This window comes from Sphingobacterium tenebrionis (genome assembly GCF_037126265.1).
GTDB lineage: Bacteria > Bacteroidota > Bacteroidia > Sphingobacteriales > Sphingobacteriaceae > Sphingobacterium > Sphingobacterium tenebrionis.
In genome coordinates this window covers 115344-166227 of record NZ_JAYLLN010000004.1, presented here as the reverse complement: position 1 = coordinate 166227, position 50884 = coordinate 115344, and the positions used below count along the sequence as shown (strand labels likewise).

At 41.8% G+C, this 50884-nt stretch carries 47 protein-coding genes, 2 tRNA genes, 1 other RNA gene and 1 riboswitch (1 of these 51 running past the window's edge); of the genes, 24 read left to right on the top strand and 26 right to left on the bottom strand.

What is annotated here, in order from left to right; genetic code table 11:
* Positions 1–148: 148 nt before the first annotated feature.
* Positions 149–1540 carry an arginine decarboxylase gene (locus VJ786_RS03490; RefSeq protein ID WP_099366634.1) on the bottom strand — a complete coding sequence of 464 codons (1392 nt, stop codon included), beginning with the start codon at positions 1538–1540 and terminating at the stop codon, positions 149–151.
* Positions 1541–1649: 109 nt separating this feature from the next.
* Here VJ786_RS03490 and argS point away from each other — a divergent pair, with 109 nt between their 5' ends.
* From argS to VJ786_RS03475, 3 genes are read left to right on the top strand one after another with little or no spacing between them, the layout of a single operon-like run.
* The gene (argS, locus tag VJ786_RS03485) at positions 1650–3431 is read left to right on the top strand and encodes an arginine--tRNA ligase (protein WP_134776849.1); all 1782 of its coding nucleotides are present in this window, start codon (positions 1650–1652) and stop codon (positions 3429–3431) included.
* A gap of 2 nt (positions 3432–3433) precedes the next feature.
* Positions 3434–4507 (top strand): oxidoreductase, encoded by a 1074-nt coding sequence (locus VJ786_RS03480; RefSeq protein ID WP_134776848.1) that lies wholly within the window; start codon positions 3434–3436, stop codon positions 4505–4507.
* Between the two features lies 1 nt (position 4508).
* Positions 4509–5705: a BaiN/RdsA family NAD(P)/FAD-dependent oxidoreductase gene (locus tag VJ786_RS03475; RefSeq protein WP_134776847.1), complete on the top strand. Its 1197-nt coding sequence runs from the start codon at positions 4509–4511 to the stop codon at positions 5703–5705.
* Between the two features lie 32 nt (positions 5706–5737).
* Here VJ786_RS03475 and VJ786_RS03470 read toward each other — a convergent pair whose 3' ends face one another.
* The 4 genes from VJ786_RS03470 to VJ786_RS03455 all read right to left on the bottom strand — a co-directional run bounded on the left by VJ786_RS03470 (position 5738) and on the right by VJ786_RS03455 (position 8888).
* On the bottom strand, positions 5738–7267 hold the full coding sequence (locus VJ786_RS03470) for an ArnT family glycosyltransferase (protein ID WP_134776846.1): 1530 nt from the start codon (positions 7265–7267) through the stop codon (positions 5738–5740).
* Positions 7260–7646: a GtrA family protein gene (locus VJ786_RS03465; RefSeq protein ID WP_099366639.1), complete on the bottom strand. Its 387-nt coding sequence runs from the start codon at positions 7644–7646 to the stop codon at positions 7260–7262. The genes VJ786_RS03470 and VJ786_RS03465 overlap by 8 nt, the downstream gene beginning before the upstream one ends.
* A gap of 2 nt (positions 7647–7648) precedes the next feature.
* The gene (locus VJ786_RS03460; protein WP_167554248.1) at positions 7649–8266 is read right to left on the bottom strand and encodes a phosphatase PAP2 family protein; all 618 of its coding nucleotides are present in this window, start codon (positions 8264–8266) and stop codon (positions 7649–7651) included.
* A gap of 229 nt (positions 8267–8495) precedes the next feature.
* Positions 8496–8888, bottom strand: a complete 393-nt coding sequence (locus VJ786_RS03455) for a hypothetical protein (protein WP_099366641.1) — start codon at positions 8886–8888, stop codon at positions 8496–8498.
* 198 nt (positions 8889–9086) lie between these two features.
* Here VJ786_RS03455 and rnpB point away from each other — a divergent pair.
* Together rnpB and VJ786_RS03445 are read left to right on the top strand one after the other, a co-directional pair.
* An RNA gene (gene rnpB, locus VJ786_RS03450) (RNase P RNA component class A) lies at positions 9087–9462 on the top strand.
* 50 nt (positions 9463–9512) lie between these two features.
* The gene (locus tag VJ786_RS03445; RefSeq protein ID WP_099366642.1) at positions 9513–10898 is read left to right on the top strand and encodes a sigma-54-dependent transcriptional regulator; all 1386 of its coding nucleotides are present in this window, start codon (positions 9513–9515) and stop codon (positions 10896–10898) included.
* Positions 10899–11412: 514 nt separating this feature from the next.
* On the opposite strand, the gene VJ786_RS03440 is transcribed toward VJ786_RS03445, so the two are convergent.
* The 8 genes from VJ786_RS03440 to VJ786_RS03405 all read right to left on the bottom strand — a co-directional run bounded on the left by VJ786_RS03440 (position 11413) and on the right by VJ786_RS03405 (position 21175).
* Positions 11413–12594, bottom strand: a complete 1182-nt coding sequence (locus VJ786_RS03440) for a homoserine dehydrogenase (protein WP_134776844.1) — start codon at positions 12592–12594, stop codon at positions 11413–11415.
* A complete protein-coding gene (locus tag VJ786_RS03435) occupies positions 12587–13651 on the bottom strand; it encodes a homoserine O-acetyltransferase family protein (protein WP_134776843.1) in 1065 nt (354 codons plus the stop codon). Before VJ786_RS03435 ends, VJ786_RS03440 begins: the two co-directional genes overlap by 8 nt.
* Before the next feature lie 38 nt (positions 13652–13689).
* Positions 13690–14997 carry an O-acetylhomoserine aminocarboxypropyltransferase/cysteine synthase family protein gene (locus VJ786_RS03430; RefSeq protein ID WP_134776842.1) on the bottom strand — a complete coding sequence of 436 codons (1308 nt, stop codon included), beginning with the start codon at positions 14995–14997 and terminating at the stop codon, positions 13690–13692.
* A gap of 197 nt (positions 14998–15194) precedes the next feature.
* Positions 15195–15307, bottom strand: a riboswitch (SAM riboswitch).
* A gap of 110 nt (positions 15308–15417) precedes the next feature.
* Positions 15418–15849 carry a hypothetical protein gene (locus VJ786_RS03425; protein WP_209023114.1) on the bottom strand — a complete coding sequence of 144 codons (432 nt, stop codon included), beginning with the start codon at positions 15847–15849 and terminating at the stop codon, positions 15418–15420.
* A gap of 379 nt (positions 15850–16228) precedes the next feature.
* The gene (gene dapA, locus VJ786_RS03420; protein ID WP_134778399.1) at positions 16229–17107 is read right to left on the bottom strand and encodes a 4-hydroxy-tetrahydrodipicolinate synthase; all 879 of its coding nucleotides are present in this window, start codon (positions 17105–17107) and stop codon (positions 16229–16231) included.
* Positions 17108–17131: 24 nt separating this feature from the next.
* A complete protein-coding gene (ligA, locus tag VJ786_RS03415; RefSeq protein ID WP_134776841.1) occupies positions 17132–19153 on the bottom strand; it encodes an NAD-dependent DNA ligase LigA in 2022 nt (673 codons plus the stop codon).
* 123 nt (positions 19154–19276) lie between these two features.
* Positions 19277–20308, bottom strand: coding sequence for a glycosyltransferase family 2 protein (locus VJ786_RS03410; RefSeq protein WP_134776840.1), 1032 nt, complete (start codon positions 20306–20308; stop codon positions 19277–19279).
* Complete coding sequence (locus VJ786_RS03405) at positions 20309–21175, bottom strand: lysophospholipid acyltransferase family protein (RefSeq protein WP_134776839.1); 867 nt, start codon at positions 21173–21175, stop codon at positions 20309–20311. It abuts the gene before it with no gap.
* A gap of 70 nt (positions 21176–21245) precedes the next feature.
* Here VJ786_RS03405 and VJ786_RS03400 point away from each other — a divergent pair, with 70 nt between their 5' ends.
* Both VJ786_RS03400 and VJ786_RS03395 read left to right on the top strand, forming a co-directional pair.
* Positions 21246–21860 carry a WbqC family protein gene (locus VJ786_RS03400; protein ID WP_245153297.1) on the top strand — a complete coding sequence of 205 codons (615 nt, stop codon included), beginning with the start codon at positions 21246–21248 and terminating at the stop codon, positions 21858–21860.
* A gap of 55 nt (positions 21861–21915) precedes the next feature.
* Positions 21916–22575 carry a hypothetical protein gene (locus VJ786_RS03395; RefSeq protein WP_099366650.1) on the top strand — a complete coding sequence of 220 codons (660 nt, stop codon included), beginning with the start codon at positions 21916–21918 and terminating at the stop codon, positions 22573–22575.
* 362 nt (positions 22576–22937) lie between these two features.
* Here VJ786_RS03395 and VJ786_RS03390 read toward each other — a convergent pair whose 3' ends face one another.
* The 3 genes from VJ786_RS03390 to VJ786_RS03380 all read right to left on the bottom strand — a co-directional run bounded on the left by VJ786_RS03390 (position 22938) and on the right by VJ786_RS03380 (position 24884).
* Positions 22938–23528, bottom strand: a complete 591-nt coding sequence (locus VJ786_RS03390; protein ID WP_099366651.1) for a sugar O-acetyltransferase — start codon at positions 23526–23528, stop codon at positions 22938–22940.
* A 98-nt stretch (positions 23529–23626) separates the two neighbouring features.
* Positions 23627–24259 carry an NAD(P)H-dependent oxidoreductase gene (locus VJ786_RS03385; RefSeq protein WP_099366652.1) on the bottom strand — a complete coding sequence of 211 codons (633 nt, stop codon included), beginning with the start codon at positions 24257–24259 and terminating at the stop codon, positions 23627–23629.
* 28 nt (positions 24260–24287) lie between these two features.
* Positions 24288–24884 (bottom strand): TetR/AcrR family transcriptional regulator, encoded by a 597-nt coding sequence (locus tag VJ786_RS03380; protein WP_336557240.1) that lies wholly within the window; start codon positions 24882–24884, stop codon positions 24288–24290.
* Between the two features lie 119 nt (positions 24885–25003).
* Between VJ786_RS03380 and VJ786_RS03375 the strand changes: the two genes are divergently transcribed.
* The gene (locus VJ786_RS03375; RefSeq protein WP_245153296.1) at positions 25004–25825 is read left to right on the top strand and encodes a patatin-like phospholipase family protein; all 822 of its coding nucleotides are present in this window, start codon (positions 25004–25006) and stop codon (positions 25823–25825) included.
* Between the two features lie 54 nt (positions 25826–25879).
* Here the strand turns inward: VJ786_RS03375 and VJ786_RS03370 are convergent, their stop codons facing one another.
* Entirely contained in the window at positions 25880–26707 is an 828-nt protein-coding gene (locus VJ786_RS03370) for an alpha/beta fold hydrolase (protein WP_134776837.1), read from the bottom strand.
* 135 nt (positions 26708–26842) lie between these two features.
* Between VJ786_RS03370 and VJ786_RS03365 the strand changes: the two genes are divergently transcribed.
* A tRNA-Arg gene (locus VJ786_RS03365) sits at positions 26843–26916 on the top strand.
* 34 nt (positions 26917–26950) lie between these two features.
* Here VJ786_RS03365 and VJ786_RS03360 read toward each other — a convergent pair.
* Positions 26951–27538, bottom strand: a complete 588-nt coding sequence (locus tag VJ786_RS03360; RefSeq protein ID WP_134776836.1) for a helix-turn-helix transcriptional regulator — start codon at positions 27536–27538, stop codon at positions 26951–26953.
* 8 nt (positions 27539–27546) lie between these two features.
* Here VJ786_RS03360 and VJ786_RS03355 point away from each other — a divergent pair, with 8 nt between their 5' ends.
* From VJ786_RS03355 to VJ786_RS03335, 5 genes are all read left to right on the top strand, one after another.
* Complete coding sequence (locus tag VJ786_RS03355) at positions 27547–28053, top strand: PepSY-associated TM helix domain-containing protein (protein WP_134776835.1); 507 nt, start codon at positions 27547–27549, stop codon at positions 28051–28053.
* A gap of 85 nt (positions 28054–28138) precedes the next feature.
* A tRNA-Arg gene (locus VJ786_RS03350) sits at positions 28139–28212 on the top strand.
* A 70-nt stretch (positions 28213–28282) separates the two neighbouring features.
* On the top strand, positions 28283–28852 hold the full coding sequence (locus VJ786_RS03345; RefSeq protein ID WP_099366659.1) for an adenylate kinase: 570 nt from the start codon (positions 28283–28285) through the stop codon (positions 28850–28852).
* Positions 28853–28886: 34 nt separating this feature from the next.
* The gene (obgE, locus tag VJ786_RS03340; RefSeq protein WP_099366660.1) at positions 28887–29885 is read left to right on the top strand and encodes a GTPase ObgE; all 999 of its coding nucleotides are present in this window, start codon (positions 28887–28889) and stop codon (positions 29883–29885) included.
* Between the two features lie 45 nt (positions 29886–29930).
* Complete coding sequence (locus VJ786_RS03335; RefSeq protein WP_134776834.1) at positions 29931–30701, top strand: TIGR02757 family protein; 771 nt, start codon at positions 29931–29933, stop codon at positions 30699–30701.
* Positions 30702–30728: 27 nt separating this feature from the next.
* Here VJ786_RS03335 and VJ786_RS03330 read toward each other — a convergent pair whose 3' ends face one another.
* The 7 genes from VJ786_RS03330 to VJ786_RS03300 form a co-directional block, all read right to left on the bottom strand.
* A complete protein-coding gene (locus VJ786_RS03330) occupies positions 30729–31169 on the bottom strand; it encodes a GNAT family N-acetyltransferase (protein WP_134776833.1) in 441 nt (146 codons plus the stop codon).
* Positions 31166–32164, bottom strand: coding sequence for a type I glyceraldehyde-3-phosphate dehydrogenase (gap, locus tag VJ786_RS03325; protein ID WP_134776832.1), 999 nt, complete (start codon positions 32162–32164; stop codon positions 31166–31168). Before gap ends, VJ786_RS03330 begins: the two co-directional genes overlap by 4 nt.
* The gene (locus tag VJ786_RS03320) at positions 32164–32784 is read right to left on the bottom strand and encodes a peroxiredoxin family protein (protein ID WP_099366664.1); all 621 of its coding nucleotides are present in this window, start codon (positions 32782–32784) and stop codon (positions 32164–32166) included. The genes gap and VJ786_RS03320 overlap by 1 nt, the downstream gene beginning before the upstream one ends.
* Positions 32785–32880: 96 nt before the next feature.
* Complete coding sequence (gene secDF, locus VJ786_RS03315; protein ID WP_134776831.1) at positions 32881–35907, bottom strand: protein translocase subunit SecDF; 3027 nt, start codon at positions 35905–35907, stop codon at positions 32881–32883.
* A gap of 134 nt (positions 35908–36041) precedes the next feature.
* Positions 36042–37091, bottom strand: a complete 1050-nt coding sequence (locus VJ786_RS03310) for a glycosyltransferase family 4 protein (protein WP_134776830.1) — start codon at positions 37089–37091, stop codon at positions 36042–36044.
* On the bottom strand, positions 37091–38266 hold the full coding sequence (locus VJ786_RS03305; protein ID WP_099367865.1) for a glycosyltransferase: 1176 nt from the start codon (positions 38264–38266) through the stop codon (positions 37091–37093). Before VJ786_RS03305 ends, VJ786_RS03310 begins: the two co-directional genes overlap by 1 nt.
* A 290-nt stretch (positions 38267–38556) precedes the next feature.
* On the bottom strand, positions 38557–39033 hold the full coding sequence (locus VJ786_RS03300; RefSeq protein WP_134776829.1) for a hypothetical protein: 477 nt from the start codon (positions 39031–39033) through the stop codon (positions 38557–38559).
* A gap of 212 nt (positions 39034–39245) precedes the next feature.
* On the opposite strand from VJ786_RS03300, the gene guaB reads away from it, so the two are divergent.
* Together guaB and nhaA are read left to right on the top strand one after the other, a co-directional pair.
* Positions 39246–40721, top strand: a complete 1476-nt coding sequence (guaB, locus tag VJ786_RS03295; RefSeq protein ID WP_099367351.1) for an IMP dehydrogenase — start codon at positions 39246–39248, stop codon at positions 40719–40721.
* Between the two features lie 221 nt (positions 40722–40942).
* Complete coding sequence (gene nhaA / locus VJ786_RS03290; RefSeq protein WP_099367352.1) at positions 40943–42112, top strand: Na+/H+ antiporter NhaA; 1170 nt, start codon at positions 40943–40945, stop codon at positions 42110–42112.
* 8 nt (positions 42113–42120) lie between these two features.
* Here nhaA and VJ786_RS03285 read toward each other — a convergent pair whose 3' ends face one another.
* Entirely contained in the window at positions 42121–42975 is an 855-nt protein-coding gene (locus VJ786_RS03285; RefSeq protein WP_099367353.1) for a helix-turn-helix domain-containing protein, read from the bottom strand.
* 132 nt (positions 42976–43107) lie between these two features.
* On the opposite strand from VJ786_RS03285, the gene fucP reads away from it, so the two are divergent.
* From fucP to VJ786_RS03245, 8 genes are all read left to right on the top strand, one after another.
* Entirely contained in the window at positions 43108–44361 is a 1254-nt protein-coding gene (fucP, locus tag VJ786_RS03280) for an L-fucose:H+ symporter permease (RefSeq protein ID WP_134776828.1), read from the top strand.
* A 5-nt stretch (positions 44362–44366) separates the two neighbouring features.
* The gene (locus VJ786_RS03275) at positions 44367–44702 is read left to right on the top strand and encodes an L-rhamnose mutarotase (protein WP_134776827.1); all 336 of its coding nucleotides are present in this window, start codon (positions 44367–44369) and stop codon (positions 44700–44702) included.
* A 5-nt stretch (positions 44703–44707) separates the two neighbouring features.
* The gene (locus tag VJ786_RS03270) at positions 44708–46372 is read left to right on the top strand and encodes a UxaA family hydrolase (RefSeq protein ID WP_134776826.1); all 1665 of its coding nucleotides are present in this window, start codon (positions 44708–44710) and stop codon (positions 46370–46372) included.
* A 34-nt stretch (positions 46373–46406) separates the two neighbouring features.
* A complete protein-coding gene (locus VJ786_RS03265) occupies positions 46407–47171 on the top strand; it encodes an SDR family NAD(P)-dependent oxidoreductase (protein ID WP_134776825.1) in 765 nt (254 codons plus the stop codon).
* Positions 47172–47293: 122 nt separating this feature from the next.
* Complete coding sequence (locus VJ786_RS03260; protein ID WP_134776824.1) at positions 47294–48151, top strand: fumarylacetoacetate hydrolase family protein; 858 nt, start codon at positions 47294–47296, stop codon at positions 48149–48151.
* Positions 48152–48162: 11 nt separating this feature from the next.
* Positions 48163–48993 carry an amidohydrolase family protein gene (locus tag VJ786_RS03255; RefSeq protein ID WP_134776823.1) on the top strand — a complete coding sequence of 277 codons (831 nt, stop codon included), beginning with the start codon at positions 48163–48165 and terminating at the stop codon, positions 48991–48993.
* A gap of 6 nt (positions 48994–48999) precedes the next feature.
* On the top strand, positions 49000–49788 hold the full coding sequence (locus VJ786_RS03250; RefSeq protein WP_134776822.1) for an L-fucose dehydrogenase: 789 nt from the start codon (positions 49000–49002) through the stop codon (positions 49786–49788).
* 387 nt (positions 49789–50175) lie between these two features.
* A protein-coding gene (locus VJ786_RS03245; RefSeq protein ID WP_134776821.1) for a glycoside hydrolase family 172 protein crosses the window boundary here: on the top strand, positions 50176–50884 show its 5' portion. 458 nt of this gene lie beyond the right edge of the window; only the first 709 of its 1167 coding nucleotides appear in the window; the start codon lies at positions 50176–50178; its stop codon lies off the right edge, out of view.

Genomic DNA, 50884 nt, shown 5'->3' with positions numbered 1-50884 from the left:
AAACAAATTTTCAGAAATCCTTAGAACAAAAATGACCGAGTAAGATAAATCTTGTACTCAGTCATTTCTTTAAATCTCATTAAAAAGTTGAGACTTTTTCAGTGCCCTCCAATATCGTTAAGGCTTTTTTTATGGATGCTATTAAAGGTTATTGATAACCTAATAGTTTCATGACTTGTTTAGAATTCTGTTCTTCCCCAAACACTTCGTAATTGAACGTTTCATCCCTGTTTCTACGGATCAACACGTGCTTTGGAGATGGTAAGAGGCAATGATGAATACCACCATACCCACTTAATACCTCTTGGTAAGCCCCAGTATGGAAGAAGCCAAGGTATTGCACCTTTCTGGTCTTTGGCATAAACACAGAGTTCATGTGGGCCTCTTGATTGTAGTAATCTTGGCCGTCACAGGTAATCCCGCCTAAGTTGACACGTTCATATTCCGAATCCCAATTGTTGATCGGCAACAAGATGTATTTTTGGTTCAATGCCCAAACATCCGGAAGGTTGGTAATAAAAGAACCATCCAACATCAACCATTTTTCACGGTCATTCTGTTGCTTACGGCCTAATACTTTGTATAAAATTCCAGAAGCTTCTGCTACGGTATATTTTCCAAATTCGGTAATGATATCCGGTTCCACTACTTCGTGATGTGCACAGATCTGTTTAATGCGGTTCACGATCTCGTTAACCATGTATTCGTAATCAAAATCATGTACCAATGAATCTTTGAATGGCATTCCGCCACCGATATCCAACGTATCAAGGTCTGGATTGATCTTTTTGAACTTACAATAAAGGGTCACATATTTCTCCAATTCATTCCAATAGTACGGTGTGTCCGAAATACCGGAATTGATAAAGAAATGAAGCAACTTCACTTTGAAGTAAGGGTTCTCTGCAATCTTGCTGTTGTAAAAATCAATGACGTCTTCCATGCGGATACCTAATCTCGAGGTATAGAATTGAGAATCCGGTTGCTCTTCTGCGGCAATACGGATACCCAAATTACATGGCTCTGTCAATTCGATCTCATCATCGTACATGTTGAATTCCTCTTTATTATCCAATACCGGAATAATATTATGGAAACCATCATGCAACATGTCCACGATATATTGCTTGTACTGGTAAGTTTTGAAGCCATTACAGATTACTGTAATATCCTTCGTCACCTTTCCCTGTCTTTCCAAGGCATCGATCATAGGCATATCAAATGCCGACGAGGTTTCTAAGTGAATATCGTTCTTTAACGCTTCCTCTACAATATGTTTGAAATGAGATGATTTCGTACAATAGCAGTACTTATAGGACCCACGGTAATTGTATTTCAACATGGCTGTTTGAAACAGAATCTTCGCTTGTTGGATCTTTTTACTAATAATAGGTAGATAAGTAAAACGTAGGGGCGTGCCATACGTTTCTATCATTTCCATCAAATTCAAATCGTGGAAGTACAATTCGTCTTCGATAATTTCGAATCCGTCTTGTGGAAAACCAACACTTAAGTCAAGAAATTCCTGATAGCTCTGCATTTTTTATTATTTTTGGCAAAGATATGCTTTCATAACGAATACATGAATAATCTGAGTGTTATTTTTTGAATTCATTATCAGAAGGTTAAGAATATTACGAAATATTTACATGGCAAAATCAATCCAAGAACTGCTTATTGAAAAGTCTGTAGAAGCAGTTAAATCACTTTATAGTTCAGATATCCCAGCTTCACAGCTTGCATTACAGGAAACCAGAAAGGAATTTGAAGGACAAATTACCTTGGTTGTATTTCCTATAACCCGATTCTCCAAAAAATCGCCGGAAGTAACAGGGCAGGAGATCGGTGCTTACCTTCAGGAGCAGATTCCGGAGATTGAATCCTACAACGTGATCAAAGGGTTTTTGAACCTGAGCTTCACCGACCAATACTGGATCGCGGTATTGAACGGGGAAATAGCTCATAATGATTTTGCTGTATTTCCAGCCAATGGAAAACGCTTGATGGTGGAATATTCTTCACCAAACACCAATAAACCCCTACACTTAGGGCATGTGCGTAACAACCTCTTGGGTTATTCGGTAGCTGAAATCCTAAAAGCATATGGCTATGATGTGATCAAAGCAAATCTGGTTAACGATAGAGGGATCCATATCTGTAAATCCATGCTTGCTTGGCAGAAGTTTGGAGAAGGGGAAACCCCTGCTTCAACCGGAATGAAGGGCGATCATTTGGTCGGTAAATACTATGTGGTTTTCGATAAAGCGTATAAGCAGGAGATTGATGCCTTGAAAGCCGAAGGGCAGACCGAAGAGGAAGCCAAAAAGAATGCACCATTGATCAAGGAAGCGCAGGCCATGTTGTTGAAATGGGAAGCCGGGGATGAGGAAGTGATCAACCTTTGGAAAACCATGAACGCTTGGGTATATGAAGGTTTTGATCAGACCTATAAAACCCTAGGGGTTGATTTCGATAAATTCTATTACGAATCAGATACCTATTTATTAGGAAAAGATATTATTCAGGAAGGATTGGATTCGGGTGTATTCTATAAAAAAGAAGACAATTCCGTTTGGATCGACCTGACCGCAGAAGGCCTTGACGAAAAACTTGTTTTACGTGGAGATGGTACTTCTGTATACATCACCCAGGATTTGGGGACAGCACAATTGAAATACGATGAATTCAAGATGGATGATTCTATTTATGTGGTGGGCAATGAGCAGGATTACCATTTCAAGGTATTGTTCCAGATCTTGAAAAAACTGGGTAAATCTTGGGCGGATGGACTATTCCATCTTTCTTACGGCATGGTGGACCTTCCAACGGGTAAAATGAAATCCAGAGAAGGTACGGTTGTGGATGCAGACGACCTGATGCAGGAAATGTTTGCCACAGCAAAAACCAGAACCGAAGAATTGGGTAAGACCGAAGGATTCAACGAAGAAGAAAAAGAAGCTTTATACAATACCATCGGTATGGGGGCATTGAAATATTTCCTATTAAAGGTTGACCCTAAAAAAAGGCTACTGTTCGATCCGAACGAAACCGTAGATTTCCAAGGACACACAGGTCCATTTATTCAATATACCCACGCTCGTATCAAATCTGTTTTGAGAAAAGGAGATTTTAAGGAAGGTACTGCCGTACAACCGGAAAAGATATCCAGTTACGAACGGGATCTGATCCAGGCATTGGCCGGATTTCCAGGAGTCATTGAAGCCTCAGCAAAGGAATTCAGCCCAGCTCAATTAGCGAATTATGCTTATGAGGTCGCTAAATTATACAACAAATTCTACCACGAAGAAAGTATTATCAAGGCGGAGGATGAAACCGTAAGAACCTTCCGTCTGCAATTGTCCTCTGCTGCGGCAAAAATCATTGCAAAAAGTATGAACTTATTAGGAATTCAGGTTCCTGAAAGAATGTAAGCATGGGGAAGATCAAAGTTGGACTGATCGGGTTTTCTATTGGTGGACATGTATTCCATGCGCCATTTATCTCAGAAAATCCTGATCTGGAATTATATAAGGTAACAGCTAGGAAATTTGAACAACAGGAAATGTTAGCTGAAAGATATCCGGATGCCATTGCCGTTCAGAAAGCAGAAGATATTTTCGAAGATCCAGTGGTAGATCTGGTCGTCATCGCCACTTCAAATGATGTGCATTTTTCGTTTGCGAAAGCTGCATTAGAAGCCGGAAAACATGTGGTGGTAGAAAAGCCATTCACGAATTATACATCCGAGGCCGATGAACTGATCGCATTGGCAAAAAGTAAGAACCTCTTGCTTTCTGTCCATCACAACGCGAGGTTCCATTCTGATTTTAAAACCGTTAAGAAACTTATTGAAGAAGGAAGATTGGGGCGTTTAACAAACTATGAAGCAAGATTTGATCGGTTCCGCAATTTTTTAAGGGCAGGAGCCTGGCGCGAAGAAAACCTCCCTGGTTCGGGTATACACTATGACCTGGGTGCACACTTGATCGATCAAGCCCTACAGATCTTTGGACATCCGACGGCGATCTATGCTGATTTAAGGGTGCAACGAGACGGTGCTAAAGCCATTGATGATTTTGAATTTATCCTGCATTATCCCCAAGTCAAAGTTTCCTTAAAAGGACAGATGCTAGCGAAAATCCCAACAGCAAGATTTGCCTTATACGGTACGAACGGTTCTTTTGTAAAATGGGGTGTAGATCCACAGGAAGAACTGTTGCGCGCAGGTAAGCGACCTGCAGATGTTGCGGATTGGGGAACAGAAAACCCGGAGATCTATGGAAAATTAGCCATCCTGGAAAACGGTACGGAAATCGAAGAGATCATTCCGTCAGAGAAGGGTTCTGGTGAGGATTTCTATAAAAATATAGTGGCTACATTAAAAGGAGAAGAAGAGTTGTTCGTTAGACCAGAACAGGCTAGGGATGTGATCCGGATCTTGGAACTGGCCGAACAATCTTGGACAGAGCAACGCGTAGTTTCCCTTGCTGGAGAATTGATTTCTTAAGATGAAGAATTACGACGCCATTATCATAGGAGCTGGTGCCTGCGGATTGATGTGTGCCGCACAGGCAGGGCTGCTGGGCAAAAAAACCTTACTATTAGAAAGGAACGATAAGCCTGGAGCGAAAATCCTGATCTCTGGCGGTGGACGTTGTAATTTTACGAATCTATATACCCAACCTGAAAATTTTGTTTCGGAGAACCCGGCATTTCTGCATGCAGTTTTCTCCCAATGGACTGTTGAAGATACCCAAAATTTCTTTGAGAATTTCGGAGGCATTCAAGGGGAAGAAAAGACATTGGGGCAACTTTTTCCCAAAAGCAATAAGGCAAAGGATATTGTAGCGGTTTTTAGCAAATTGATGTTTGAAACCAAGCAGGATATCTGGTTGAATACCGAAGTGAAGGATGTCGAAAAAACAGAAGGAGGTTTTGAAATAACCTTTGTGAAGGATGGGAAAACCCAAAAGATCCACAGCCCCAAAGTCGTGATTGCCTCTGGAGGTCTACCGGTTGCTAAATTGGGAGCTTCCGATTTTGCATTACGCATAGCGAGAAAATTCGGATTGGGAATTGTACCTACAGCGCCAGCCTTAGTGCCTTTGACCATCACCGGAAAGGATGCCGACTGGTATGCCTCTTTGGCCGGAAATTCCATCTTTTCTAAAGTATATAATGAAAAGATCAGCTTTGAAGAAAATATCCTATTTACCCATTGGGGTCTGAGTGGTCCGGCTATTCTACAGATTTCTTCCTATTGGAGACCTGGGGAAACGTTCAGCATCGATTTATTGCCGAAATTCAAAATGGATACCCTCATTAAGCAGGAAAGGGAGCAGGGTGGAAGAAGGACCGTTGCACAGCTGATGAATGATTATTTCACCAAGAGAACCGTTGAAGCATTCGGAAAATTCTTACCCACTACGGTGAAGATCGCTTCCCTAGGTAAAAATGATGCAAAACTCATCGTAGATACCATCCATAAGTTCAAGGTCAAGCCTGCAGGCGATAAGGGCTACGATAAGGCGGAGGTCATGCGTGGTGGGGTGAATACAGAAGAGCTGAATCCCAAAACCTTAACTGCCAAAGCAGTTCCAGGGCTTTACTTTGGTGGCGAAGCCGTCGATATTACCGGTTGGTTGGGCGGTTATAACTTCCAATGGGCTTGGGCAGCAGGGTATGCTATCGCAAATGATCTTTAATAAGGTCTTCACCTAATATCCGTTTTGCTCCTTTAAGATGATACATACCATTTCCTTACCACAGCTCCAGCTCTTTTCTGCTGGATTACCTTTCTTAGATTGATTGATTCAAAATCTTCCCCGTATATTTCGTATGGCTCTACATGATTATTGGAAGGACTGATATAATAGGCATCATCAGTAATCTGTATAGGGTTTGCCATGTTGTTCAGCCACGCGAATTTATGCAGGTCATGTAATTTGCCTTCCCCTAATATGGGAATTCCCAAAGGCCTAGCCACGTAAAATAGGATATGTCCAGCAGGGAACCATTTATTGACCAAGATGGGGTCATTTTCCTGCATTCTCTTTTGTTCCAGATCTTCCGAGCGGATTTTTTCAAATTCCTTGGCAAATTGCTCCCAACCTATCATTTCGATGGAAACATCTTCTTTTCCAAGCTCATTACCGCTTTTAATACCGATTGGGTTGCCTGGATAAAAACGAATAATGCATACAGCAAGGATCATAAATCCGAGTGTAAAAATCAACATCCCATTGAACACTTTACGCACTGTTCGAATCTTTTCCAAGCTCAATTCCTGGTCGATCCAAACGGCAGCTAAGATCATGATCGAAAAGAAGCCTGCACCGCTCCAATGGGGAAGCACTTGTTTAAAAAGAGAGATAAAGCTGGCTATGAATATAATCGGTAGGCCACAATAGAGTATCACCGCAATTTCTTTCCTACAATGCTGAGTATGGTATTTCCAGTTTTTGATTACTGCAAGGGCTAAATAGGCGTAAATAAGGCATAAAAGTGGATTATTGTATAATACTTGACCAAAAAAAGCCTGCAGGAAGAAGTGTATCTGTATTCCAGCATCCAATAAACTTACCCGTTCACCATGAAAGCGCCAAGTGATAAAATCATGTTGAATATTCCAAAGCACGATAGGGGAAATAATCAGACCACTGATGATCAAGGAAACATAAAATGCCCAATTTTTCAATAAAGACCGTTGATGCAAGAATAGATACGCCAAGAAACCTAACCAGAGAAAAATGCCATGAACCTTACTCATACATGCTAAACCGATCCAAACGCCAAGAAACAGAAGCGCCTCGGTCTGTTCTTTTTTGTCTTTTGGTTTTACGATCAGTACCATACAGTATAGTGCGGCCAACCAAAAGGTATTGCAGATCGAATCTGGAAGGATGAAAATCCCAGAAATAATGCTGGAATAGATCGATGCGGTAAATAAGATCGCTGCAATAAAAGCTGCGCGATCATTCGCGATCCTCCTGACAATGCAGGCAATGATCCAGGTATTAAGGGCAGCCAGGAATATAGCTCCCAATCGCATGGAAAAGGTGTTTACCCAGTGCAGGTTCAAGGTGAAGAATTTGATCAGGAACCCGATCATTGGTGGATGGTCGAAATGGTTCCAATCAGGCTGTAGGGCATAGGTATAATAATAGACCTCATCATTACCCAACTCCAACAGGTTAGCAAATAGGATCCGTACCAAAGTACTCAGTAAAATCAGCCACCGTAATTTGATGCGGAATGCCTTATCCATGTCCAAATGTGATTAAATGGTTGATGGAGAAGTTCCAGAGAAAAACAATTCCAATCGCAAATACCTTTGCCAAATAGAAATTGATTTTCCATTTGGTACTGCAGAGGTATATGATGAGTGTATTTATACCCAAGCCAATGATACTGAAAAGTGCGTATTGGAGGAACTGTTTGGCAATCTGTGGATTGTTGTTGGAAAAGGTCCAGATGCGGTTCAGGCAATAATTGCTGACCACTGCACAATAAAAACCGCAGGCATTGGCAAAGAATTTATTCGTGTTTAATTTTTCTTTCAGCAGCCAGGTTATTCCAAAGTCGATCCCCATTCCCAATAACCCAACAAGGCCAAATTTTAACAGGCTAATGAATAGTTTCCACATGGTTATATCTTAAATGAAGGGGGAAAGAGTTGGCTTCGGCTTAGTTTTTTCTCGCCGAAATAGGAATACATCAGAAAATACAGACAAGAAAAACCTGCTCCAAGGATGGATCCAAACCACACATCATCCAAAAAATGCTGACCCAAGTAAACCCTTGAATACCCCGTCAGGCAAGCCAGAACCATAGCCATCATGGCCAGCCTTTTATCCTTGCTGAATAGCATTAAGGTAAAAGCTAAAGCAAAGGCTGAGGTGGTATGTCCAGATGGAAAGGCATTATGATGGGATAAGGGTAGCCAGGATAGGGAATGGAAGCTGGGGTCTTCTTTAAGAAAAAAAGCCGGACGATGCGCCTGAAAAGATCTTTTTAGTACCGAACAGATCAATCCGGAACCAATATAGCTGGCAGCAATGGCAATACCGATCTTTCTTGATCTTAGAAAAAAGAATAGTACCGCCACGAGCATCACGAAAATGCCATCACCGAATTGGGTGAGCAGACTGAAAAAATAATCCAGTATCTGGTGGTTCATGGAATTGATCCATTGGAACGAACTGATACGTGGGGTTGAAAAGACAATTACACTAATGAGCACATACCAAACGAAAAAAATGCTCAAGTTGGTTTTGTTTAACCGATAGAGAAGCTTTATCCGATTCATCCAATGACAGTTAATATTGATTTATTCAGCAAAAGTAAAAATATATTGTTAGGGGAAAGTTAATGATTAATATGTTAATATTATTTATTTGTTAACAAAAAAACCATAGCTCGATTTGGAGCTATGGTTAACTAGGGTAAAAAGAGAGTTCTAAAAATTTATATATTCATATAGCGCATCTATCAACTTAAAACTTATGTTCTAATTTAACTTCCTTGCTGATATCCTTAACATCAATGTCTTTGGAAGTTTTTACTACTTTATTGTTTACTAGGATCTCCAAGGTAATTTTTGCTGGTTTATCGATCTTTGTCTTCAACGCTACCGTATAGCCTTTTCCTGGCATAGCACGTCTAGTAGCCACGGTTTTAGGAACATCCAGTGCAGCTGTGATCACTGAGTCTTTTCCTTTTGTACTGGTTACGGAAAGATTGGTCATTTTAATCTTTTCTTTCGATGCAGTCGTGATTTTGTAAGCGATACTTACTGGATTAGGCTCAGTTTTTTTCTTTTTGCATGAAGTGCTGAATGAAATAAGTGCAATCGCTGTAGCAATCTTTAAGTAAGAAATAGTTTTCATATATTATTTATTAAAATTAATTTGTGAATGAATAAAATAAACATGTTGCGCATAAATGTTTCTCCTATGACGAAACTAAAATTCATTTCGCTACAATAGAAAACAAAAAACTTTCAAATAATTATAAGTTATAACAACAACGATATAGTATTTCGTTAGGCCGATATTAAATTGTTTTTTTCGTAGTTTTGCAGCTTGAAGCAAACTCGTTCTATCGCTGGCCTTTATCGAATAAGGCGAGAGGAAAGTCCGGGCAACACAGAGCAACACGCTTCCTAACAGGAAGGATGCCTTCGGGTAGACAGCAAGTGCCACAGAAATGATACCGCCATGGCAACATGGTAAGGGTGAAAACGTGAGGTAAGAGCTCACGGATTTGTATGGTAACATACATCTCGGTAAACCTCGTGTGTTGAAAAACCAAATAGGTTGTGAGAGTCGAAAGCTGCTCGTTTTCTTCCTTCGGGACCTCACAATGGGTAGGTTGATGGAGGTTATGCGCGAGCATAATCCTAGATAAATGATAGAAATCCCCTCGGGGATACAGAACCCGGCTTATAAAGTTTGCTTCTTTTTACTTTATTTGTTAAATTATCGCAGCCTAGAAAAATAGGAACATTTTATATGACTACAGTTTTAATCATCGATGATGAACGCCCTATCCGAAGTTCCCTTCGTGATATCCTAGAATATGAAGACTACAAAGTACTTGATGTCGATAACGGTGAAGATGGTCTGAAAATCCTTAAAAAGGAGAAGATCGATCTTGTACTATGTGATATCAAGATGAACAAGATGGATGGAATGGAAGTGTTGACCGCTGCCAAAGAATTCTCTGATATCCCGTTCATAATGATCTCTGGTCACGGTACGATCGAAACAGCGGTAGAAGCAGCCCGTAAAGGCGCTTTTGATTTCTTGGAAAAACCCTTGGATCTGAACCGTTTGTTGATCACTGTTCGTAACGCACTCGAAAAAGGATCCTTGGTAAAGGAAACCAAAGTCCTAAAACGGAAGTTTTCCAAAACCAAAGAAATCCTAGGGGATTCTTCTGGAATCAGTTTGATCAAGGAAACGATTGATAAAGTTGCTCCAACAGAAGCTCGTGTATTAATTACCGGTGCCAACGGTGCTGGTAAAGAATTGGTGGCGCGTTGGTTGCACGAAAAGTCTACCCGCTCCAGCTCTACTTTGGTAGAGGTGAACTGTGCGGCGATCCCTTCAGAACTGATCGAATCCGAATTGTTCGGGCACGAGAAAGGATCATTCACCTCGGCGGTAAAACAACGTATCGGAAAATTTGAGCAAGCCAATAATGGAACGCTTTTCTTGGACGAGATAGGGGACATGAGCCTTTCTGCACAGGCGAAAGTACTTCGTGCGCTGCAGGAAAACAAAATAACCCGTGTTGGTGGCGAAAAGGAAATCGACGTGAATGTACGTGTCATTGCCGCAACCAATAAGGATCTGTTGAAGGAAATCGAAGATGGTAATTTCCGTATGGACTTGTACCACCGTTTAAGTGTGATCTTGATCCATGTGCCTTCATTGGCAGAACGTAAGGATGATATTCCTACGCTTGCAAACTCGTTCTGTGAGGAAATCTGCGCAGAATACAGCATGCCGGTGAAAACCTTTACACCAGATGCGATGCTGGCATTGCAATCTCTTCCTTGGACAGGTAACATCCGTGAGCTGCGCAATATGATCGAAAGGTTGATCATTCTTTGTGATAAGAAAATCACGGAAGATGATGTATTGACATTTGCGAACCCAGGAGGCCCGGTATCGGCAAAATCAATTACTGGAAATGATACAGCAACGGCCAAAGGTTTTGACCTGGAGCAATTCACTTCTTTCCAGGATTTCAAGGATTATTCGGAATGTGAATTCATCAAATATAAATTGGAGAAGAACAATTGGAATGTGTCCAAAACAGCCGACGATCTGGATATACAAAGAAGTCATTTATACAGTAAGATTGAAAAATACGGTTTGAAAAGAGACTAATCGGGAGCTATTCAATATCGGTAAATAATACTAAGGAAGAGGCCTTATCAAATAATTGATAAGGCCTCTTTTTTGTATGGTAAAAGGTTGTTTTCGCTCTGAAATCAAGGTTAAAGCATACTTAAAGCATGTTTTAGTATGCTTAGGTTACTAAAAACATACTTTTACATTACTTTCACTATGCTTTCAGTCCGAAGCCAATAACCACAAAAAAAGCTGTACCCATTGGTTCGGATACAGCTTTTTTCCTTTTTTATTTTTAATCGTTATATCGCCTTTTTTGTCGACTATATAACACGTAAATAACAACGATCAATATTATCACGCCGATCACCACAAATGCTGTAGGTGATGCGTTATCTACAACTTCTCCTGTAGTTGTGTCTTCTTGGGCAAATAATGCCAAACTAACTACCTGGAGCAATCCCATCATACTCCATTTTCTCATGACTTCTTATTTTTTAAGTTTATACGACAATATACTAAAAAATATGCATCAAGAAAGAAAATAGGCTTATAAAATTTCAGCTAGGAAATTCCCGTCCTGATGGATCAATGATCGTTTGTCAATAATCTCTTGAATGTTGATCGTGCCGATCACATACTTATGTTCATCACTGTAGAATCGTTCAGATATGTTGATAAAGCTGATGTTTTCCAATACATCTTCATCCTCATAACGGAAATATACCTTAATGTCGTAATTCGTGGTATAGCTTACCTCTTGCGATTCTAAATGTTTTTTGTATTCGTATTTGTAGTCATAACGAAGCGCTGCGATATCTGAAAGCACTGCAGAACCGGTTGGGTGGCCACCAGCGCCTTTTCCGTAGAAAAATTGCTCATCGGCAAAAGCCGCTTTTACCAACACCCCATTGTTCTCATTTTCCACATTGTACAACATACTGTTGTTCGAAATGAATTTTGGCAATACGTATAGGACGACTTCGTTATTGGATACTTCTTTAGCCAATGGGATCAATTTGATCTTATAGTTTTTCTCACGGGCATATTTGATATCGGCATTTCCCAATTTGTCGATTCCTAAATTAAGGATCAATTCCGGATCGATGTAAACCCCATAGGCATGGGAAGCTACAATGGCCAATTTGTATTTTGGATCATAACCGCCTACATCCAAGGTGGGGTCGGTTTCCGCAAAACCTAATTCCTGCGCCTTTTTCAGGGCAGCATCATAACTTTGGTTCTCGTTGAAGATCTTGGAAAGGATATAGTTGGATGAACCATTGAATATACCGCTTACCGAATGCAACAATTCGTTGTCGTAATATTCTTCCAGATTTCTGATGATCGGGATACTTCCGCAGACCGCTCCTTCATAAAGTAAGGATGTACCATGCTGTTGTTGGATTTCGGTCAATTCCTCCAGATGGGTAGCAATCATTTTCTTATTTGCCGATACCACATTTTTGCCTGAAGATAATGCACGTTTGGTGATTTCAAATGCTGCTTCGGCATCATCGATCAATTCCACAACGGTATTGATCTCTGGATCGTCAAGAATCGCATTCGGATCTGTACTGAACAATTCGGCAGGTAAAGTTCTTTTTTTATCTGCGTTTTTGATCACGAATTTCTTGATCTCCAGGTTTAAGTTTTTTGTTTTGATGATATCGTATAACCCTTGTCCCACCACTCCAAATCCGAACATACCGATGGTCAGTTTCTTACTCATTTTCTTGTATTAAATTTAATTGTTCTGCTTTACTATTATATTTTGCTAGGAAATTTCCAATGACTTGTGTTAATGTTTTGGTCTCAATAAGGAAACCGTCATGCCCGAAAAAGGAATGTAGTTCATAATATTCTGCATTCGGGATATTTTTGGCGATGAATTCCTGCTCCTGTGGAGGGAATAATACATCAGAAGGTATGCCAATCACCAAGGTGTTGATACCTTGGATCCCGTGTAAGACCTCTTCTACGGCACCACGGCTTCTACCAAGATGATGGCTGTCCATGGCCTTGGTCAGATACCAATAGCTCAGGGCATTGAACCGTTTCACCAGTTTATCGCCTTGATAGGATTGGTAGGACGAAGCCTTGTATTGATCGGTTTTATCATGGTCAGACTCCACCTGGGTCACCCCATAAGCATTATAGGTTCTGTAGGATATCAGCGCCATACTTCTGGCTGCCTTTAGGCCATTCAGTCCGGCATCAGGCCTTTTCTCATAGAAACTTGGGTCGGCGGTCAATGCCAAACGCTGGCTTTCATTGAACGCGATTCCCCAAGGGGAGAAAAAGGCATTGGTACCTATGGCGATCAGGTTATGGATCTTGATGGTTTTGGAAGCTGCCCATTCGAGCACCTGCTGCCCACCAAGAGAGCCACCGATCAAGGTGTTGATTTCGGTAATACCAAGATGTGCTGCCAGCAGATCATGACCATGGATGATATCCCGGATCGTGAACTGCGGGAAATCCAGGTAATAAGGCTCCGCAGTTTCAGGGTTGATGGATAGGGGATTGGTAGATCCATAATGGGATCCCAACACATTCGCGCAAACAATGAAATATTCTTTGTCATTGAATAATTCCTCTTCACCGAATAATCCTGGCCACCAATCAAAAACATCAGAATTGGCCGTCAATGCGTGGCAAACCCAAATAACATTGGATTTGTCGGCATTCAACTCACCATAAGTATGATAAGCAATCTGAATATTTGGCAGTTTCTTCCCACTTTCCAGTGGGAATTCCTGTCCATATTCGAATATTTTAAGACTCATGTGCTCTAATTTATGCTTATGCTAAGACCTATTATGATCTATTTAATCTTCTGAAATGCTTGTTCCAAGTCTGCTTTGATGTCATCAATATGCTCAATACCTACCGACAAACGCAATTGACCTGGTTGTACACCTGCTTTTACCTGATCTTCAGCACTCAATTGTTGGTGAGTGGTAGCCGCCGGATGGATGATCAATGATTTAGCATCCCCAACGTTTGCCAGGTGGCTGATCAGCTCTAGGGAATCAATAAATTCATTGGCTTTCTCTACGCCGCCTTTAACGGTGAAGGATAATACGGCACCATAACCATTCTTCAGGTATTTCTGAGCATTTTGATGGTATGGGTGGCTTTTCAATCCCGGATAGCTAACTTTTTCCACCTGTGGATGTGCATCCAACCATTGGGCGATCTCTAAGGCATTGTCCACATGGCGTTGTACACGTAGGGAAAGGGTTTCTAATCCTTGCACCAATAACCAGGAATTGAAAGGAGATAGGGCAGGGCCAAAATCACGAAGGCCTTCTACACGAGCACGGATCGCAAATTGGATGTTTCCGAAAGGACCGTTTTCACCGAATACCTCGGAGAACACCAAGCCATGGTAGCCTTCGGAAGGTTCAGAAAATTGCTTGAATTTTCCATTTCCCCAGTTGTAGTTACCACCATCCACGATCACACCGCCGATGCTAGTTCCATGTCCTCCGATCCATTTCGTAGCCGATTCTACCACGATATTGGCACCATGTTCCAAAGGTTTGAACAGGTAACCGCCTGCACCAAAGGTATTATCGACGATCAATGGAAGGTCATGTTTTTTGGCAACAGCCGCAATTTTTTCAAAATCGGGAATGTTATAGCTTGGGTTACCGATGGTCTCTACATAGATCGCTTTGGTTTTATCGTCGATCAATGATTCGATCTTATCGGCATCGGTATCCTCCGCAAATCTCGCTTCGATACCTAATCTTTTGAAAGAAACCTTGAATTGGTTGTAAGTACCTCCATATAGGTTAGCACCCGACACAAAATTATCTCCTGATTCCAGGATGTTGGTCAATGCGATGAATTGGGCTGCTTGTCCTGAAGCTACCGCTAATGCGGCAACACCACCTTCCAATGCTGCGATTCTTTTTTCGAATGCATCGGTGGTTGGGTTCATGATACGGGTATAGATATTTCCGAACTGTTTTAGGGCAAAAAGATTGGCTCCATGTTCTGCATTTTCAAATACGTATGATGAAGTCTGGTATATAGGTAAAGCTCTTGAACCGGTAGTAGGATCTACTTCTTGGCCGGCATGAACCTGTAAGGTTTCAAATTTAAAGTTTTTATTTTCTGACATGATTTTTTGGTTTTAAATTAAAATTAATGGGTTTTTCAGGCATAAGGCTGTCCTTACGGTAGTCGTCTAAAATGGTCATGTTTTTCCCTTTTGCCTTTGAGAAAGGGAATGTATAAACATACCGACGACTAACGCATTCGCGTTATACAGCAAGCTTGAAATGTAGATTTTGATGATGTAATTGTCATAGTCTATTTCATTTATATGCTCCTAAGCATTATTGCTTCGGACAGGAATTGGCACCTTTTCAATCACGTTGAAGGTTGCCAGTGGGTCATAGAGCCAGTCTCTCGCCACTTCTTTATAAATCAAGACCATTCAGAGAAGGGTATTGATTAGGGTACTACTATTGAAGTACGTCGCAAATATAGGGTGTGAAATCAATATTTGCAACGTTTTACCTAAAAAAATTGAAGAAACCTAAAATCCTCTAGGTTTTGCTTCGCGGATTTCGACTACTTTATCGACGATATAGCGGGTGTTTCCACGCCATGGAATAACGCCGTGGTACTCTTTATAGTGTAGGTCGAAGGATTTTCCAGAATTGCTTTCCAGGATTTGGTAAATGGAATCATTGGCAATGGAGAATTCAAACTCATTGCTGGAAAGACCGGCGCCTGTTGATTGGGTCCTGATCCCTTCTTGGATGAGTTTTCCTTCGTAGGTTTTGAAGATATTGCCTTTTTTGACCGCGTAGTTCAATTCGCCGGATTTGACACCTTCGCCGAATACAAAGAAATATTTAAAGAAGATGGCAATGGCAATTCCTGCGAATAATACCAAAAAGAACCATCCTAGGATTTTCTTGAACATGGATTTTTCTTGTTTAGGGGGTTGGTTTGAAGTTTCCATAACGATGTTTTTTTCTTATAGGGTTGTATGTGTGTCTTAAAGTGTTGTATGTTGATAGCACAAAAAGAATACCTAAAAATAAGAAACTTGGTTGAATTTTCGTCATTGCGAGGAGCTTTACGTAATTGCATGATCTTTACGTCATTGCGAGGAGCTTTACGTCATTGCGAGGAGGCACGACGAAGCAATCTTTGGACTCTGACATCCTGAGCAGCCTTTGTCATCCTGAGCGTAGTCGAAGGATCTTTACGGTTACCACATGTAGATGCTTCGACTTCGCTCAGCATGACATGGCTGAAGATTGCTTCGTTCCTCGCAATGACGGGTAGGCGTAATTACGTGTTCCTCGCAATGACGCGAGGCGCAATGACGTTTCAACTTACCCTAAAACCTCCATCTCTTCATCAATCAACTTCCTTGTTCCATCAGTAACAGGAACCAAAGGCAACCTCACATTATCCTTTCCAAATCCTTTCCTCTCCAAAATATACTTCACCCCACAAGGATTTCCTTCCACAAAACAAAGATCCGTAATCTTCAATAACTCCTGATGAATCGCTCTTGCTTCTTCAAAATTACCTTCCGCACATAAATGCGCCAAGGTTGAAACCTTATTCGGATAAGCATTTCCCACCACAGAAATAATCCCTGCAGCTCCCAACGCCATCATCGGAAGTGTCACTGGATCATCCCCAGAAATCAATAAAAACCCTTCGGGCTTATCCCTCAAAATCTCACTGAACTGCGCAAAATTCCCAGAAGCTTCTTTCGTCGCTACAATATTCGAAAAATCCTTTGCCAAGCGTACCGTTGTCGCCGGACTCATATTACTACCCGTCCTTCCCGGTACATTATATAAAATAATAGGCAGTTTTGCTGCTTCTGCAACCGCTTTATAATGCTGATAAATCCCTTCTTGCGTAGGCTTGTTATAATAAGGCGATACGGAAAGAATAGCCATATAATCCAAGCTTTCAAAGTTCTTCACCTGTTCCACGATTTCATGGGTATTGTTTCCACCAATACCTGCCACCAACGGAATTCTTTTGTTAACATGCTTCGAAGTAAATGCCCAGACCTGCTTTCGTTCCTCTTGATTTAAGGTTGCTGTTTCTCCGGTAGTACCAAGAGAAACCAAATAATCAATTCCACCTTCGATCTGGTAATCGATAAGTCTTGCTAACGTCTCGTAATCGACGGTACCATCTGCATTAAAGGGTGTTACCAATGCAACACCTGCTCCTTGAAGCTCGTTCATCATTATTGTATTTGTATGCTTTATTTACTGTTCATTAATCATGGCCAATAATTCTGTTTCAGAAATGATTGGCACTTGTAGTTTTTCTGCTTTGGCTAATTTGGATGGTCCCATCTTATCCCCAGCCACTAAATAGTTCAATTTGGCGGATATACCACTCAGCATTTTTCCACCATGGGATTCAATCAATGCCGTCAATTCCTCACGGGAGAAATCTGCAAAAACCCCCGAGATCAGGAAGGTTTTCCCCGCCAGACCATTACCTGCCAGCACCACTTCTTTTTCCTCGATCTGAAATTGCAAGCCCAGGGATCTCAATTTCTCGATCTCTTCCCAATGTTCCGGCTCGTTCAGGTAATCGTGTATACTTTCTGCGATCCGGATACCAATATCAGGAACCGCTAATATTTCTTCGGCCGAGGCCGCCTTCATGGCATCGATATTCTTGAAATATTGCGCCAATTTACGCGCTACAGTTTCACCAACATGACGAATGCCTAGTGCAAATAATAATTTTTCAAAGGGTTTTTGTTTCGATTGCTCGATACCGGCAAGCATATTATCGATGGATTTCTGTCCGAAACGCTCAATTCCTACCAGATCTTCTGCACGATCCTTCAATTCATAGATGTCAGAGATTTTCCGGATCAGGTCCAAACGATAGAAAGTTTCGATGGTTTCATCACCCAAACCTTGGATATCCATCATTTTGCGGCCAATAAAATGCTGCAGCTTACCAACGATCTGTGGCCTACAGCCCGCATCGTTCGGGCAATAATGCACCGCTTCGCCCTCTTCGCGGATCAAATCAGTTCCACATTCAGGACATTGCGTAGGATAAACAATGGCAACCGCTCCTGCAGGTCGTTTTTCCGTGTTGGCGGAAATGATCTTCGGGATGATCTCGCCACCCTTTTCCACAAATACCGTATCACCTTCGTGAAGGTCCAAACGTGCTATCTCATTGGCATTGTGTAAAGACGCCCGTTTTACGGTTGTTCCTGCCAATAGAACGGGTTGCAGATTCGCTACGGGGGTAACCGCTCCGGTTCTTCCAACCTGATAACTGATGCTTTTCAGGATGGTTTCTACTCGTTCGGCTTTATATTTATAGGATATGGCCCATCTTGGCGACTTGGATGTAAAACCAAGTTCTTCCTGTTGGGCATAATCATTCACTTTAATAACAATCCCATCGATTTCGTAGGATAGTTTATGCCGGCCTTCATCCCAGTAATGGATGAAATCCAACACTTCGTTGATGTTCTGGCAAAGTTTGGTGTGCTCACATACCGGAAAACCCCAGGATTTAACGGCTTCTAAGCTTTCCCAATGATTGGCAAACAATCGATTTCTGTTATCGGCATAGAGAAAGTAAAGAAAACAATCCAATGGTCTTTTAGCTACCTCAGCAGAATCCTGTAATTTGATCGTTCCGGATGCAAAATTCCTTGGGTTGGCATAGGTCTGTTCGGCATTATCCTCGCGTTCTTTATTCAATCGTAGGAAGGCTGATTTGTGCATGAAAATCTCCCCTCTGATTTCAAAGTTATCCGGATAATTTCCTTTTTTGAGTTGATGGGGGATGCTCCTGATGGTTTTTACATTGGAGGTTACTTCATCACCTTGTGTACCATCTCCGCGGGTAACCGCTCTGGTCAGTCGGCCATCCTCGTAAGTAATGGAAATGGAAAGACCATCAAATTTCAGCTCCACGACGTACTGCACATCATCACCTATGACCTTCCGAACTCGGGTGTCAAAATCTTTGAGTTCCTGTTCGTTGTAGGTGTTGCCCAATGACATCATCGGCCAACGATGTTTGACGGTGTTGAAACGTTGGGTTATATCTCCGCCCACTTTTTGGGTAGGGGAGTTGGGGTCTTTAAACTCGGGATATTGGGCCTCGAGGGTTTCCAGTTCCTTCAGTTTATGGTCAAAATCGAAATCGGAGATTGCGGATTGCGCTAATACATAATACTGGTAGTTGTATTCGTTTAAATCTTTAGTTAACGCTTCTATTTTCGCTTGAATATCTACTGCCATAGACCACGAAAATACGAAATATTATAGCCCTAAAATAATTTTAGGGAACTAAATATGTAAACAGGCAAAGTCTTGCAAGTGGTTTAAGAAAACCGCAAAAGCATTTGTTCAGCAAGAGTTGGGTTAATGAAAATTTTTATCGTGCAGATCAGAGAATTTATGGATTTTATTCACGTAATAATCCCATATTATGGAATTCTTATATTGTCCTTTATTGTTGTATTTCGCCGGATATTTCTTTCTTTTTTTTGCGTTCCTAAAAACATTTAGGAAGAAATACTGATGTGCACGGGAAACCGCCCAGGCATCTTTCCGTTTTCCATCGACCAAAAACTTGATCAATGCGAATAAATCCCACCATAATCTTAATGCCAATCGCCAAAAAGCCTGGAATACCGGCAGGTTTTTTTGCATCATGACCATGTTGTTGCGGAAGTTGAGGTAGGTTTTCTGCGGATTGCTGGTGTTCAATGTACCACCTCCGACATGGTAGACCAAGGATTTAGGGCAAAACCCAATCTTGTAACCCATTCTTTTCAGTCGCCAGCATAGATCGATCTCTTCAAAATGGGCAAAAAAATCTGCATCGAATCCTTCCGCTTCTTTCCAAGCCTTTGCTTTAATAAATAAGGCAGCTCCAGTAGCCCAGAAAACTTCGGTGGCTTGGTCGTATTGGCCATTATCCTTTTCCATTTTATCTAGGATGCGACCGCGACAAAAAGGGAATCCAAAATAGTCAATATAGCCTCCTGCAGCACCGGCATGTTCAAAGTGTCCTTTGTTATGGTAGGCTTGGATCTTAGGCTGGCAGGCCGCCAAAAGGGGATCTGCTTCCATCTGACGGATAACGGGCTCGATCCAATTCTCGGTTACTTCTACATCTGAATTTAGCAGTACATAATAGTCTGCATCCACCTGTTTTAATATCTCATTATAACCACCTGCAAATCCCAGGTTTTCCTGGTTGACCAGGATTTTGAAATGCGGATAATTTTCCCTGACATAGGCTAGGGAATCATCGGTAGAGGCGTTGTCGCCGATAATGAATTCTATATTTGGGTAAGTGCTGTTGAAGACGGAAGGAAGAAATTTTTCCAAGAAAAATTTACCATTCCAATTCAGAATTACAACGGCTACTTTTGGGTATGCTATCATTTAACTTCTTCTTTTACGCTTCCATCGGCGGTGTGACCATAACCAATAGGCCGGTTCTTCACGAATAACCTGTTCGGTAAATCGGTTTTGAATATGCGTGATCTCATGTTCTGGATACGCTGATGGCTGTTCTACTAAGGTAGTGAATTTACAAGAATAATATCCTCTTTTCTCCTTCCGACGGATTTCACAATATACCACCGGATTGTTGGTCAGACGGGCAATGCGCTCAGTTCCAGTGAAAACCAAGGTGTCCTGGTTCAGGAATTCCATAAAATAATCCGAATCTTGATAGGTTGGCGTCTGATCTGAAACAAACATGCTTACATGAGGCACATTTTTTAGTTTGATGATATGCCGTAATATTTGTTTCATAGGTACCATGGTCGCTCCAAAGCGAGTTCTGATCCGGTTATGAACGGTATTGAAAACCTTGTTGTTCAAAGGTTTATAGATGATCAGTTCCGGGGTGTTCATCATGATGGATAAACTATGGATCGCCAATTCCCAGTTGCCATAATGGGCAGTAACACCGATTACTGATCTCCCTTTATGGATATATTGATAAACCTCATCTGGATTTAGTAGCTCGATTCTTTTTTTAACTTCTGCTTCTGAAATACTTGCCATCTTAACCGATTCCACCAATAGATCAGGGAAATATCTGTAAAAATCCCTTGCAATTTTATTTATTTCTTCTGTAGATTTCTCTGGAAATGAATTCCGCAGATTTTCATATACCACCTTTTTCCTATAGCCGAAAACATAGTAAATCAGGAAAAAAAGGATGTCGGAGATGAAATATAGGCACCAAAAAGGAAGAAGCGAAATAGTATATATTAATCCATAAACAAGCTTTTCCTTCATTCTTATTGTATTCTTAGGTACAAATATCCCTAAATAAAGTTATTTTTGCGAACATTTAAGGGTTTATTTCATGATGATGCAGGATATTCTACTTCCGGTTTTATATTTACCAAATGCCAGTTACTTCAAAACCATCAAGGACGCTGAAGGTGATCTGTTGTTGGAACGCTTTGAAAATTATCCAAAGCAGACCTTCAGAACACGTACGCAGATCTCGACGGCAAATGGTGTTTTGGAATTGTTTGTGCCTATACAGCACGGAAGAAAGGAACGCGTTGCGATGAAAGATGTTCGCATCAACTACGATCATCCATGGCAAAGACTGCATTGGTTATCCCTTCAGACGGCTTACCGCAGTTCGGCATACTTTGAATATTATGAGGATGATCTACTGCCATTCTACGAAAAGAAATATGAGTTCTTGATGGATTTCCATGTCGATCAACTTACCTTATTGCTGAAATTATTGAAATTGAAAAAAGAAATCAAGTTCACGGATTCCTATCAAGAGGTGGAGTCTGCAGAACATGATTTCAGAAAGATTATTCATCCCAAAAAGCCTTCTTTAATAACGGATCAGAAGCCTTATTATCAGCTCTTTGAAGATAAGAATGGTTTTATCCCAAATCTGAGTGTTATCGACCTGCTGTTCAGCCAAGGTCCTCAAGCGAAGAATTATTTATAATACGGCCTTCAAACATTTTAATTAGGTTTATGTTTTATTGATAAACATCTAGTTAATGAAGGTTATTTTCATGAGTATCTTAAGCCTAGTAATAGGCTATTCTGCTATGGCACAAACTGGAGCAGATACTTTGCATTTCAAGAAGGTTTATTATTTCGGGGGAACAGGTCTTTCCATTCCCTTGGGAAAAACCAAAAATGTATTGAGCACGAAGTTCTTTACAGGCAGTATGGGTTTGGATATTTCCTTGAAAAATCCGAAATATTACCTGTTGCCAACGCTTTATATGATGAGTTTTGGTTATGACCAATTGGAAAAGGATCCCGATTATAATAGGCTTCTCAGTAACTCTCGCGCAACGATGTACACCTTGAGTTTGGCGGGAGGAACGCGGAGGCAATGGGACAGGTTGAATACCTATGCCTATGCCGGACCTGGAGTTGCCCTTAATTCTGAACCTCGAGCAAATGACATGGGGAATAACCAAAATGTGGATATCGAATATAAATACAGCATATCGCCTGCTTTTAAGGTAGGGGTAGGGGCTGATTATAAATTCAAAGGCTTTTTTCTTGGTTTTGAAATCGGGTACATGCGAAATTTCAGAGAAATGGAGGGAAATCCAGTGCACGTGATGACGATGATGGTGGGGTTAAAATCTGATATCACTAAAATCAGTGATAAAGTGGTGGAGGTAATATCAGGGAATCCTTAATTATTATCGAAAAATTTTAAAATTAAATTTTTGATAATTAATAAGTTAATTGAGTTGCTGTAATCTTTTTTAATTTTTTTAATAATCCATACAATAATCAAGATATATGGCCGTTTTAATTGCAACTAGATAAATAGAAATATTTAGGTTAATAATTGGTTTGGTAAATACCTGGAGTTCTCCGCTTCAGGTATTTTTTTTTTTGATATTTTTTTTAGATGGATATACTAAAATGAATTAGCAGGCGTTTAAATAGTAAATTCATAATTTCATAATTTAGGTTAATAATTGGTTTGGTAAAACACCTGGGATTCCCCATCTCAGGTGTTTTTGTTTTATATAAACAAATTGTTCCGCAGCTATTACATGAATTGATCTTTAGAAAGGATATCTTCAGAAGTAATTTCCCGTATTACACGGCAGGGATTGCCAACCGCGACCACGTTGGCAGGTATATCGCGAGTAACGATAGATCCGGAGCCGATCACCGAATTTTCTCCGATACTAACTCCAGGATTGATCACGGTATGTCCACCTATCCAGACATTATCCCCAATGCTGATGGGTTTGGAATATTCCCAACCCTCTGCTCTTGCAATGGGATCAATAGGATGTGAAGCCGTAAATAAACTGACATTTGGGCCTATCAATACGTTTTTTCCAAAGGATACTTTTGCCCCATCTAATATGGTGAGGTTGAAATTTGCATAAAAATTTTCTCCTAATTCAATATGATAACCATAGTCACAGCGGAAGGGAGGCTCGATGAAAAACTTGCCTTCTGTCTTTCCAAGAATACTTTTTAGGAGTGAATTCCTTGCCTTTACCCGGATGGGTTCCATTTGGTTGTATTGTTGAAGGATCACTTTACAATGTTGTCTTTCCTTGAAAAGAGCGCCATCCTCGTCTCGGAATAGTTTACCGGCAATCATTTTTTCTTTGGCAGTTTCCATACATTCCTATTAGTTACAGGCTAATAATAAATAAAAAAGCTGTTATTGCATGTATAATTTTTTACATTCAATAACAGCCAAATTGCTATTGTAGGGGATTAGTTAAAGTTTATAACAAAATCTTCTTTAAGTACACGTACTTTTTTCATGTTCAATAACCAATCGTTCTGCTCATCGCGATATCCCAAAGCAAGGATAGTAACGGAACGAAGACCTAATTTGTCCAATCCCAATAATTCATCCAGTTGTTGTGGGATAAAGCCTTCCATCGGGGTTGCATCAACTTTTAATTCCGCTGCAGCGGCAATGGCCAAACCAAATCCAATATAGGCCTGACGTGCGGCATGTTCAAAATGCTGCTCCTTTGTTTTCGCCTGTAAAGAAGTGAAAAGTGAGTTTTTATAATCATCAGCAAAGCCAGCTGGCAATCCTCTTTCCACTTCCTGTTGCTTGAAAGGTGCATCAACACGTTCTTGGGTGTATTCATCGTAAGCCGCAAAAACCAATAGATGAGAACTATCTACAATCTGGGATTGGTTGAAAGCAATAGGTTGGATTTTTTGCTTTAGCTCAGGATTGCTGATTTCAATGATCTTAAACGGATGAAGTCCGGAAGAGGTTGGTGCCAAACGTGCTGCTTCCACGATTTGATCAACTTTCTCTTGATCAACTTTATTGCCATTCATTTTTTTAGTGGCGTATCTCCAGTTTAAATGTTCTAATAGATTCATGTATGTATTTGATATATTTAATAATAATTTAAATTCCTTTTGTGAAAGAGCGCATGCTATCGGCCAGGATGAGGGAGTTGCATACCTTATCGGAGCCTGTAAGGGAAAGAAGTTCCAAGGCAACCACCCCATGCAGCATGGCCCAAAGGCTACGGTATTTGATGCAGACATCAATATCCTTTCTTCCACTTTTTTGGATCAATTCGTCAATCATATGGCGGAAAAGATCCGACAAGAGCCCAACAGATTTGATGTTCTTTGCTGTTTCACAGGTCGGTATCCCCAAGCCAAACATGATCTCGTAATGTTTGGGATGCTGCTCAGCGAATAGGTAATATCCCAATCCCAATTGTTGAAAGCGTTCTTCGATGCTGTCTTCTGTAGAAATTCCTGCTGTTATCTGCGCGTAGAGCAGATCAAAACCTTCTGCTACGAAATAAGCGGAAATTGCTTCCTTGTTTTCGAAATATTTATAGATCACGGGTACCGAATACTCAATGGCATCCGCTATTTTGCGGATGGAAAGGGCAGCCCAACCTTCCTCATGCACGATTTCTCGCGAGCAATCGATGATTTGCTTCCTCATTTCCTCTTGTTGCCTAAGTTTTCTTTCTGTTACGCCCATACCATTTAGTTAACACTGTTAGCAAAATTAACAACGATAGTTATTTGTTCCAACTTTTAGATAAAATGGGACATGCAAATGACATTTTTAAAGCAAGTAAATTTGTTTTACCTTTAAATATGAACTTTCTGAAAAGCAAACGTAAGGTATCCCTCGTCCTGGGCAGCGGTGGTGCCAGAGGCTTGGTGCAAATAGGTGTGATTCGTCAATTGGAAGCGATGGGCTATGAAATAGATGAAGTGGTGGGTTGTTCGATAGGATCTTTGATCGGAGCCGCTTATGTCGAAGGAAAATTAACTGAATTGGAGGATTGGATGAGGGTTCTGACCAAAAGGCAGGTGTTCCGATTAATGGATTTCACAAATCCAAAGTTTGGATTGCTAAAAGGCGTACGTGTTTTTGAATCTCTGAAAGAGATATTTCCGGATAAGGATATCGAGGATATGCGCATTCCCTTCCGTGCCATTGCCACCGACCTTAAAAATGAGCGCGAAATGATCTTTGATAAGGGGAGTGTCTATCAAGCTATCAGAGCTTCCATCGCCATACCAGGTGTTTTTACCAGTATTGAATCGGATGAATGGAACCTGGTGGATGGTGGGGTTTTGAACCCATTGCCCATCAATTATGTGAAAAGAAAGCGCAGGAACATCATCATTGCGGTAAACTTGGATGGAAAGCCGGATGCTAAATATGGTCCGCTTCCTTTTGAGAGCAAGATGAATTCTATAGGATTGCTTCAAGAAGCTTACCTGATGATGCGAAGACGGCTATCGAAATTAAGCGTAGAATTGTATAAACCGGATTACCTGATCGATATCCCACACAATATCGGAGGCATTTGGGATTATGATAAAGCCTCCTTTTTAATCGAGAAAGGAACGGAATACACAAAAAAACTGATCCCGGAAATCCCCGTTAAAAAGAAGGCCGCTATTTAAATAAATGAATAAAGATCTAATATTCCATTAGCATAAAAACATATGCTGAAGATCTTAAGATTTCTTCTGTAAAAGCTTGTTCATATTTAAATTAAACTTAGCTGGGTCTTCCATGTTAGGCAAGTGCCCACAGCCTTCAAATTCCATATAGGTTGCACCCTTGATCTTTTTGGCCATCTCTTCCATTGGCTCAGCAGGGGTGATCTTATCCTCTTTCCCCCGTATCAATAAGGTCGGCACCTTAATTTCTGAAAGTACATCCGTGGTGTCGGTTCTGGAAGCCATCGCCAACAACGTTGCACAAATGGACGAAACACTGTTCCTTCGGATACTGCTTTTGATGAGTTCAATCGCCTCAGGTTTTTCCTCGATGCTTTTTGGTGAAAATACATTCGCAATAAAACCGATCGCATACGGGCGACGACCATGGTTTAAAACAGCTTGAATAGCATCAAAGCGTTTCTGTTTTCCGGCATTATCATCTGCCTTGGCATGGGTATCAGAAAGGATAAGTCCATCAATCTTTTCCGGAAACAGTTGATAGGCACGCAGGGCAATATAGCCTCCCATGGAAACCCCGCAGAGTACCGCCTTATCAATTTCCATTTTCCGTAGAAAGGCGCCCAGGTCTTTTGCAAATACATCTATGGAAAAAAATCCATGACCTTTGGTACTATTTCCTAATCCACGAATGTCAACCGCAATGCCGGTTATATTATCTTCCAGACTTTCCAGTTGTTCCCGCCACATATTCTTGTTGAAAGGGAATCCATGAAGAAATATGATGGTTCTATCGGTTTTTTCAGTTGCTTTCTTTATATGATAGGCAATGCTTATATCGCCAATCCGGATCTTGTTGCTTTTTATTAATCGTTCAGCCATAAAAATTAATTATATAGGTATCAACAGAATAGACCTAAGATAGTTTGAAATTGCCTAAAAAACGAAAAAACCATTTGGAAAATATAAAAAAACCTCGATATTTGCAGCATCAACGGTGATTTGACCGTTTGTAATGCGCTCATAGCTTAATTGGATAGAGCATCTGACTACGGATCAGAAGGTTAGGGGTTCGACTCCCTTTGAGCGCACTTTCTTTATTTCCCCTTTCACTTTCTTGATTTATCATTTATTCTTTTCCAGTGTTTTTTGCGCTTTTAATTCTTTCGGAGAATACCCGAAATGCTTAGTAAATGCGGATGTGAAATGTTGGGAGTAACTATATCTTAACAATTTGGCTACCTCATTGATGCTGTAGTTTTTATGTTGTATCAGGTATCGAGCTTTTTCCATCTGTTTTTCGCGTAGGTACTGCGATAGATTACACCCAAAATACTTTTGAAATCCTTTATTCAAGTTTTTTTGAGAAATATGAAATAGGTCTTCAACTTCTTGCAATCGAATATTACCGATTTCCTGTTTATCTACCCATTCCTTTACTTCAATAACTTTTTCGTCTAGGGATAGGTTGGTGTTGCTACGGTCATCCTCCAAAAATTTTGGGTGCATGGAAAAAATAGTCAGAAGTAATTCTTCTATCTTCAACCTGTAATAGTAATCCCGCATCGAAGTTGGTAATGAACAATTCAACATGCTTTCCAATAACTGTTTAATGGGGGTTGAAATTATTTTAGACTCGTCAAACAACTTACAGGCTCTGCCTTTCTTTAACGCAGTTAAGAAGGGGAATTCCATAGGTAATATCTTACTCATAGTCTTCCATGCTGATATGTTTCATTCTGGGTATGACAGGGCTGATTATTTTTTTTCAGCCCTTAATGAAAATGACCATGAACAGTTTTGGAGCAACAACAGAAGATTGGCATAAATCATTGCCTAAGGCCAAGGAATCGGGGCAATTTATCGATGCATTTCCTTTAATGGACAAACTATTTCAAGAAATACCTCACAAAAAAGTCATTAAATATTGGGTTTATGATTATGCTAAAAGTGGGGTATTCGCTTTCCATATTGCCGATCGGGCAGGCTTGAAATCTGATGAAAACAGGGATGTCAGATATTTTGATAAATATACAGGTAAACCTTATGTAATTAGCATTCAGCAAGATAAGCATAATAAAGTGGAGAATTGGGTTTGGCAATTGCACATGGGGCAATGGTTAGGTCAGGTCGGGAAATTTTCGACCTTTATTGCAGGTTTGATCTCAACCAGCCTACCCATCACTGGTTTTTTGATCTGGTATGGGCGTAGAAAGCGTCAGAAATGAAAAAAAAATTTTGAATGGCTTATTATTTCCTTATATTTGCATCACCAAAACAGAAAGGGCGTTTGTCGCAAAAGTGTTGGTTGTCGCGCTCATAGCTTAATTGGATAGAGCATCTGACTACGGATCAGAAGGTTAGGGGTTCGACTCCCTTTGAGCGCACTTAGAATAAGCCTAATTCGTAAACGGATTAGGCTTTTGTTTTTTATCATCAACAATAAATAACATCATTATGCTAAACCTAGTATTATTCGGGCCTCCAGGAGCAGGAAAAGGTACCCAATCCGCTAAATTAATTGATAAGTATGACCTTCATCATATATCTACCGGTGACATGTTTCGCGCTCATATCAAGGACCAAACCGAATTAGGTAAACAAGTAAGTCAAATCATTGCTGATGGGAACTTAGTTCCTGACTCGGTAACCATTGCCATGCTTGAGGAAGAGATCAATAATAACCCTGATGCAAAAGGATTTATTTTTGATGGTTTTCCACGTACTGTTGCCCAAGCGGAAGCATTGGATGCATTCATGGAATCGAACAATATGCCTATCTCAGGCGTTATTGCTTTGGATGTTGATGAAACGGAATTAACGCAACGTATCGCTAAACGCCAGGAGATTTCCGGTCGTGCAGATGATGCGGCAGATAAACTAAAAAAACGTATCGAAGAGTATTTCGGAAAAACGATCCATGTATTACCTTATTACGAAGGCAAAGGTAAATTGACCAAAGTAAATGGTATTGGTGAAATCGAAAGCATCTTTTCGGAATTAACGTCGATCATCGATCGTTACTAATAAAAAAGCTTATAAAAAACATTGAAGAGGTCTTATGGCGCAGGGGTCAAATTTTGTTGATTACGTAAAGGTTTGTTGTCGTTCGGGACATGGTGGTGCTGGTTCAGCCCATCTGCACCGCGATAAATTCACGGCCAAAGGTGGTCCCGATGGGGGCGACGGTGGTCGTGGCGGGCATATTATGCTCCAAGGTTCTACCCAACACTGGACCTTATTGCACCTGAAATACCGTAAACACATCATTGCCGAAAATGGTCAACCTGGTGGATCTACCTTGAAAACAGGTGCTACCGGTAAGGATGAAATCCTGGAAGTTCCTCTAGGAACGGTGGCCAAGGATGCCGAGACCGGCGAAGTACTATTCGAAATCACCCGTGATGGCCAGACGAAAATCCTTACTCCAGGAGGTCGTGGTGGTTTAGGAAACTGGCACTTCAAATCTTCCACGGTTCAAACACCAAGACATGCCCAACCGGGGATGCCAGGTAAAGAGCGTTGGATCATCTTGGAATTAAAAGTATTGGCGGATGTAGGGCTTGTTGGATTCCCGAATGCCGGAAAATCTACCTTGCTGTCGGTTCTTTCCGCCGCAAAACCTGAAATCGCAGATTATCCGTTTACCACCTTGGTTCCTAACTTGGGCATCGTCAGCTATCGGGATAACAAATCCTTTGTGATGGCGGATATTCCAGGGATCATCGAGGGTGCATCCGAAGGAAAAGGATTAGGACACCGTTTCCTGAGACATATCGAACGAAACTCCGTGCTCTTGTTCATGGTACCAGCAGATACCGATCGGACCATCGAAGAGGAATATAATATCCTATTGCATGAACTTACCGCCTACAATCCGGAATTATTGGATAAGCCAAAATTATTGGCCATCACCAAATCGGATATGTTGGATGAGCAACTGGAAAGCGAAATGGCCGAACAGGTTCCTCAAGGAATTCCTTACCTGTTCATATCCTCAGTGACCGGAAAAAATATCCAGCAATTGAAGGATATGATCTGGAAAGCCATCAATGAATAACCATATTTAAAAGCAACCTCGGTTGCTTTTCTTATTTTAGGGATAATGGATCTATCATTAAAAGATTTCTTGGACAAAAAGGTACTGGAATTTAACCAACCGGATTTTATTCCGCACGACCCGATCAGTATACCCCATCGATTCCAAAAGAAGGAGGATATCGAGATCATGGGGTTCTTTGCCAGCATATTGGCCTGGGGGCAACGCAAAACCATCATCAATAAGTGCCTGGAATTGGCAGAACGTATGGACCAGGCACCGCATGATTTTATCCTCAACCATCAGGATAGCGACCTCAAACGCCTCTTGGGATTTAAGCATCGTACCTTCAATGACACCGATCTCTTATATTTTATTGCCTTTTTCCAGCAGCATTACCTTCGCTTCAACAGCTTGGAAGATGCATTCCTGCAGCTTGATGAAGGCCAGGAATTCTCCATAGAGAACGCCTTGAATAATTTCAAAAGCTATTTTTTCTCCCTGCCTGATTTTCCTTGGCGAACAAGAAAGCATATCAGTTCTCCCTTCCAGAAATCCAGTTGTAAGCGATTGAATATGTTCTTGCGTTGGATGGTGAGGAAGGATGATAAGGGGGTAGATTTTGGGATTTGGAACCGGATATCACCCAAAGATCTTATCTGTCCCTGTGATGTCCATGTAGAGCGCGTTGCCCGGAAATTTGGTTTGATCCAAAGCGATAAGGTCAATTGGAAATCTGCGCTAGAATTAACGGAAAACCTACGGTATTTTGATCCAGAGGATCCGGTTAAATATGATTTTGCCTTATTTGGGCTAGGGGTGGCCGGTGAGTTATAAAAACCGAAAACTAATCCCCAATAAAAATTAGGAGTAAAACGGCAGGTACATTTCCTTGTGCAAACCTACATTCGGAATATCATATTCATCGGAAAAATATTCGAAACCCATATCCTCATAAAAAGGATAGGCGATTTCCCTGGCGATTAGCCATAAGTAACCCCCATGAAGCTGTGTCTGAATATGATCGATAGCAGCCGTTAAAAGCTGTTTACCATAGCCTTTCCTTCTGGCCTCAGCGGCAGTAGCCATGCCACGTAATCGATAACCGGTATGCGGTAATTTGGGATGATTGATCTGATGAATGGTCAATACACTTTGAAGCTTACCCTCCTCATCAAAATACCCCAAATGAAAACTATCGGGTTTATCATCCTCCGGATTGATGCAAAGCTCCAAGGCTTTTCCACGCTGTAGTACTTCGCTTCGCAGCGCTAAGGTATCCTCCGTTTTGATAAACCTGATCATCGTTTGGATAGGATTTCCAGGATATCCACCAAGCGGTTGGAATATCCGAATTCATTGTCGTACCAACCAACCACCTTTACCAAGCCACCCACAATACTGGTCAGCTCCGAATCAAAAACACAGGAATAAGGGTTATTGATGATATCCACCGAAACGATGGGATCTTCGGTATAGTATAGTACATTTTTCAAGGAACCTGCAGCAGCTTCCTTGAATTTTTGGTTGATCTCTTCTACAGTAGTCTGTTTGGCCAGGTTACAGGTAAAATCAGTTAAAGAACCATTCAATACCGGAACGCGTATACCTGCGCCGCCCAGTTTGCCATCCAAATGTTTAAAGACATTGGTAATGGCCTTGGCAGCACCCGTCGTAGTGGGAATGATGGAAGCCGATGCCGCTCGTGATCTTCGTAGATCCCGATGCGGTGCATCATGCAGGTTCTGATCCCCTGTCATGGAGTGTACCGTGGTGATATACCCATCGACAATACCCCAATTCTCATCCAATATCCTGATCATGGGTGCCACATTGTTGGTGGTACAGGAGGCATTGGAAAAGATCGGCGTATTCCAATCAAAATCCGCATCATTGATACCCAATACCACTGTAGGAACCTCTTTATCCGGCGATGGAGCAGAGATGATCACCTGTTTTGCCCCAGCCAGGATATGCTTTTGGGCCAGATCATGCTTCACAAATAATCCGGTCGATTCGATGACCACATCAATCGCCAATTCCTTCCAGGGAAGTTCTTCCGGATTTTTTTTGTTGAAGATCTGTATAGCTTTTCCATCAATGTAAAGGTGGTTCTCCTCATAGCTCAGCTCTTTTCCAAGCGGACCATGCACCGAATCATATTTAAAGAGGTGGGCTAGTGTAGCCGCATCTGCCAAATCATTGATGGCAACAACCTCTACATTATCCAATCCTCTGTTCAGCAGGTTTCTTAGGCTGTGGCGTCCTATGCGTCCGAACCCATTGATGGCTATTCTCATTAATTATTAAAATCAGCGATTACTTCTTTGATATCTTTCTCACCTTCCCAGTATTTTTTTAGGCTTCCGTCTGGACCATATACATAGTTTGCCGGAAACATTTTTGGGATGTGAATACGTTGTACAAATTCCTGATTACGATCGTAAAGCATTTCCACATTCGGTTTTCCTTCTAATTCTTTACCAAAGGTATTGAAGAAATTGGCCATCAAAGCCGGATCGTTCATGGAAACGTAATAGATATTCACCCCTTTGATCTTATCGTAATTCGATGATAGGGCAGTGGCTTCATGTTGGCAATGTGCACAAGAAGGGTCAAATAGAATAAAAACGGTATTCCTTCCAGCGGCAATATCCGCTTTGCTGAATGGCATACCCGATTTAACCTTGAAAAACGTGAATTCAGGAATAGATAAGTTGGCCGCTTTTACCGTCGGTGGAGCCTGTTGTGGGGCAGGAGCTGCAGTAGAAGGGCTTGTCTCTGCATGTGCACTGTGGTCATGTCCATCGTGCTCATTATGCACTTCAGTGGCTGCTTGTTGTTTCGGTTCATTATTGCATCCTACGGTCGTTAGGGCCAAGGATAAACTTAAAAACGGAAGAACGTATGTTAATCTCATGTGTACTGTTTAAGCATCAAAACTACTAAAAATTATAAATAAAAAAGCCTTGATGGTCAACATCAAGGCTTTTTCTGATTTTATTATGATACTCGATTATGGAGTAACCACTTTTGCTTGTTTTTTCTCTTCAGGTTTTGCTGAAGAAGCTAGATGCTTACCACCACTTAAGTCGTAGATGGCTGGAGCAGCTAGGAAGATCGATGAATAAGTCGCAACGACGATACCCACTAAGATGGCGAAAGAGAATCCGCGGATAACTTCTCCACCAAATACAAATAATACCGCTAGAACGAAGATTACAGTCAATGAGGTAATCACGGTACGGCTTAATGTAGAGTTGATCGCTTTATTGATCGTTGTACCAATATCTTCTCTATGCGCATCTGGTTTTTTCAGGTACTCACGCAGACGGTCAAATACAACGACCGTATCGTTCACTGAATAACCCAATACCGTAAGGATAGCCGCTACAAAGTGTTGGTCGATATCCAAAGAGAAGGGAACAATACCATCCAAGATCGAGAATAGACCTAAAAGGATGATCGCATCGTGGATGGTTGCAATTGCAGCACCCGCAGAATATTGCCATTTGTGGAAACGAACCAAGATGTAGGCAGCAATGACAAGGATGGATAGGATGGAAGCATAGATTGCTCTGTCTCTAATATCACTTGCGATCGTTGGTCCTACTTTCTGTTGCGAAAGGATTTCGTATTTACCTTGAACTTTAGAAAGTCCTTCGTTCAATTTAGACAATACTTCCTGATCTGCAGCATCGCTGGTCTCTTCGATATGGTAAGAAGTCGTTACACGTAATTGATTGTCCGTTCCAAAGGTTTTAACCTCGGTAGTGGTTCCAAAAACATTATCCAAATTCTCACGTACTGTTTCAGCAGCTACCGGAGTGTCATACTTAATGGTATAGGTACGTCCTCCTTGGAAGTCAACGCCGTAAGAGAATCCTTTAACAGCAATAGCACCAAGAGAGATTACAATGGCTACCAATGAAACCAAATAAGCTACTTTTCTTTTCTTGATGAATGCGAAGTTTGCATTCTTCAAGGTATGGTTAGACCAAGGGAAAGAAACGGTAATTTTCATTTCCTTGCTCAACATGTATTCGAAAATCAAACGTGTAATGAAGATCGCGGTGAATAAGGATGTAATGATACCGATCATTAAGGTTGTTGCGAAACCTTGGATTGGTCCCGAACCTGTAAAGAATAGGATCAAACCTACTAAGAACGTCGTGATCTGGGAGTCTAAGATGGAAGGCATAGCATGCTTATAACCATCTTCTACCACTTTACGCATGGATTTACCAAGCGCCATTTCCTCACGCATACGCTCGTAGATCAGTACGTTCGCATCCACGGCAGTACCCATCGTCAATACGATACCCGCTATACCTGGCAGGGTCAGTACGGCATTTAAGGATGCCAATACGCCCATAAGGAAGAACACGTTGAAGATTACCGCAATGTTTGCAGCAATACCTGCACGGTTGTAGTAAGCGATCATGAAGGCCATAACCACGATGATACCGATCACCGCAGAGTTAACCCCTGAATCGATAGCTACCTGTCCTAAAGAAGGACCTACGATCGCTTCTTCCACGATTTTAGCCGTTGTTGGAAGACGACCAGCTTTCAATACGTTTGCTAAGTCTTTGGTATCTTCGATCGTGAAGTTTCCGGAGATGGTCGAGTTACCACCAGCGATTTCTCTTTCTACACCTGGAGCGGAGTAAACCACACCATCCAACACGATAGCTACAGAATATCTACCTTGAGCGGCAGCAGCTGTAACACGTTGCCAATCGCGCGCGCCTTGTGCGTTCATCGCCATGGAAACGATCGGTTTATTGGTCTGCGGATCAAACTCATCTCTAGCGTTGGTGATCACATCACCTGTCATGGCAGGACCATTCTCGTTACCTGAAGTTCTGATAGCAAATAAGGAAAGGATGTCTTTCGTTTGTGAAAGGCTCTCCGGTTTTACCGCCCATAATAGGCGCATATTGCCAGGAATGATCGATTTGATCTCTGGACGAGCCAAGTAAGCATTTACTTTAGCCGTATCTTTAAGGTTTGCATAACCAACTACTGCACCAGGACCCAATTCCATTTGTCCGGAAGGACCTTGGCCAACGTTTGGCTGTAAGATGGAGAATAATGGATTTCCTGCTGTTAGGTCAGCGGCATTGCTTGCATTAGAATCAGCCGCATTTTTGTTTGCGCCTAATTTTGATAATAGGTTATCTTCTTTTTTAGTCGTATCAGCTGCGTTGTTAGCTGCTGCTGTCGTATCAACTGGAGTAGCCGCTACTGCTGCTGGTTTGTCAGCTTTTAAGGTAGTTGCTAAGGTACGGTTGATATTGTCCATCAACTGGTACACATCTGCATTGTTGAAGGTCTCGTAGAATTCCAATTTTGCAGATCCTTGAAGAAGTTTGCGCACGCGCTCTTCATCATTGATACCCGGAAGTTCGATTAAGATACGGTTGGTACCTTGTTGGATCTGAATGTTAGGGGAAGCAACACCGAATTTATCGATACGCGTACGAAGTACTTTGTATGAGTTTTGGATGGCATTATCAGCTTCTTTATTCAAGAATCTCTTCACATCAGCTTCAGAACTTCCTGCTTGGATCTCCGCTGCATTATCCGTGGTCGCGAAGAACGACGCGATTGGAGTTGCTGCACCGGTAGCTTTGTACTCATTTAGAAATAAATCAATCAACGATGTGTTGGTTGTTTTGCTTTTAGCAATAGCTGTCGCCAATGCTTTGTTAAAGTTTGCATCTTTAGGCTTGTTCGCCAAGTTGGTAATCAACTCGTCCAAGGAAATCTCCATGGTCACGTTCATACCACCTTTTAGATCAAGACCAAGAGCAAGTTCATTTGCTTTTGCTTCACGGTAAGTGAATTTCGCGATACCTAAGTTATAAACTACTTCGCTTGCCATGGAATCTAGGTAGGCTTTTTCTTTAGCCAGATCACCATTTGCATAAGCTGCGGCATCTTTTTCGACTTTGCGGGTCACAAAAGTGAATGATATGGAGTAGAGGCACGCTAAGGAAACCACTATCACCAAAAATTTAATCAGCCCTTTACTCATTGTCTAATCGTAATAAATTATGGTTTTTTATGTTGTTTTTTAAGCTTAATAATATTTACCAAGAATCGCAAAGGTATAAAAAAAATGTATAATGAAAACAAATATTTTTGACCTTATCTCCTGATCTACTTGGATTAAATGGATTGGTAAATTTGCCAATATTCTGCGGCCGCCTTGTCCCAGGTAAATTGGGATGCCCAAGCCTTAATTTCATTGGAACGATCCGCAGATGCTATAATGCTTTTCAAGCGTTCGGCTCCAAATGCCATCAGGTAATCCTTGTCCACCGACTCCAGGTAAAAGGCTTCCGGACCACCAACCTCCGGTAAACTGGTGTAGGTGGAGAGCAGTACTTTTTTACCAAAGGTCATCGCTTCGATCACCGGAAGGCCAAAACCTTCGGCAATGGAAGGAAATACAAATAGGCTGCAATGCTTTAGGTAACTGTATTTTTCTTCTTCCGAAATGGGGCCGGTGAGCAGTACACGGTCTTCTACCTGTAGCTCTTTAGCAATTTGCAGGATTTCTTCCTGGTAGTTCTCTTCCTGTACAATACCACTGATGACCAATTTATAGTCGTTTCCTACCAAAAGATAGGGTAGGACATGGAAATTCTTTTTTCGCGCGATGGTTCCTATGCTGAACATAAAAGGACCATCTATAGGGGAGTTTGGACTGGCCAAATTGATCTTGGAAGCATCGATCGTACTACCGTTATAGATCACCTGGATTTCTTTTCCCTTCAGGTCGCAATGCTTTTCTACATCTTCCTTCACAAATTTGGAGATCGCTACAACCGCATCAGCACGGTCGATATTCCGTTGTACCTTTGCGAGGTACTTCTTGACTTTCTCCGGTGATTTTCCTTCCGCAATGAAATTAAGGTCATGTATGGTAAGTACGACTTTGCATTTTCCTTTGTTCGGTAGGTAAGGGGATAATTGGAAATTCGCATGATAGACATCATACCCTTTCCAGCTAGGTTTTAGGAATTTCTGTATCGATTTCTGACGGATGTAGTTTTTATCCTCGCCAAATACCAAGGGCGATTTCTCGTTGTGGTAAAAATAGAGATCGGCATGGGATGGTTTAGCGGTTAAAAGTGCATTACCCAGGTTTAAACAATAATGGTATAAACCGGTATGCGCATATTTCATTCGCTCTGTATCGAATACAACTTTCATTATTTCTTATTGAATGGATCCAATAAAGAATCCATAAGTACTTTTTCTTCCTGGGCTAAATTATAAAATGATTTCATTAATTCCCGTCCTTGCTGTGCAATAGCTTGTCGGAAAGGCTCGTTTTCTAGCAGTTTCTGGATATGATCAGCAAATTCCTGCGGTTCATCACTTACCAAACAGCCATTATTTATTTTATTCACCAGGCCCGTTACGCCATAGGAATTTGTAACAACGGGAATACCCATGGAAAGGGATTCCAGAACTTTGATCTTGATCCCCGTTCCACTTAACATGGGGCAGATCGAAACCTTGGAGGATTGATAAGCTTCTTCCAGGTCATCTACAAAGCCAAGTTTATGGATAGAGGGATGGTCTACGACGTGCTGCGCTATTTTACCGATTACCGCAATTCGGATATTCTTTAATAGCGGCAGTACCTCTTTGATAAACCAGTTGATGCCTTTTATATTATGGGGATTATTGCTAGCCACATAGATCAGATCATACCTGAAAGATTGTTCTGCCTGTTCGGGAAATAAGGGGTAACCGATCGGGATCAGCTTGACGGGGTTATTGACCACCTGGCTGAACATAAATTGTTCTTCCACCGAAAAGGTCCAGATGCAGTCGAAAGTTTTCAGGATGCGAAATTCATCCCGGAGGTTTTTTCCCGATTTTGCAGGATGGTCAAGGTCAGACTCCTTTTGCAAAGAAATAAAATCGTGGGTGTCGTTAATGGTATAGGCGCGATAGGGTAGGTTTTTAATAAGTGTTCCCCATTGGGCATAAGAAATGATGACTATGTCGTATTTTTTTTTGGACAGCACCTTCCGAAACGTCCGATGCATCAACAGGGTAGTCAAATCAATTCGGTTCTGATAGAATAGCCTATGCAGAAAATTTGGGATTTTATAACGGAATAGATAACCCAGAAGATTATCCCGCTTGATTTTTCGTTGAATAAGCTCCAGGCCCAGCTTGGGATATTTTTGATGGAATTTTATCTCCGATTCCTGATCCCAGTCGCCCCAGATATGCTCAGACACAAAGTCAGTTTCGAACATGCTGTCGCGCTCATTGAAGAAAGATAGCATCTGTCGGCATCTCGAAATATTTCCTGCATGACCCTTCATCGGGTTATCGGGCATGAAATAAAGGACTTTTTTTCTGTTCATGTAATAAGACTCAACGGTTCTTTTAGGGAAGCTGCTACAATTTACCTAGCTAAATAACGAAAATTTAACTAGAAAATTAGTTTATTTTCTCTTTTAAATTCCTAACCTAAAAGGCTGTTTTCGGGGTAAAAACAAGGTTATAGTATGTTTAAAGCAGGTTTTTGTATGCTTAGCATAGGAAAAGCATACTTTCACCATGCTTTCACCCTACTTTCACAGCGATGCCAAACCGACCTTTTAAAACAAAAATGGCGGCCATTGGCCGCCATTTGTTTTTCTTTTTGGTAGACTTATTTCAATACGAATTTCACACCGAAAGTGAAACCACCGCCATCGAAACCAGTGTCATTATTCAAACCTAAGTATGGTTTGTAGTCTAAGTGCATAGCGATTGGAATAGTAGGGATTTTGTACTCTAAACCAACTTGAGGACGGATACCGAAGCTAGTAGAAGAGTTACCATCGTGACTCCAGATACCAACTTGAGCACCAACACCCGCGTACCATGCTAAACCGTCTGCATTAGGGATAGCTTTTTCATATTGCCAATCTGCTCCGAAAGAAACCCAGTGGTTACGGAATGCAGCCTGCAATTGTAAAGCTGAAACATTTGTTAATGCTGTTTTGTACTGAATACCTACGTTAGAACCATCGTAACCGTCGAAAACGATACCCAATGCTGATTTGTAAGGTGTTTGAGCTTGCGCTTCGTTAGCAGCAAATGTTAAAGCTGAAACTGCAAATAGAGATAAAAATAATTTTTTCATGTGAATTAATTTATGTTTTCCATTAACCATACATTATCAAAATGTGAATATTGTACAGTTATTTCATTTCAATCTAAGCAAATAGTTTGCCAAAAAACAGTAAAACTAATTTTAATGTCATTTAATTCGTTTCGGCCTTTTATTTATTTTGCTAAAATCAGAGATTTTCCGTAGATTTGCCTCGCAAATAGGAAACCCCATTATTATTTGCTATGCAATTAGATCCACAAAAATTCGTACAAGAAGGACTTACCTACGACGATGTACTTTTGATTCCAGCTTATTCTGAAATATTGCCTCGTGACGTAGACACCAGTACCTTTCTAACTAAAAAAATCAAATTAAACATCCCTTTGGTGTCCGCAGCGATGGACACTGTAACTGGAGCTGATCTTGCGATCGCGATCGCGCAGGCCGGTGGTATTGGGATGCTACATAAAAATATGACGATCGCAGAACAAGCTGCGGAAGTTCGCAAGGTTAAGCGCTCGGAGAGCGGTATGATCCAAGATCCTGTTACCTTATTGGAGACAGCGACAGTGGGTGATGCCTTCCAGATCATGCGTGACCATAAGATCGGTGGTATTCCAGTGATCAATCTGGAAGCCAAATTGGTAGGGATTGTGACCAACCGTGACCTTCGTTTCCAAAAGGATATGGCAAGACCGATCAGTGAGCTGATGACCAAAACAAATTTGGTAGTTGCTCCAGAAGGTACTGACTTGATCAAGGCGGAGGAAATCCTACAGAACCACAAAATTGAAAAATTACCGGTAGTTGATACCAATGGGATGCTTAAAGGATTGATTACCTTTAAGGATATCCAAAAATATAAGCATTACCCAAATGCCGCAAAGGACGAACATGGAAGATTGTTGGTTGGTGCAGCAGTAGGTGTAACGGCTGATACCATCGAACGTGTGGATGCCTTGGTGAAGGCTGGGGTAGATGTGATCACGATCGATACGGCCCATGGACATTCTTTGGGTGTAGTTAATAAATTAAAAGAAGTTAAGTCAAAATATCCGGACCTACAGGTTATCGTAGGTAATATCGCTACGGGAGATGCGGCTAAAATGTTGGCTGATGCTGGTGCCGATGCTGTTAAAGTAGGTATTGGTCCAGGTTCGATCTGTACCACCCGTATTATTGCAGGTGTTGGTGTTCCTCAATTATATGCTGTATACGAAGTGGCAAAAGCATTGAAAGGAACTGGAGTTCCTTTGATCGCTGATGGAGGGATCAAACAAACAGGTGATATCGCCAAAGCTATTGCAGCAGGAGCACACACGATTATGGCAGGTTCTTTATTTGCCGGCGTAGAGGAAGCACCTGGAGAGACCATTTTGTTGGAAGGCCGTAAATTTAAGTCCTACCGCGGAATGGGATCAGTGGAAGCTATGGAAAAAGGTTCCAAAGACAGGTATTTCCAGGATGTGGAAGACGATATCAAAAAATTGGTACCTGAAGGTATTGTTGGACGTGTTCCATATAAAGGTACATTGGCTGAAGTGGTTTACCAATATATTGGTGGATTGCGTGCTTCCATGGGTTATTGCGGTGCAGCGACCATCGAAAAATTACAAGAAGCTAAATTCGTGCGTATCACAGGAGCTGGTTTGAGAGAGTCTCATCCTCACAATATCCAGATCACCAAAGAGGCGCCAAATTATAACAGTAGAGGTTAACCTTACTTTATAAAAGGGGATTTTCAAAGGCCAGAGCATTTTGCTCTGGCCTTTTTGTTTGGTTATATCATGGATATTAAATTATAGATATTATCTATGCAATAATTCTGATGTATGCTAAGGAGATTCCATATTTTAGCCGTATTCGAGAGTAAATCGAATAATCTACCTCAAAATATATAAATAAAATTTATAGGATAATTAACTATTAAGGAAACAGTATGGCAAAATTGATTAATCTGAATGCATTCAAAAATTTCTTCCAATCGAGTAATGCAGGGGGTATTCTCTTATTCATCTGTGTGATATTTTCCATGATCGTGGCGAATTCACCGCTGGCAGGATCGCTCCAGACCTTGTTGGACCGACAGCTGGGATTTGAAAATGAGAGCATCCACCTCCGGTATTCCGTATTGTTATGGATTAATGATGGATTAATGGCCATATTCTTTTTATTGGTAGGTCTGGAAATCAAAAGGGAAATTGTGGAAGGGGAGCTTTCTTCGCCTAAAAAGGCCTCATTACCTATTTTGTGTGCGATTGGTGGTGCCGTTGTTCCGGCATTGATCTATGTAGGCTTTAATGCAGGTCAAGAAACAGCTAGTGGTTGGGGAATCCCGATGGCGACCGATATAGCCTTTGCACTGGCCGTGATCGGTATGTTGGGGAAACAGGTGCCAAGTAGCCTGAAGATCTTTTTGGCGGCTTTGGCCATCGTGGATGATTTGATCGCTATTTTGGTTATCGCATTTTTCTATTCCTCTGGTATCGAAGTGTCTTATCTGCTATACGCCTTAGGTGGTCTGTTGATCCTGATCATCATGAACCGATTAAATATACAGAATCCTTATCTATACCTTATTCCGGGTGTATTCATCTGGTATTTTATCCATCATTCCGGTATTCACGCTACCATAGCAGGGGTTTTGGTGGCTATGACCATCCCGACAAACGATACGGATGTAGAATCTCCATTGGAAAGATTGGAGCATGCCCTGAGCAAACCGGTGAACTTCCTGATCATTCCGCTTTTTGCCTTTGCCAATACCAATATCACCTTGGAAAGCGAAATGATCGGCGGTCTGACCTCTTCCTTAGGTTTGGGTATTTCCTTGGGATTATTGCTTGGAAAACCAGTCGGTATTCTACTGACTTCCTACCTATGTACAAAATTAAAGTTGAGCAGCCTGCCGGAAGGAAGTACTTGGCGTCATGTATTGGGGGTAGGTCTATTGGCAGGTATCGGTTTTACCATGTCCATTTTCATCGCGATCCTCTCGTTTAAGGATCCGTTGAGTATTTCAGAAGCAAAACTATCCATTTTGATCACTTCTTTATTGGCGGGTATCATTGGTTTCATGGTATTGAAATCCAAGAAAACATATGCATAGACGTCCTGCTATGCCTGTCTGAACTGCAATGGGGTCTGTCCGATGATGCTTTTAAAGTTTTTGTGGAAGCTCACAAAATTATTGAAACCACTATCGTAACAGATTTCCTTCAGGGATAGTTTGCTGTTCCTCAGCTGACTGCAGGCATGGGAAATGCGTAATTCTGTAATGAACTGAACCGGCGTCTTGCCGGTTTTTTGTTTGAAATACCGACAGAAAGAGTTTTCGGTCAAGCCAGCCAATCCCGCCAGATCCGCTAATTTGATCTTTTGCTTATAGTTTTCCCGCAGGTATTCCATCAAACTGTTCATCCGGAACTGGTCTTCCGATTGATGGAGTATGGAATAATTTTCGGAGGTAAGCTCTTCTTTTGGGCTGTTCTGCATCAGGCTAAGGAATTTCAGGAACGCGATGAAGCGATCCAAGCCTTGGTTGACCAGCATGTGCTCGAATAGGGGTTGGATTGCCGTATAAGAATTCGAATCAAAAAAATAACCGCGTTCGGATTGATCGATCAGGGTTTTGATTTCAAGCAGTTCGGGGGTGGAAAAGAACCGTTCGATTCCGAGATCTTTTTTGAAGTGGATGACCAGGCAATCAATAGCATGAGGTTCTGGATTGTCCACAACATCCTCTTCAAAGAGCCAATAATGGGCAATCTGCGCAGGTATAAGAACCGTTTCTCCAGGTTGAACAGGTTTTATCCTGTCTCCGATAAAAAGTGTCCCAGAGCCTTTTAAAATGTGTACAATTTCCAGCTCATCGTGGTAATGCCATATCTGATGATGCCGCGGAGCATAATCTCTTCGGATCTGGAAACTTTCGTTGTACTGCTTGGGAACTTCGAGCTGCTTGATGATCATAATTGACTAATTTATTCATTTTTTATCAATATCATTCGCATCAAATGATAATATAGTTTATAAAAAAGGTAATTTTCTTCACTCCATTCTGCAATTTAATCGCTTATTTAGGTCTTCCAATAAAAACCATCTATGAGCAAAGCAAATAATACATTGGCTATTATCTTAATCACATCCCTGTTCTTCTTTTGGGGATTTATCCATAACCTGGATCCGATTTTGATTGCGCATCTTCGGAGCGCGTTCAGTCTGAGCCATTTACAGGCTTCACTGATCGATTCGGCCGTTTTTGTGGCTTATTTCGTCATGGCCATACCCGCAGGGATTTTCATGAAAAAATATGGGTACAAAACCGCCATCTTGATCGGTTTGTTATTATTTGCTGTCGGTTGTTTCCTGTTCGTACCTGCCGCCAATACCATGAGTTATCTGTTCTTTCTGATGGCGTTATTTGTCTTGGCTTGTGGGATCACGATCCTGGAAACTGCAGCCAATCCTTATATGACCGTTCTAGGGGATCCGAGCAAAGCTACCCAACGGTTGAATTTTGCCCAGTCTTTCAATGGTTTGGCTTCCTTTGTTGCTCCTTTATTGGGCGGGTACATTATTTTGGCAAAACCACCATTAAGCCATGAGGAAGTTGCTGCGTTGGATGAAACAGCCAGAACGGCCTATATCCAGGCAGAAACGGCCATTGTAAAAGGGCCTTATATCGTATTGGGTTGTGTTATTTTATTGGCGGCTTTGTTGTTTGCCCTGATCAAACTCCCTGAAGCAAAAGAGGAGGGGGATTCCAATGCCAGTGTATGGTCCGCATTCCGTCATAAGAATGTGCGTTGGGCCGTGATTGCCCAATTCTTCTATGTGGGTGCCCAGATCTGTGTCCTGAGCTTTATCATTCTCTTTGCTACGGAGGTAGCTGGGATACAGGCTTTTGATGCGAAGGATTATGCCGCTATCGCTGGTCTTTTGATCGTTATCGGTCGTTTCTTGGGCACTTTTTTGATGCGTTATATCCTGCCATCCAAATTGTTGTTGATCTATGCGGTGATAGCCTGTATCTTAACACTGATCAGTATATTCGCTTCTGGCATGGTTGCACTCTACAGCATGGTGGCGATTGCCTTTTTCATGTCCATTATGTTCCCAACGATATTTGCGATGGGTGTGGAAGGAATCGGCGGGGATACCAAATCGGCATCCAGTCTGATCATCATGGCGATTGTTGGTGGTGCCATTTTTCCGCCCTTATTAGGCTATATTTCGGATAGCACCGGCCATATGCAATATGGGTATTTTGTTGTTTTAGTTTGTTTCTTTGTGGTGGTCTTGTTTGCCCTGAATAATAAATCTGGCGAACAGGTCATCTCCACCAAAAATCATTAATGGGTATGAAGAATAGAAAATATGCGTTAGCACTGGATCTGGTAAATGATCCAGTTCTGATTAAGGAATATGAGACCTACCATGAGCGGATTCCTACGGAAATCCAACAGTCGATACAGGATGCTGGGGTAATATCCATGCAGATATATCGTTTTGAAAATAGGTTATTTATGATCATGGAGGTAGATGATCAGTTTAGTTTCGAGCGCAAGGGGGAAATGGATGCTCAGAACCCGCATGTGCAGGATTGGGAATCCTTGATGTGGAAATACCAGCAGGCCATTCCGGGCGCAAAACCAGGAGAGAAATGGGTATTAATGGATAAAATATTTGAGTTATAGATATCATGAATAAAAAGAATGTAGCGTACTTGCAGATTCATCCGAAGGATAATGTGCTGGTTGCGCTTAGGGACCTTTCGGAGGGTGAATCGATCGGGTTTGGGGGAAAGGAATTCTCCCTTCGCCAAGCGGTGAAAGCGAAACATAAATTTACGTTAAACCCCATGTTGAAGGACGAGGAGGTGTATATGTATGGGGTTTTGGTAGGGAAGGTTAATGAAGATCTTTTGGAAGGAACATTGCTGAGCACCGAGAACCTCCGGCATGCTGCGGAGCCATTCAAACTGGCTGCCCGTAAGTTGGATTGGGAAAGGCCTGATGTGTCCGCCTTTGAAGGTCGGACTTTCCAGGGATTTCATAGAAGTAATGGTACCGTAGGTACGGCCAATCATTGGTTGGTTATCCCATTGGTTTTCTGCGAGAATAGAAATGTATTGACGTTGAAGACTGCTTTGGAGGAGAAACTGGGTTATCAGGTGCAATCAAAGGATTATTCTAATGAAGTAGACCACCTTATCGAACGATATAAGGCTGGCGCTTCCGTAGATGACCTGTTGAACCTGGATCTGAGTGCTGGAACCATCAACCAGGAGCAGAAAAGGCTATTCCCGAATGTGGATGGGGTTAAATTCCTGAACCATGATATGGGATGCGGCGGTACCAGAATGGATTCAGATGCCCTTTGTGGCCTCTTGGCAGGTTATATTACCCATCCGAATGTGGCCGGGGCAACCGTATTGAGTTTGGGATGCCAACATGCGCAAGCTTCCATTCTGAAAGCAGAAATCCTAAAGCGTGACCCCCATTTTGACAAACCTTTATATGTTTTTGAACAACAATTGGAAGGAACCGAGCAGGATTTGATGCAGAAGGCCATTAAAGCCACTTTCTCAGGATTGGTGCAGGCCGATCAACTGAAAAGGGAACCTGCGGGTTTGGATAAACTATGCATCGGCTTGGAATGTGGTGGATCGGATGGATTCTCTGGGATCTCCGCCAATCCTACTTTGGGGTATATTTCCGACATGCTGATCAGTTTAGGGGGATCGGTTATCCTATCGGAATTCCCGGAACTATGTGGGGTGGAGCAAGAGCTGAGCGATCGTTGCCTGAACGAGGAAATGGCGGAACGGTTCATGCAGTTGATGAAGGTATACAATGCTAAGGCAGAGGCAGATGGTTCAGGTTTCTACATGAACCCTTCACCTGGAAATATCCGTGATGGACTGATCACAGATGCCATAAAATCGGCCGGAGCAGCCAAAAAAGGTGGTACATCGCCGGTGACTGCGGTGGTAGACTATCCAGAATTGGCGAATCAAAAAGGCTTGAATCTTTTATGCACTCCGGGAAATGATGTGGAAAGTACCACGGCAGAAGTTGCAGCAGGTGCCAATGTTGTCCTGTTCACGACCGGATTGGGAACTCCTACTGGAAACCCGATTGCTCCGGTGATCAAGGTATCCTCCAATACCAAGATCTATGAGAAGATGGCGGACATCATCGACCTGAACTGTGGGACGATTATCGACGGGGAGGAAAGTATTGCCGAAGCCGCCCACCGGATCCTGGACTATGTGATACAGGTGGCAAGTGGCGAAATAAAAGCGAAAGCGGTGTTGATGGGTCAGGATGATTTCATTCCTTGGCGTCGTGGAGTTTCGCTTTAATTAGATATTGTAATAAAAATAAAATTAAATAGTTATGTCTAAAATAAAAGACAAAGTAGCGTTGGTAACCGGGGGTGGTAGTGGTATTGGTAGAGCAATTTCGGAATTGTTCGGTGCAGAAGGTGCCCATGTCCATATCTTGGATTTAAATGCCGAAGGAGCCGAAGCAACGAAAGCAGCAATCGAATCTAAAGGAGGGAAATGCGATATTCATATTGGCAATGTTTCGATCCAACAAGAGGTTATTGATATCGTGGCGAAGATCGGGCGAGTGGATATATTAGTGAACAATGCAGGTATCGCCCATGTAGGGGATCTGGAACACTGCGCGGAAGCTGATTTTGATAGGGTTTATCAGGTGAATGTTAAAGGGGCTTATAATGCCTTGTATGCGGTAATTCCAGCTATGAAAGCCAATGGCGGAGGTGCCATCCTCAATTTGGCATCCATTGCAGCCGTAGTAGGCATCAGCGACCGTTTTGCCTATTCCATGAGCAAAGGGGCTATCTTTGCCATGAACCTTTCCGTAGCCCGGGATTATATGGCCTATAACATCCGATCAAATTCGATATCGCCAGCCCGCGTGCATACGCCATTTGTTGATGGCTTCATTGCCAAAAACTACCCCGGACAAGAGGAGGAAATGTTCGATAAACTATCCAAATCCCAGCCCATCGGCCGCATGGGACAACCAGCCGAAATCGCTAAATTGGCTTTGTTCCTATGTTCAGATGACGCCGCCTTCATCACTGGAAATGACTACCCTATAGATGGCGGATTCATTAAGCTGAATAATTGATGGTAGATGATAGATATCAGATTATAGATAATAGAGTTTAGACAATAGACAATTGATTATAGGAAAAGTTATCAGACCATAGGTCTTAATACTAACTACTAACTACTAAATACTAAAAAAACATGAGACTAATAAAATACGGTGAGGCTGGAAAAGAGCAGATAGGTGTACATATCGGGGGTAAGAATTATGATGTTTCTGCATTTGGAGGGGATTATGATGAATCCTTTTTCGCAGAGAATGGTTTGGCACGATTGGAAGAGTTTGTGAAGGCCAATGAAGGAGAGTTGATTGAGTTGCCTGCGGATGTACGTCTGGGGGCTCCATTTGCTAGACCATCGAAAATTGTATGCATTGGCTTGAATTATAGAGACCATGCTGAGGAAACCGGGGCTAAGATTCCGGAAGAACCTATCATCTTTATGAAATCCACCACGGCATTGATCGGCCCGAATGATGAGGTGATGATCCCTAGAAACTCTGTTAAAACCGATTGGGAAGTGGAATTCTGTATCGTGATCGGTAAAAAGGCAAGTTACGTGGAAGAAAGTGAAGCCTTGGATTATGTGGCAGGTTATGTGTTGCACAATGATGTTTCCGAAAGGGAATACCAGTTGGAAAGAGGGGGAACCTGGGATAAGGGTAAAGGTTGTGATACTTTTGCGCCGATGGGTCCATTCATGACCACAGCGGATGAGATTCCGGATATCAATAAGGTGGCACTTTGGTTAAAAGTAAATGACAAGGTGTACCAGAATGGAAATACATCGAACCTGATCTTTAAGGTGCCGGCTTTGGTTTCTTATGTTTCGCAGTTTATGACCTTATTACCTGGGGATGTGATCTCAACAGGTACACCTGCAGGGGTTGGCCTTGGGTTCAATCCAGCGATCTACCTGAAACCTGGGGATGTGATGGAACTGGGAGCAGATTATTTAGGAGTGCAACGCCAAACGGTGGTTGCCTATGAAAGAAAATAAAATGGATAGGTATGAGGATTGATGCACACCAACATTTTTGGTTATATGAGCCGGTAAAGGATGCCTGGATTACTTCAGAGATGGAAGTCATCCAACGGAATTTCCTTCCGAACGATATTGGTCAGACCTTAAAAAACAATGGTTTTGACGGTGTTGTGGCGGTCCAAGCGGATCAAAGCCTCCGGGAGACGGAGTTTTTATTGGAGCTTTCCCAGGTTTATGCATTGATCAAGGGAATTGTAGGTTGGGTAGATCTGCAATCGGAGCAGGTTGAAGAGCAGTTGAACCATTTTAAGCAGTTTCCGAAGGTTAAAGGGTTCAGACATATTGTGGAAGGCGAATCCGATCCGGATTACCTACATAAGGATGCTTTTCTGAGGGGGATTGCCGCATTGACTCAATATGGTTATACCTATGACCTCTTGATCAAGCCTTGGCATTATGAAAGTACCCTGAAATGTGTAGCAGCCAATCCAAAACAAGCATTTATGCTGGATCATATCGCCAAACCTCCGATCAAAAGCCAGGAGTTCAGCGATTGGGCAGCGTTCATTGAAAAATTGGCGGCCCATCCGAATGTACATTGTAAAGTATCAGGACTGGGGACGGAGGCCGATTGGAAACATTGGAAACTGGATCATTTTACCCAGTATATTGCCCATGTGATTCAATGTTTTGGCAAAGATAGGCTGGTTTTTGGATCAGATTGGCCAGTATGTTTATTGGCGGGATCTTTCAAGGATACCATCCATATCGTGTCCGACAAATTAACTGATTTTAGCCCAGAGGAATTGGCTGGTTTCTGGGGAGATAATGCCGTAAAATTCTATGGTTTAACCTAATTGCATATGGATTTAGAATTAAAAGATAAAGTAGTCATAGTTACCGGAGGAGCGAAAGGAATAGGGAAAGGGATTGTGATGGCATTGGCCAAGGAAGGCGCGATTCCAGTGATTGTAGGCAGAAAAGATAAAGATAACGAGGCGGTTAAAGCAGAAGTTGAGGCCTTGGGCGGAAAGGCTTTGGCCGTTCAGGCTGAACTGGGTAGGCCAGAAGAGTGTAGAGCTGCTGTGGATAAGGTCATGGAAGTTTTTGGAAGGATAGATGGTTTGGTTAATAATGCTGGATTAAACGATGGCGTCAGCTTGGCGACCGGAACTTATGAAGATTTTGTGCAATCCCTGCACAATAGTCTGATCCACTATTTTTTGATGGCACAGTATAGCCTTCTTGCTTTGAAGGCCTCCAAAGGAAGTATCCTGAACATCAGCTCCAAGACCGCTGAGACGGGACAAGGAGGGACCTCTGGTTATGCAGCGTCCAACGGAGGTAGGAATGCACTGACCCGGGAGTGGGCGGTAGAATTGCTGAAAGATGAAATCCGAGTAAACGCGATTGTGGTAGCAGAAAGCATGACCCCGCAATACGAAAGTTGGATTCAGACATTGGATAACCCAGAAGAAACGTTGGAAAAGATTACCGATCGGATCCCCTTTCAGAACAGAATGACGACAGTGGAGGAAATTGCGGATATGGCGATATTTCTGTTGTCCAACAGGTCTAGCCATACCACCGGACAATTGATTCATGTGGATGGGGGCTATGTGCATCTGGACAGGGCATTGATCAAGGAATAACAGCTTACATTCGAAGCATTTAACACAGGAACTAAAAATCCTTTGTTGCAAAATCCATAAGAAAACGATCTTATGGATTTTTTTTGTGCTTTAAAATCTTATTCCTAGGTGCTTAGAACTTATTTTTTCAAGAAATTATTGAAAAATGATAAAAAAATATTTTTCTTTTAATCGATTAAGCATTATACTTGTATGAATTATAAACTGATCAATACCGAAATTTTATTTTAATTGTAAGCTGCTGATCCCCTATTTGTTAGCTAATCGCTTAAACGTTTAAACAGAATTTGTTGTTTTAATTTTTGCAAAAACATATTAGCAAAACAAAAAAGGTTTAAATTGAAAAGAAAAATAACCAGTTACCGAAAATCAACTAATCAATAAGATATGAAAATTAAACTTTTGATTGCCTCCTTATTATTCACTGGACTCGTTTATGGTCAGAAGGAGCAGAAATTTAATGGGGTGGATATGAACCTCGGCACCTTGTCCCGTTTATCTGATGCCAAGACCCGTTCCATCAGTCCGGAGAACTTTACCGGAGAGAAAGGAAAAGGGGGGATGGCAGATCCCACAAAACATGCTGGTCAGCCAAATGTGGCCAATGCACACCATGCTTCCCGGGAATTAGGGGTGGGCTGGAAGGTTAATCCCTTTATCACCATTAAACCTGGAGAAACCTTCACCATGGCAGAGATCAACGAATCAGGTGTTATCCAACATATCTGGATGACTCCGACAGGGAATTGGAACCATACCATATTCCGGATCTATTGGGACGGCGAAAGCACGCCATCGGTAGAGTCTCCGGTAGGACCTTTTTTTGGAATGGCCTGGAACCGTTTTGCTCCCTTAAATTCATTGGCCATGACCGTAAATCCGGGAAGCGCCTTCAATTCCTATTGGAAGATGCCTTTCCGCAAAAGTTGTAAGATTACCATGGAGAATATCAGTGCCGATCCGATGAACCTGTATTATCAGATCGATTATGCTTTGACAGAAGTGGATGCTAATGAAGGTTATTTTCATGCACAGTATCGTCGTTCTAACCCGACTACTGGAGCCCTGCATACCATCATTGATGGTATCAAAGGGA

What these genes read in the sequence shown, in the direction of transcription:
- VJ786_RS03490 (WP_099366634.1), bottom strand. Translation starts at nt 1,540, where the DNA reads ATGCAGAGCTATCAGGAATTTCTTGACTTAAGTGTTGGTTTTCCACAA.
- argS (WP_134776849.1), top strand. Translation starts at nt 1,650, where the DNA reads ATGGCAAAATCAATCCAAGAACTGCTTATTGAAAAGTCTGTAGAAGCA.
- VJ786_RS03480 (WP_134776848.1), top strand. Translation starts at nt 3,434, where the DNA reads ATGGGGAAGATCAAAGTTGGACTGATCGGGTTTTCTATTGGTGGACAT.
- VJ786_RS03475 (WP_134776847.1), top strand. Translation starts at nt 4,509, where the DNA reads ATGAAGAATTACGACGCCATTATCATAGGAGCTGGTGCCTGCGGATTG.
- VJ786_RS03470 (WP_134776846.1), bottom strand. Translation starts at nt 7,267, where the DNA reads ATGGATAAGGCATTCCGCATCAAATTACGGTGGCTGATTTTACTGAGT.
- VJ786_RS03465 (WP_099366639.1), bottom strand. Translation starts at nt 7,646, where the DNA reads ATGTGGAAACTATTCATTAGCCTGTTAAAATTTGGCCTTGTTGGGTTA.
- VJ786_RS03455 (WP_099366641.1), bottom strand. Translation starts at nt 8,888, where the DNA reads ATGAAAACTATTTCTTACTTAAAGATTGCTACAGCGATTGCACTTATT.
- VJ786_RS03445 (WP_099366642.1), top strand. Translation starts at nt 9,513, where the DNA reads ATGACTACAGTTTTAATCATCGATGATGAACGCCCTATCCGAAGTTCC.
- VJ786_RS03440 (WP_134776844.1), bottom strand. Translation starts at nt 12,594, where the DNA reads ATGAGTAAGAAACTGACCATCGGTATGTTCGGATTTGGAGTGGTGGGA.
- VJ786_RS03435 (WP_134776843.1), bottom strand. Translation starts at nt 13,651, where the DNA reads ATGAGTCTTAAAATATTCGAATATGGACAGGAATTCCCACTGGAAAGT.
- VJ786_RS03430 (WP_134776842.1), bottom strand. Translation starts at nt 14,997, where the DNA reads ATGTCAGAAAATAAAAACTTTAAATTTGAAACCTTACAGGTTCATGCC.
- VJ786_RS03425 (WP_209023114.1), bottom strand. Translation starts at nt 15,849, where the DNA reads ATGGAAACTTCAAACCAACCCCCTAAACAAGAAAAATCCATGTTCAAG.
- dapA (WP_134778399.1), bottom strand. Translation starts at nt 17,107, where the DNA reads ATGAACGAGCTTCAAGGAGCAGGTGTTGCATTGGTAACACCCTTTAAT.
- ligA (WP_134776841.1), bottom strand. Translation starts at nt 19,153, where the DNA reads ATGGCAGTAGATATTCAAGCGAAAATAGAAGCGTTAACTAAAGATTTA.
- VJ786_RS03410 (WP_134776840.1), bottom strand. Translation starts at nt 20,308, where the DNA reads ATGATAGCATACCCAAAAGTAGCCGTTGTAATTCTGAATTGGAATGGT.
- VJ786_RS03405 (WP_134776839.1), bottom strand. Translation starts at nt 21,175, where the DNA reads ATGAAGGAAAAGCTTGTTTATGGATTAATATATACTATTTCGCTTCTT.
- VJ786_RS03400 (WP_245153297.1), top strand. Translation starts at nt 21,246, where the DNA reads ATGATGATGCAGGATATTCTACTTCCGGTTTTATATTTACCAAATGCC.
- VJ786_RS03395 (WP_099366650.1), top strand. Translation starts at nt 21,916, where the DNA reads ATGAAGGTTATTTTCATGAGTATCTTAAGCCTAGTAATAGGCTATTCT.
- VJ786_RS03390 (WP_099366651.1), bottom strand. Translation starts at nt 23,528, where the DNA reads ATGGAAACTGCCAAAGAAAAAATGATTGCCGGTAAACTATTCCGAGAC.
- VJ786_RS03385 (WP_099366652.1), bottom strand. Translation starts at nt 24,259, where the DNA reads ATGAATCTATTAGAACATTTAAACTGGAGATACGCCACTAAAAAAATG.
- VJ786_RS03380 (WP_336557240.1), bottom strand. Translation starts at nt 24,884, where the DNA reads ATGGGCGTAACAGAAAGAAAACTTAGGCAACAAGAGGAAATGAGGAAG.
- VJ786_RS03375 (WP_245153296.1), top strand. Translation starts at nt 25,004, where the DNA reads ATGAACTTTCTGAAAAGCAAACGTAAGGTATCCCTCGTCCTGGGCAGC.
- VJ786_RS03370 (WP_134776837.1), bottom strand. Translation starts at nt 26,707, where the DNA reads ATGGCTGAACGATTAATAAAAAGCAACAAGATCCGGATTGGCGATATA.
- VJ786_RS03360 (WP_134776836.1), bottom strand. Translation starts at nt 27,538, where the DNA reads ATGAGTAAGATATTACCTATGGAATTCCCCTTCTTAACTGCGTTAAAG.
- VJ786_RS03355 (WP_134776835.1), top strand. Translation starts at nt 27,547, where the DNA reads ATGCTGATATGTTTCATTCTGGGTATGACAGGGCTGATTATTTTTTTT.
- VJ786_RS03345 (WP_099366659.1), top strand. Translation starts at nt 28,283, where the DNA reads ATGCTAAACCTAGTATTATTCGGGCCTCCAGGAGCAGGAAAAGGTACC.
- obgE (WP_099366660.1), top strand. Translation starts at nt 28,887, where the DNA reads ATGGCGCAGGGGTCAAATTTTGTTGATTACGTAAAGGTTTGTTGTCGT.
- VJ786_RS03335 (WP_134776834.1), top strand. Translation starts at nt 29,931, where the DNA reads ATGGATCTATCATTAAAAGATTTCTTGGACAAAAAGGTACTGGAATTT.
- VJ786_RS03330 (WP_134776833.1), bottom strand. Translation starts at nt 31,169, where the DNA reads ATGATCAGGTTTATCAAAACGGAGGATACCTTAGCGCTGCGAAGCGAA.
- gap (WP_134776832.1), bottom strand. Translation starts at nt 32,164, where the DNA reads ATGAGAATAGCCATCAATGGGTTCGGACGCATAGGACGCCACAGCCTA.
- VJ786_RS03320 (WP_099366664.1), bottom strand. Translation starts at nt 32,784, where the DNA reads ATGAGATTAACATACGTTCTTCCGTTTTTAAGTTTATCCTTGGCCCTA.
- secDF (WP_134776831.1), bottom strand. Translation starts at nt 35,907, where the DNA reads ATGAGTAAAGGGCTGATTAAATTTTTGGTGATAGTGGTTTCCTTAGCG.
- VJ786_RS03310 (WP_134776830.1), bottom strand. Translation starts at nt 37,091, where the DNA reads ATGAAAGTTGTATTCGATACAGAGCGAATGAAATATGCGCATACCGGT.
- VJ786_RS03305 (WP_099367865.1), bottom strand. Translation starts at nt 38,266, where the DNA reads ATGAACAGAAAAAAAGTCCTTTATTTCATGCCCGATAACCCGATGAAG.
- VJ786_RS03300 (WP_134776829.1), bottom strand. Translation starts at nt 39,033, where the DNA reads ATGAAAAAATTATTTTTATCTCTATTTGCAGTTTCAGCTTTAACATTT.
- guaB (WP_099367351.1), top strand. Translation starts at nt 39,246, where the DNA reads ATGCAATTAGATCCACAAAAATTCGTACAAGAAGGACTTACCTACGAC.
- nhaA (WP_099367352.1), top strand. Translation starts at nt 40,943, where the DNA reads ATGGCAAAATTGATTAATCTGAATGCATTCAAAAATTTCTTCCAATCG.
- VJ786_RS03285 (WP_099367353.1), bottom strand. Translation starts at nt 42,975, where the DNA reads ATGATCATCAAGCAGCTCGAAGTTCCCAAGCAGTACAACGAAAGTTTC.
- fucP (WP_134776828.1), top strand. Translation starts at nt 43,108, where the DNA reads ATGAGCAAAGCAAATAATACATTGGCTATTATCTTAATCACATCCCTG.
- VJ786_RS03275 (WP_134776827.1), top strand. Translation starts at nt 44,367, where the DNA reads ATGAAGAATAGAAAATATGCGTTAGCACTGGATCTGGTAAATGATCCA.
- VJ786_RS03270 (WP_134776826.1), top strand. Translation starts at nt 44,708, where the DNA reads ATGAATAAAAAGAATGTAGCGTACTTGCAGATTCATCCGAAGGATAAT.
- VJ786_RS03265 (WP_134776825.1), top strand. Translation starts at nt 46,407, where the DNA reads ATGTCTAAAATAAAAGACAAAGTAGCGTTGGTAACCGGGGGTGGTAGT.
- VJ786_RS03260 (WP_134776824.1), top strand. Translation starts at nt 47,294, where the DNA reads ATGAGACTAATAAAATACGGTGAGGCTGGAAAAGAGCAGATAGGTGTA.
- VJ786_RS03255 (WP_134776823.1), top strand. Translation starts at nt 48,163, where the DNA reads ATGAGGATTGATGCACACCAACATTTTTGGTTATATGAGCCGGTAAAG.
- VJ786_RS03250 (WP_134776822.1), top strand. Translation starts at nt 49,000, where the DNA reads ATGGATTTAGAATTAAAAGATAAAGTAGTCATAGTTACCGGAGGAGCG.